The sequence below is a fragment of the Arthrobacter sp. yr096 genome (genome assembly GCF_900108925.1).
Taxonomy (GTDB): domain Bacteria; phylum Actinomycetota; class Actinomycetes; order Actinomycetales; family Micrococcaceae; genus Arthrobacter.
Genome location: NZ_FNYI01000001.1, coordinates 845,680 through 902,514 on the forward strand (window position 1 = coordinate 845,680; position 56,835 = coordinate 902,514).

General features: G+C 62.1%; 56 protein-coding genes and 1 tRNA gene (2 of these 57 cut by a window edge). 42 read left to right on the forward strand and 15 right to left on the reverse strand.

Annotated features, from left to right (window positions below):
• Positions 1-822, reverse strand: partial view of a helix-turn-helix transcriptional regulator gene (locus BMY91_RS03945; protein WP_090818525.1) — the 5' portion only. The gene continues 171 nt to the left of window position 1, outside the view; 822 of the gene's 993 nt are visible here — the first part of the coding sequence; its start codon is at positions 820-822; its stop codon lies off the left edge, out of view.
• A gap of 250 nt (positions 823-1,072) precedes the next feature.
• On the reverse strand, positions 1,073-1,243 hold the full coding sequence (locus BMY91_RS23070) for a hypothetical protein (protein ID WP_175538583.1): 171 nt from the start codon (positions 1,241-1,243) through the stop codon (positions 1,073-1,075).
• 81 nt (positions 1,244-1,324) lie between these two features.
• Here BMY91_RS23070 and BMY91_RS03950 point away from each other — a divergent pair, with 81 nt between their 5' ends.
• Positions 1,325-2,293 (forward strand): GlxA family transcriptional regulator, encoded by a 969-nt coding sequence (locus BMY91_RS03950; protein ID WP_090818528.1) that lies wholly within the window; start codon positions 1,325-1,327, stop codon positions 2,291-2,293.
• Positions 2,294-2,316: 23 nt separating this feature from the next.
• Here BMY91_RS03950 and BMY91_RS03955 read toward each other — a convergent pair whose 3' ends face one another.
• From BMY91_RS03955 to BMY91_RS03980, 6 genes are all read right to left on the reverse strand, one after another.
• Entirely contained in the window at positions 2,317-2,619 is a 303-nt protein-coding gene (locus BMY91_RS03955) for a protealysin inhibitor emfourin (protein WP_090818531.1), read from the reverse strand.
• 79 nt (positions 2,620-2,698) lie between these two features.
• A complete protein-coding gene (locus BMY91_RS03960; protein ID WP_143054038.1) occupies positions 2,699-3,739 on the reverse strand; it encodes a M4 family metallopeptidase in 1,041 nt (346 codons plus the stop codon).
• A gap of 157 nt (positions 3,740-3,896) precedes the next feature.
• Positions 3,897-3,969 (reverse strand) — tRNA-Arg (locus BMY91_RS03965).
• Between the two features lie 109 nt (positions 3,970-4,078).
• Positions 4,079-5,581: an FAD-dependent oxidoreductase gene (locus tag BMY91_RS03970; RefSeq protein WP_090818535.1), complete on the reverse strand. Its 1,503-nt coding sequence runs from the start codon at positions 5,579-5,581 to the stop codon at positions 4,079-4,081.
• The gene (locus BMY91_RS03975) at positions 5,578-6,450 is read right to left on the reverse strand and encodes an FAD:protein FMN transferase (protein WP_090818537.1); all 873 of its coding nucleotides are present in this window, start codon (positions 6,448-6,450) and stop codon (positions 5,578-5,580) included. Before BMY91_RS03975 ends, BMY91_RS03970 begins: the two co-directional genes overlap by 4 nt.
• 4 nt (positions 6,451-6,454) lie before the next feature.
• Positions 6,455-6,943, reverse strand: a complete 489-nt coding sequence (locus BMY91_RS03980) for an FMN-binding protein (protein ID WP_090818540.1) — start codon at positions 6,941-6,943, stop codon at positions 6,455-6,457.
• 217 nt (positions 6,944-7,160) lie between these two features.
• On the opposite strand from BMY91_RS03980, the gene argS reads away from it, so the two are divergent.
• From argS to BMY91_RS04110, 25 genes are all read left to right on the forward strand, one after another.
• Positions 7,161-8,810, forward strand: a complete 1,650-nt coding sequence (gene argS, locus BMY91_RS03985) for an arginine--tRNA ligase (RefSeq protein ID WP_090818542.1) — start codon at positions 7,161-7,163, stop codon at positions 8,808-8,810.
• 4 nt (positions 8,811-8,814) lie between these two features.
• Complete coding sequence (lysA, locus tag BMY91_RS03990; protein ID WP_090818545.1) at positions 8,815-10,287, forward strand: diaminopimelate decarboxylase; 1,473 nt, start codon at positions 8,815-8,817, stop codon at positions 10,285-10,287.
• Complete coding sequence (locus BMY91_RS03995) at positions 10,280-11,596, forward strand: homoserine dehydrogenase (RefSeq protein ID WP_090818548.1); 1,317 nt, start codon at positions 10,280-10,282, stop codon at positions 11,594-11,596. The genes lysA and BMY91_RS03995 overlap by 8 nt, the downstream gene beginning before the upstream one ends.
• On the forward strand, positions 11,597-12,700 hold the full coding sequence (gene thrC / locus BMY91_RS04000; protein ID WP_090818550.1) for a threonine synthase: 1,104 nt from the start codon (positions 11,597-11,599) through the stop codon (positions 12,698-12,700). It abuts the gene before it with no gap.
• A 2-nt stretch (positions 12,701-12,702) separates the two neighbouring features.
• Positions 12,703-13,677, forward strand: a complete 975-nt coding sequence (gene thrB, locus BMY91_RS04005; RefSeq protein WP_090818553.1) for a homoserine kinase — start codon at positions 12,703-12,705, stop codon at positions 13,675-13,677.
• Positions 13,678-13,982: 305 nt separating this feature from the next.
• Positions 13,983-16,085: a transcription termination factor Rho gene (gene rho, locus BMY91_RS04015; protein ID WP_090818558.1), complete on the forward strand. Its 2,103-nt coding sequence runs from the start codon at positions 13,983-13,985 to the stop codon at positions 16,083-16,085.
• 255 nt (positions 16,086-16,340) lie between these two features.
• Positions 16,341-17,414, forward strand: coding sequence for a peptide chain release factor 1 (gene prfA, locus BMY91_RS04020; protein WP_014922181.1), 1,074 nt, complete (start codon positions 16,341-16,343; stop codon positions 17,412-17,414).
• 46 nt (positions 17,415-17,460) lie between these two features.
• The gene (gene prmC, locus BMY91_RS04025) at positions 17,461-18,333 is read left to right on the forward strand and encodes a peptide chain release factor N(5)-glutamine methyltransferase (protein ID WP_090818561.1); all 873 of its coding nucleotides are present in this window, start codon (positions 17,461-17,463) and stop codon (positions 18,331-18,333) included.
• 12 nt (positions 18,334-18,345) lie between these two features.
• Positions 18,346-19,257: an L-threonylcarbamoyladenylate synthase gene (locus BMY91_RS04030; protein ID WP_090818564.1), complete on the forward strand. Its 912-nt coding sequence runs from the start codon at positions 18,346-18,348 to the stop codon at positions 19,255-19,257.
• Positions 19,254-20,039 carry a WecB/TagA/CpsF family glycosyltransferase gene (locus BMY91_RS04035; RefSeq protein WP_090818567.1) on the forward strand — a complete coding sequence of 262 codons (786 nt, stop codon included), beginning with the start codon at positions 19,254-19,256 and terminating at the stop codon, positions 20,037-20,039. The genes BMY91_RS04030 and BMY91_RS04035 overlap by 4 nt, the downstream gene beginning before the upstream one ends.
• Positions 20,040-20,996, forward strand: a complete 957-nt coding sequence (locus BMY91_RS04040) for a glycosyltransferase (protein WP_090818570.1) — start codon at positions 20,040-20,042, stop codon at positions 20,994-20,996.
• A gap of 282 nt (positions 20,997-21,278) precedes the next feature.
• Entirely contained in the window at positions 21,279-22,391 is a 1,113-nt protein-coding gene (locus tag BMY91_RS04045; protein WP_090818573.1) for an MraY family glycosyltransferase, read from the forward strand.
• A gap of 120 nt (positions 22,392-22,511) precedes the next feature.
• Positions 22,512-23,003 carry a Cg1360 family ATP-synthase-associated protein gene (locus BMY91_RS04050; RefSeq protein ID WP_090818576.1) on the forward strand — a complete coding sequence of 164 codons (492 nt, stop codon included), beginning with the start codon at positions 22,512-22,514 and terminating at the stop codon, positions 23,001-23,003.
• Positions 22,990-23,325 (forward strand): hypothetical protein, encoded by a 336-nt coding sequence (locus BMY91_RS04055; RefSeq protein ID WP_090818579.1) that lies wholly within the window; start codon positions 22,990-22,992, stop codon positions 23,323-23,325. The genes BMY91_RS04050 and BMY91_RS04055 overlap by 14 nt, the downstream gene beginning before the upstream one ends.
• A gap of 81 nt (positions 23,326-23,406) precedes the next feature.
• Positions 23,407-24,207, forward strand: a complete 801-nt coding sequence (atpB, locus tag BMY91_RS04060) for a F0F1 ATP synthase subunit A (protein WP_017199729.1) — start codon at positions 23,407-23,409, stop codon at positions 24,205-24,207.
• 77 nt (positions 24,208-24,284) lie between these two features.
• The gene (atpE, locus tag BMY91_RS04065) at positions 24,285-24,488 is read left to right on the forward strand and encodes an ATP synthase F0 subunit C (RefSeq protein ID WP_009356484.1); all 204 of its coding nucleotides are present in this window, start codon (positions 24,285-24,287) and stop codon (positions 24,486-24,488) included.
• 56 nt (positions 24,489-24,544) lie between these two features.
• Positions 24,545-25,102 (forward strand): F0F1 ATP synthase subunit B, encoded by a 558-nt coding sequence (locus BMY91_RS04070; RefSeq protein WP_090818582.1) that lies wholly within the window; start codon positions 24,545-24,547, stop codon positions 25,100-25,102.
• Positions 25,102-25,929 carry a F0F1 ATP synthase subunit delta gene (locus BMY91_RS04075; protein WP_090818585.1) on the forward strand — a complete coding sequence of 276 codons (828 nt, stop codon included), beginning with the start codon at positions 25,102-25,104 and terminating at the stop codon, positions 25,927-25,929. Before BMY91_RS04070 ends, BMY91_RS04075 begins: the two co-directional genes overlap by 1 nt.
• A gap of 85 nt (positions 25,930-26,014) precedes the next feature.
• Positions 26,015-27,652: a F0F1 ATP synthase subunit alpha gene (gene atpA / locus BMY91_RS04080; protein ID WP_011775259.1), complete on the forward strand. Its 1,638-nt coding sequence runs from the start codon at positions 26,015-26,017 to the stop codon at positions 27,650-27,652.
• 76 nt (positions 27,653-27,728) lie between these two features.
• Positions 27,729-28,619, forward strand: a complete 891-nt coding sequence (locus tag BMY91_RS04085; RefSeq protein WP_011775258.1) for a F0F1 ATP synthase subunit gamma — start codon at positions 27,729-27,731, stop codon at positions 28,617-28,619.
• Between the two features lie 84 nt (positions 28,620-28,703).
• Positions 28,704-30,155 (forward strand): F0F1 ATP synthase subunit beta, encoded by a 1,452-nt coding sequence (atpD, locus tag BMY91_RS04090; RefSeq protein WP_090818587.1) that lies wholly within the window; start codon positions 28,704-28,706, stop codon positions 30,153-30,155.
• Position 30,156: 1 nt separating this feature from the next.
• Entirely contained in the window at positions 30,157-30,441 is a 285-nt protein-coding gene (locus BMY91_RS04095; RefSeq protein ID WP_026540143.1) for a F0F1 ATP synthase subunit epsilon, read from the forward strand.
• Positions 30,442-30,451: 10 nt separating this feature from the next.
• Positions 30,452-30,883 carry a DUF2550 domain-containing protein gene (locus BMY91_RS04100; protein ID WP_090818590.1) on the forward strand — a complete coding sequence of 144 codons (432 nt, stop codon included), beginning with the start codon at positions 30,452-30,454 and terminating at the stop codon, positions 30,881-30,883.
• A 5-nt stretch (positions 30,884-30,888) separates the two neighbouring features.
• A complete protein-coding gene (locus BMY91_RS04105) occupies positions 30,889-32,187 on the forward strand; it encodes an alpha/beta hydrolase (RefSeq protein ID WP_090818593.1) in 1,299 nt (432 codons plus the stop codon).
• Positions 32,169-34,685, forward strand: a complete 2,517-nt coding sequence (locus BMY91_RS04110) for a bifunctional lysylphosphatidylglycerol flippase/synthetase MprF (protein WP_090818596.1) — start codon at positions 32,169-32,171, stop codon at positions 34,683-34,685. The genes BMY91_RS04105 and BMY91_RS04110 overlap by 19 nt, the downstream gene beginning before the upstream one ends.
• Positions 34,686-34,850: 165 nt before the next feature.
• Here BMY91_RS04110 and BMY91_RS04115 read toward each other — a convergent pair whose 3' ends face one another.
• From BMY91_RS04115 to nucS, 3 genes are all read right to left on the reverse strand, one after another.
• A complete protein-coding gene (locus BMY91_RS04115; protein ID WP_018776337.1) occupies positions 34,851-35,054 on the reverse strand; it encodes a cold-shock protein in 204 nt (67 codons plus the stop codon).
• 265 nt (positions 35,055-35,319) lie between these two features.
• Positions 35,320-36,567, reverse strand: coding sequence for an N-acetylglucosamine-6-phosphate deacetylase (gene nagA / locus BMY91_RS04120; protein WP_090818599.1), 1,248 nt, complete (start codon positions 36,565-36,567; stop codon positions 35,320-35,322).
• A gap of 45 nt (positions 36,568-36,612) precedes the next feature.
• Positions 36,613-37,308, reverse strand: a complete 696-nt coding sequence (nucS, locus tag BMY91_RS04125) for an endonuclease NucS (protein ID WP_090818602.1) — start codon at positions 37,306-37,308, stop codon at positions 36,613-36,615.
• Between the two features lie 57 nt (positions 37,309-37,365).
• Between nucS and BMY91_RS04130 the strand changes: the two genes are divergently transcribed.
• Positions 37,366-37,710 carry an ATP/GTP-binding protein gene (locus BMY91_RS04130; protein ID WP_090818605.1) on the forward strand — a complete coding sequence of 115 codons (345 nt, stop codon included), beginning with the start codon at positions 37,366-37,368 and terminating at the stop codon, positions 37,708-37,710.
• An 18-nt stretch (positions 37,711-37,728) separates the two neighbouring features.
• Positions 37,729-38,523: an alpha/beta hydrolase gene (locus BMY91_RS04135; protein ID WP_090818608.1), complete on the forward strand. Its 795-nt coding sequence runs from the start codon at positions 37,729-37,731 to the stop codon at positions 38,521-38,523.
• A gap of 133 nt (positions 38,524-38,656) precedes the next feature.
• Here BMY91_RS04135 and BMY91_RS04140 read toward each other — a convergent pair whose 3' ends face one another.
• Positions 38,657-39,949, reverse strand: a complete 1,293-nt coding sequence (locus tag BMY91_RS04140; RefSeq protein ID WP_090818611.1) for an AI-2E family transporter — start codon at positions 39,947-39,949, stop codon at positions 38,657-38,659.
• 202 nt (positions 39,950-40,151) lie between these two features.
• On the opposite strand from BMY91_RS04140, the gene BMY91_RS04145 reads away from it, so the two are divergent.
• From BMY91_RS04145 to BMY91_RS04180, 8 genes are all read left to right on the forward strand, one after another.
• Complete coding sequence (locus BMY91_RS04145) at positions 40,152-41,909, forward strand: DUF8094 domain-containing protein (RefSeq protein WP_090818615.1); 1,758 nt, start codon at positions 40,152-40,154, stop codon at positions 41,907-41,909.
• A 38-nt stretch (positions 41,910-41,947) separates the two neighbouring features.
• Positions 41,948-42,946 (forward strand): tetratricopeptide repeat protein, encoded by a 999-nt coding sequence (locus BMY91_RS04150; protein ID WP_090818618.1) that lies wholly within the window; start codon positions 41,948-41,950, stop codon positions 42,944-42,946.
• Positions 42,946-44,046: an NADH:flavin oxidoreductase/NADH oxidase gene (locus tag BMY91_RS04155; RefSeq protein WP_090818621.1), complete on the forward strand. Its 1,101-nt coding sequence runs from the start codon at positions 42,946-42,948 to the stop codon at positions 44,044-44,046. Before BMY91_RS04150 ends, BMY91_RS04155 begins: the two co-directional genes overlap by 1 nt.
• A 40-nt stretch (positions 44,047-44,086) precedes the next feature.
• On the forward strand, positions 44,087-44,986 hold the full coding sequence (locus tag BMY91_RS04160) for an ABC transporter ATP-binding protein (RefSeq protein ID WP_090818626.1): 900 nt from the start codon (positions 44,087-44,089) through the stop codon (positions 44,984-44,986).
• On the forward strand, positions 44,968-46,539 hold the full coding sequence (locus BMY91_RS04165; protein ID WP_090818629.1) for a transporter: 1,572 nt from the start codon (positions 44,968-44,970) through the stop codon (positions 46,537-46,539). The genes BMY91_RS04160 and BMY91_RS04165 overlap by 19 nt, the downstream gene beginning before the upstream one ends.
• 88 nt (positions 46,540-46,627) lie before the next feature.
• On the forward strand, positions 46,628-47,410 hold the full coding sequence (gene nagB, locus BMY91_RS04170) for a glucosamine-6-phosphate deaminase (RefSeq protein ID WP_090818632.1): 783 nt from the start codon (positions 46,628-46,630) through the stop codon (positions 47,408-47,410).
• A gap of 8 nt (positions 47,411-47,418) precedes the next feature.
• Positions 47,419-47,757 carry a DUF3039 domain-containing protein gene (locus tag BMY91_RS04175; RefSeq protein WP_089595519.1) on the forward strand — a complete coding sequence of 113 codons (339 nt, stop codon included), beginning with the start codon at positions 47,419-47,421 and terminating at the stop codon, positions 47,755-47,757.
• A gap of 112 nt (positions 47,758-47,869) precedes the next feature.
• Positions 47,870-49,645, forward strand: coding sequence for a DEAD/DEAH box helicase (locus BMY91_RS04180; protein WP_090818635.1), 1,776 nt, complete (start codon positions 47,870-47,872; stop codon positions 49,643-49,645).
• Between the two features lie 97 nt (positions 49,646-49,742).
• On the opposite strand, the gene BMY91_RS04185 is transcribed toward BMY91_RS04180, so the two are convergent.
• Positions 49,743-50,369, reverse strand: a complete 627-nt coding sequence (locus tag BMY91_RS04185) for an isochorismatase family protein (RefSeq protein WP_090818638.1) — start codon at positions 50,367-50,369, stop codon at positions 49,743-49,745.
• Positions 50,369-51,697, reverse strand: coding sequence for a nicotinate phosphoribosyltransferase (locus BMY91_RS04190; protein ID WP_090818641.1), 1,329 nt, complete (start codon positions 51,695-51,697; stop codon positions 50,369-50,371). The genes BMY91_RS04185 and BMY91_RS04190 overlap by 1 nt, the downstream gene beginning before the upstream one ends.
• A 37-nt stretch (positions 51,698-51,734) precedes the next feature.
• On the opposite strand from BMY91_RS04190, the gene clpS reads away from it, so the two are divergent.
• The 6 genes from clpS (at position 51,735) to rdgB (ending at position 56,052) form a co-directional block, all read left to right on the forward strand.
• Entirely contained in the window at positions 51,735-52,097 is a 363-nt protein-coding gene (gene clpS / locus BMY91_RS04195) for an ATP-dependent Clp protease adapter ClpS (protein ID WP_090818644.1), read from the forward strand.
• A complete protein-coding gene (locus tag BMY91_RS04200) occupies positions 52,090-52,656 on the forward strand; it encodes a DUF2017 domain-containing protein (RefSeq protein WP_090818647.1) in 567 nt (188 codons plus the stop codon). Before clpS ends, BMY91_RS04200 begins: the two co-directional genes overlap by 8 nt.
• Before the next feature lie 103 nt (positions 52,657-52,759).
• Positions 52,760-53,788: a glutamate racemase gene (gene murI / locus BMY91_RS04205; protein ID WP_371261007.1), complete on the forward strand. Its 1,029-nt coding sequence runs from the start codon at positions 52,760-52,762 to the stop codon at positions 53,786-53,788.
• Entirely contained in the window at positions 53,785-54,582 is a 798-nt protein-coding gene (locus BMY91_RS04210) for an MBL fold metallo-hydrolase (protein WP_090818652.1), read from the forward strand. Before murI ends, BMY91_RS04210 begins: the two co-directional genes overlap by 4 nt.
• 46 nt (positions 54,583-54,628) lie before the next feature.
• Positions 54,629-55,387: a ribonuclease PH gene (gene rph / locus BMY91_RS04215; protein ID WP_011775233.1), complete on the forward strand. Its 759-nt coding sequence runs from the start codon at positions 54,629-54,631 to the stop codon at positions 55,385-55,387.
• On the forward strand, positions 55,384-56,052 hold the full coding sequence (gene rdgB / locus BMY91_RS04220) for an RdgB/HAM1 family non-canonical purine NTP pyrophosphatase (protein ID WP_090818654.1): 669 nt from the start codon (positions 55,384-55,386) through the stop codon (positions 56,050-56,052). Before rph ends, rdgB begins: the two co-directional genes overlap by 4 nt.
• A 102-nt stretch (positions 56,053-56,154) precedes the next feature.
• Here the strand turns inward: rdgB and BMY91_RS04225 are convergent, their stop codons facing one another.
• Positions 56,155-56,835: the 3' portion of a DedA family protein gene (locus BMY91_RS04225; protein WP_090819164.1), read on the reverse strand. 84 nt of this gene lie beyond the right edge of the window; the window shows 681 of its 765 coding nt (coding positions 85-765); its start codon lies off the right edge, out of view — the gene reads right to left on this strand; the stop codon is at positions 56,155-56,157.

Below are 56,835 nucleotides of genomic sequence, written 5' to 3' on the forward strand. Positions count from 1 at the left end.
GGAGCGCAGTATGGTGGCCTTGTGGCCATCTGCCGTCAACGTCGCATATTGGGGATTTACGACGGCGGCCACCTCCGCCAGTGGGGCGCGCAGCCGTACCACGACGTCAAATCTGTAGGGCGAACGGGTAATGGACTGCTGCACATAGGCAGCCAGATCATCCGCGGGTAGTGGGCGTGGCACGTACTTCTTGCGTTCGGATGGCAAGGAAGCGAACCGGTCAGCCCTGAAAGTCCGCCAATCCTCGCGATCCACATCCCACGCCACCAGGTACCAGCGGCGGCCAGTGTCCACCAGCCTGTAGGGTTCCACCAGCCTCCGGGCGGAGTCGCCGTCTGACGTGACGTAGTCGAAGGAGATCTGGCGCCGGTCGGATATGGCGGCCGACACCACGGTGAGCTGTTGGGGATCCACTGTTGCCGCATTGCTGGGAAGGGTGGTGACAGCGGCCTTCAGCATGGCGAACTTGGGACGAAGCCGGGACGGCAGGACTTGTTCCAGCTTGGCCAGGGCACGGACCGAAGCCTCACCGATTCCGGCAACTGGGCCCGCGGCCACCGAGTTCAAGCCCAGGGCGACCGCCAGTGCTTCATTGTCGTCCAGGAGAAGGGGCGGCAGCTGTGCGCCGGCTCCAAGCTGGTATCCGCCGGCGATGCCGGGGGAGGCATGGATGGGATAGCCCAGGTTCCTCAGCTTGTCGATGTCGCGCCGCACGGTCCGCTCTGTCACGCCCATCCGGTCAGCGAGAGCCGGACCTGTCCATTCCCGGCGAACCTGCAAGAGTGACAACAGCTGGAGCAGCCGGGCAGAGGTTTGGATCATGCAAGTGAATCTAGTCCATCTGTTGTGCGTGGTGGTGGGTGGTGCGTGGTGTGGGTTGGGCGCTCCTACGTGGGCGGTACTGAGGGAATGCCCTTCACATATGCCCTTCACATATGCCCTTCACATATGCCCTTCACATACGCCTTCACATAGGGGCGCCCGCCGTTCGTAGGAATCCTGCAGAATTCCTTGAACAGACGGGCGCCGGTTGGTTATGGCGTGGTGGACCGTGCAGTGGCCTGGCATGCTCCTAGTAGATGCGGGGGTTCCAGTACGGGCTGCTGGGAGCGTCAAATGCGCTCCAAGGTTCTTTGGAGTTGATGGGCGGGTTGTGGCCGCGTCCATCCTTCAACAGGGCTGAGATGGTAGCTGCGACGGCGGTGATGAGGACGATGAAGAGGATGATTCCGAAGATTTCCATGCCTCAAGCCTGCTCCTGTGGCAGATCAAGAAACAGTGGCAGAAATGCCCCATTTAGACAATTTTCTGCCACACTGGAGATATGTTGAAATCAGTCGCGGTGATCGTTGTACCCAACTTCTCGATCTTCGAATTCGGCACGGCTTTCGAAGTCTTCGGCATTGACAGAACGGACCGGAACGCAGGCGTTCCAGCCTTCGATTTCCGGGTGGTCACCCCTGTTCCGGGGGACATCCGGATGAAGTCCGGCCTGTCCTTGCACGTAAACCTCGGCCTCGAGGCAGCGGCAGATGCGGACCTCGTCATCATGGCTCCCTTCGGTCGGGACCAGGAGGTACCGGAGTCGGTCATGGACGCGTTGCGGGCAGCACATGCCAGGGGCGCGTGGGTGATGTCCATCTGTTCCGGGGCGTACGCCTTGGCCCGCGCAGGATTGCTGGACGGACGTCGCTGCACCACTCACTGGCACTATTCGCAGGACCTGGCCAGCCGCTATCCGGAGATCATCGTGGACGAGAACGTTCTCTACGTCCAAGACGGCACCATCATCACCAGTGCAGGTACCGCAGCTGGGATCGATGCCTGCCTCCACCTTGTCCGCGTCGAGCTGGGAGCCAATGTCGCTGCCGCCATTGCGCGTGACATGGTGGTCCCTCCACACCGGGACGGCGGCCAGGCTCAGTTCATCGACCGGCCTATGCCCACGTGCGGCTCGGCGCCGATGGAAGCGTTGTTGCGGTGGATGGTGGAACACCTGGACGAGGAACACAGTGTGAACGAGTTGGCTGCGCGGCTCCACATGTCTCCCAGAACCTTCGCCCGCAGATTCCGGGCAGAAACCGGCACGACGCCGGCGGCCTGGCTGAACTCGCAAAGGGTGCTGCGCGCCCAGGAACTGTTGGAGACCACCGAACTGAACATCGATGAAATCGCCCGCGAGGCCGGGTTTGGGCACTCGGTGTTGCTGCGCCACCATTTCACCAAGGTGCTGGACACGAGTCCACAGAGCTACCGGCGGGCCTTCCGGGGCCAGCTGGCCGAAGCGATCTGACTCAGGCCCGCGGCTGGGGTGCGTTACCGCCGGCTGCCGAGCCGGCCACTGGACTCAGAGCCTTCGGCTTTGGCGCATTCCACCAGCTCTTGCCACGGTCCGGTGACGGCACGGTCAGGAAGGGTGGCGCGCCGTTGACCGGCACGGATGGAATACATGAAACGGTCGGGCTGGTTGATTGTTTTGGCTTGGCCTTTGGCTTCATCCCACGGGCAGGCCTCAACAATTGGCAGCCACCGTTCCTTGTCAACAGGGGAGACAGCCTCCACGCTCCAGACACGTGTCATTGCGGCGATTCCCCCACTGCGTTGGACCGTGATCTTCATGACGGGCTGCTTCTCGTTCGATCTCCTGGAGCCAGCCAACCGGGGGGACCGAACACAGCGGTTCGGTCCCGCCGACTGACTAAACCTTGACCTTCACAGTCTCCCACGCCTTCAGGACGGCGTCATGCTCTGTTGAACCGCTGCCGAACAGTTCTTCGGCGGTGGCAACGGTGGTCTTGGCGAACTTTCCGAAAGTGCAGGTCGCCGGCAAGGCCCCGCTGGTCAACGTGCCATACCAAATCTGTCCTGGCGCTTCCCACGCACTGCCGCCCAGCTCCGAGGCAACCACATAAAAAGCTTTGTTGGGGATGCCTGAGTTAATATGCACACCACCGTTGTCCGCACTGGTGCGCACATACGAGTCCATGGAATCCGGCTGCGGGTCCTTACCCAGCACATCGTCGTCGTAGGCGGTTCCGGGTGCCTTCATGGAGCGTAGGGCAGCACCTTGGACCTGATCGGTGAAAAGGCCCTCTCCGATCAGCCAACTGGCTTGGCTGACTGTCTCCTGCTTGAGATATTGCTCCACAAGTACTCCAAACACATCCGACATGGACTCGTTGAGTGCGCCGGCTTGGTTCCGATACGCCAAATTTGCTGTGTACTGGGTGACGCCATGAGCCAGTTCATGGCCGATCACGCTGACGGACTTGGTGAAGCGTTGGAAGATCTGGCCGTCGCCGTCACCGAACACCATCTGGGAGCCGTCCCAGAAGGCATTGTCGTAGAGCTTGCCGTAGTGGACCGTCGCATCCAGGGCCAGTCCCGCGCCATCAATGGAGTCGCGCCCGAAGACCTCGCCGTACAGGCGGTGCGTGCTGCCCAGGGCATCGTATGCCTCATCCGCAGCTACGTCACCGACAGGCGCGGCGCCTTCCTTCCGGACAATGCGGCCGGGCAGTGTCTCGGAGGACTCGGCATCGAAAATGGTCCGCTTGGGCGGGCCGGGTTTGGCCTGACGGGCGCTGGGCGCCGCGACGGGAGTCGGAGCCGTCCGGATAGCCTGCAGATTCTTAATATGAAGCAGGGATTCTTTGGCTGCGCGGGCTACCGCACGCAGCCGTGGTTCGTTTTGGGCGGCAATCCTGCGAAGCATGTACGGCGGAACGATCGAGCACATCACGGCAAACCCCTTTGGCAATCGGTAAGTCCAACTGGGATCAGCCTAGAAGCAGGGGCTGACAATATGGCGGCGTGTGCCCGGCAAGCCTTGAACTGATAGTTCTTCACCAGCACAGAAAAATACCCCGCCAGCAGGACTGGCGGGGTATTCGTTGTGCCCTCGATAGGATTCGAACCTACGGCCTTCTGCTCCGGAGGCAGACGCTCTATCCCCTGAGCTACGAGGGCATCCAGGGTTCCCTCCGTTGCCGGTGGGACGTCCTAGAGCTTAGCAGCCACTGCGCCGCAAATGAAAACCCGGTGCCACAGCGGCGGGCTCCACCCACGAACCTGTGAATCAGTACCCCGCGAACGAGTCAACGCGGACCTTGTGAGCCCCTGCGCCGCGGGCTGCGGCCCGCAAGGAATCCACACTCGCAGGGGAGCCGGAAACGAACACTTCCCTGCCGGCGATGTCCGGAACCAGCTCCTTGAGACGCCCTGCATCGATCCGGGCGTTGCCGGCGTCGAGCATGAACGACGGGGGAGTGGAACCATCGGCGAGCCGGGCAATCACCCTGGCCCCGGACGCTTCCAGTTGTTCCACGCACGCCAATTCGTCGCGGCCTTTGGCGAGGTACAGCACCACCGTGTCGCGGACGCTGCCATCGGCGGCCAGCTGCGACAGGAAAGGCGTGATGCCGATACCCGCAGCAATCAGCAGGACCGGCTTCCCGGCGTCGCGCGGTAACAGGAAGTCGCCGCCGACTGCCGTAGCAGACACGCTGTCCCCGGGCTGAAGGGCGAGCAGTGCCTTCTTCGCCGTGGAGAGGGGCTCGGCCGTGCCCACCCCAAAGGTCAGCTCGGGCGCGTCAGGGGCGCTGGTGATGCTGAAGACGCGGCGGCGGCCCTTACCGTCCGAACCCGGGTGCGGCAGGTTGAGTTCCATGAATTGCCCGGCGGCAAATCGGACCGGCCGGTGCGGTGCGAACCGGAATTCAGTGGTTCCCGGCGTCAGGGGCCGGGAACCCTGGAACGTCAGTTGGACGCCCCCGCGCTGGCCCAGGAAGAATGCGATCGCGTTGCCCACCAGCAGCGCCAGTTCCGGCGAATTGGCCACGAACCCCAGGTTGTAAGGGACGGCGAAAACAACACCCACGACGGCGGCAAGCGCCAGTTGCTGCCAGCGCCGCGGCGGGAGGGTGAGCGGCTCGGAGAGCATGAAGCCCACGAAAAAGAGAAGGGGGCGTTGCGCGAGAGGCTGCCACAGCGCCTGTCCCAACGTCATGCCGCGGCTCAGCAGCTCCATGCCAACGATTCCTGTGGCCACCACCATGAAGGTTGTTGCCATGAGCAGCTTGCGTGTGCGGTAAAGAACAATGAAGACCCCGGGCACCAGCAGCCACAACATGGCCGGAGTTGCTGCCCACCATGTAGCAATGTTCAGTCCTGTCAAACCTGTGATGAAGGCACCGGCGGCCGCCGGGTTGAAGATATGCCGGCCACGGAAAGCCAGGGCATATTTGGACGCACTCGCCAGGAAGCAGGCGAGGGCCACCCCGGCCATGTCCAAGGGAGCGAAGGTGGGCCAGAACAGGAAGTACAGGAGCAGGCCGGTGATCAGGGAAGACTCCGAATGCGGTGTGGTCCGGAAAACCAGCGCCAGCAACCGGTTGCTGGCGTAGGTCACGGCCAAAGACAGGGCCAAGTGAACCAGCATTTGGGGGAGTCCGAACGTCAGCCATCCCAGGATGTTCAGGACCATGCTGTAGACCACCAGAATGATCAGCACCCACAAGATCAGCCGATACATGGTGAAACGGCCCAGCCAGGTGTCCAATCGTGACTTCACGGCGTTCATGAGAACAGTCTCCCCTCAAACCCGGACGAAAACGTGGCAGCGCCCGCCGAAGACACGCGCAGCCAGGCAAAGTCGAACTCCTCTTCCAATCTGGCAGGGTCCACCATGAACAGCGCCGTGGCCAATGCATCAGCCACCAAGGCATTCCCGGCCATGGTCCAGGTGGCCACTGTGGTTTGGATGGGCTGGCCCGTTGTCCCGTCAAGCACATGGTGCAGGCCGTCGCCCCAATTACGCCTGTTGGCAGCCGAAGCGCAGAGAGCGGAGTTCTGTAGCTCAATGGTGCCAATGGCCTGCCGCGGATTGTAGGGATGTTCCAGTGCCACCGTGATGGGATGACCGCCGGCGTGCAGCATGTCCCCGCTGCCATCCACCAGAAAGTCGCTGTGCCCGGCTGAACGCAGGACCGCGCCCAGCAGATCCACCAGTTGGCCTTTTCCGGCAGCACCGATGTCCAGAACCAAGGGCTCCTTGGCGACGAGGCTGGAACCGCTCCAGTCCAGGGCGTCTTCCCACCGCGGAGGTGCCATGGCGGTACCTGAGGGCTGGAGGCTGTAACCGGCGTCGTAGCCCAGCCGTTCAAGGCTGCTGCCGATCAAGGGTGTCATGGCGCCCTGGCTTAGCCGGTACAGCGCGGCATACACACTGTGGAGCGACGCTGCGTGTTCAGGGAGTGCCACGCGGCCAGGCTCCCGGGACAGGCCGGACACCAAGGAGTCTGCCCTGAACCGTGAGTACGTCCGATCGTATTCCTCGACCGTTTCAAGCAGCCGGTTCTGATCGCCCGCAGGAAGGGCATCCGGCGTCGAAATTTCCCATTGCGTGCCGATCCCCTCGAAACTGAAACTGCTCCAGCCCGAATGCGGCATGATGCTACTTCGCCTGGGACTTGATCTGCTCCACGGCCTCATTGAAGCCGCCGCTGGTCAGGGACGAGCCAGCCACTTTGGAGACATTGAGTTCGTCGATGTCCTTGCCAACGATCTGTGCCGAAATGCCGCTGGCAAACTCACCTTGGAACTTCTTGGTATTCGGGTTGGACGGGTGCGTGGTGATGTTCACGGCGGACACTTTGTCTCCGGCGAGAGTGATCTCCACACCGACGGTTTCCTGGCCGTTTGGTGAAGTGTACGTTCCGTCCGCGCTATAGGTTCCGTCCTTATAGGTGGACGTGGTGGCCGATGTGGAGCCGCCGGCAGCGGATGACGAAGGGCTGCTGGTGCTGGCTTGGCCGCCGTTCTCGGCTGCGGGAGTCGACTGGGTGGACGGGGACTGCGCGGTGGGCGCACATCCGGCCACAGCGCCGATGAGGGAAAGGCCGGCGACGCCGACGTAGAGGCTCTTGCGGAGTGGCGTAGTCATGAGTCTGCTCGTTTCAACTGGACAAGATGTGGTCAAGGAGTTGCTTCGGTTGGATGACCCTTGAAGGCCACCTCTTACGTCTTCACAACGTTGAAATCAGCGTAATGGTTCAGTCTGTGGCGCCAGGCAGTCATTCCTGTGAGCCGCCTATGTCCGCATTTTCCACATAAGCGTCCCTTAATTCCGCGACTTTGCGGGCCCCCGGTAGGCTAGATGCGTGACTCCCGAAGAACTCTCTGCTGCCATATCCGCCTGCCTTAAGGACGCCGTCTCTACCGGCGAAATCGCCTTGACGGAATCTGCCGTGCCTGACGCCGTGCGAGTGGAGCGACCCAAGAACAGGGAGCATGGGGACTGGGCTACCAACATCGCCCTGCAATTGTCCAAGCAGGCCGGCATGAATCCCCGCGAATTCGCAGGCATTCTCAGCAATCGCCTGCAGGGCATCCCCGGTGTCACCGGGGTGGAAATCGCCGGACCAGGCTTCCTGAACATCACAGTGGACGCGGCCACGGCAGGTGCCCTCGCGAAGGCCATCGTTGAGGCGGGAACAACTTACGGCACCAACACGGCGCTCGCAGGCCGTGTGGTCAACATGGAATTCGTTTCTGCCAATCCGACGGGTCCGTTGCACATCGGGCACACGCGCTGGGCAGCCTTGGGCGATGCGATCGCCCGTGTCCTGCGCGCCTCCGGTGCTGACGTCACCGCTGAGTACTACATCAACGACGCCGGATCGCAGATGAACGTCTTCGCCAACTCCGTGCTCTCCCGCCTTCACGGCCGCGGTGTCCCGGAGGGCGGCTACCCGGGTGAATACATCCGCGAGTTGGGCGACGAGGTCTTGAAGGCCCACCCGGACATCCGCGAGTTGACGGACGAGGCAGCGTTGCCCGTCATCCGCGCCGCAGCCTACGAGGCACAGATGGCCGACATCAAGGCGACGTTGGCCGGATTCGGCGTGGAGTTCGATGTCTTCTTCTCGGAGAAGGAACTGCACGACGCCGGTGCCATTGAGTCTGCCGTGGCGCGCCTTCGCGAGCAGGGTCACGTGTTCGACGACGGCGGCGCAGTATGGCTGCGGACCACCGACTTTGGCGACGACAAAGACCGCGTCATGATCCGCGCCAACGGTGAACCGACGTACTTCGCCGCGGACGCCGCTTACTATCTTTCCAAGAAGGACCGGGGGTTCACGGAGAAGATCTACCTCCTCGGTGCCGACCACCACGGATACATCAACCGCCTGAAGGCCATTGCGGCCTGCGCCGGAGATGACCCGGAAGTCAACATCGAGGTCCTCATCGGCCAGCTGGTATCGGTGAATGGCGCCAAGCTGTCAAAGCGCGCAGGCAACATCATCGAACTCAAGGACCTCATTTCCTGGCTTGGCAAGGACGCGGTTCGCTATTCGTTGGCCCGGTTCCCTGCCGATTCCCCGTTGACGCTGGACCCGGAACTCCTGAAGAAGCACAGCAATGAGAACCCGGTGTTCTACGTGCAGTACGCCCACGCCCGGTCACGTGGCACGGCACGGAACGCTGCCGAGGCGGGCGTGGATCGCTCCGTCTTCGACGCCTCACTGCTGGACCACGCCACGGAAAACGAGCTTCTTTCCTACCTAGGCAGCTACCCGTCGATCGTTGCCAAGGCTGCGGAGCTGCGCGAGCCGCACCGCGTGGCCCGCCACCTTGAAGTCATCGCAGGTGCCTATCACCGCTGGTACGACGCTTGCCGGGTTTCCCCGCAGGGCGAAGAACCAGTGCAGGACGTCAACCGCACGCGTTTGTGGCTGAACGACGCCACCAGTCAGGTGCTGGCCAACGGACTCGAACTGCTGGGCGTTTCGGCGCCGGAACGGATGTAGGGCAATGAACACTGACGCAGTACATGCATCTCCGCTGGCCCCGGAATGGCTGGCTGTCCCGGACAACCTCAATGTGCTTCAGGCGCCCATGTGGGCGGCTGGGGTGGAGAAGAGCGACGCCGGTGAGGTCACCATCGACGGTATTCCCGTGAGCGAGCTCAAGGAGAAATTCGGCACACCTCTCTTCGTCATGAGCGAATCGGATTTCCGCTCCCGCGCCCGGGCGTTCAAAAACGCCTTTGACGAAGCTTTCGCGGACATTTGCGGGGGAGTGGATGTCTACTACGCCGGCAAGTCATTCCTGTGCACGGCCGTCGCCAGTTGGGTGGCCGAAGAGGGCCTTCGCCTGGACACTTGCTCCGGCGGTGAGCTCGCAGTCGCCGCCCGTGCCGGAATCGAAGGCCCCAACCTTGGGCTGCATGGGAACAACAAGTCCGACGCCGAGATCAACCGTGCCTTGGACATGAAGCTTGGCAGGATCGTGGTGGACAGCCTCGATGAACTTGAGCGCGTCGCCAAGATTGCCTCCAGCCGTGGGGAAACAGCCAAGGTCATGCTGCGGCTTACCCCTGGTGTGCATGCCCACACGCATGAGTTCATTGCCACAGCGCACGAGGACCAAAAGTTCGGCCTCTCCATGGCGGAAGACTCCACGGAGGAAGCAGGCCTCTCCGCAGCCGAGGAAGCAGTGGCAGCAGCCACCTCCTACTCCAGCATCGAGCTACTGGGCCTGCACTGCCATATCGGCTCGCAGATCTTTGAACCGGATGGCTTTGCCGTGGCAGCGCAGAAGCTGCTGGGGTTCCTCGCCGCCATGCAGGTCAAGTACTCCATAGTCTTGCCGGAGCTGGACCTTGGAGGTGGCTACGGTATCGCCTACACCCCGGTGGACACGCCGCGTCCGGCAGCCGAAATCGCTCAGGCCATGGCCGTCGTCGTACGTTCCACCTGCGCAGAGTTGGGCATTACCGCCCCGCGCATCTCCATTGAGCCCGGACGCGCCATCGTGGGCAGCACCACTTTCACCTTGTACGAGGTCGGCACGCTCAAAACCGTGCGTGTTGACGCTCCTGAGGCTGAATCGCAGCAAGGGAACGTTACGTATCCGCGCCGCTATGTGTCGGTGGATGGCGGTATGAGCGATAACGCCCGTCCGGTGCTGTACGACGCGGATTATTCGGCAATTTTGGCTTCCCGGGAGTCTTCGGCGGATCCGCAGCTGTCCCGCGTAGTGGGCAAACATTGCGAGAGCGGCGACATAGTTGTTAGAGATGTATATCTGCCCGCGGATGTGGCAGCCGGTGATTTGCTCGCAGTACCGGGTACCGGCGCCTACTGCTGGGCCCTCTCCAGCAACTACAACTACCTGGCCCGGCCTGGCGTTGTCGCTGTACGCGACGGAGCCGCCCGGCTGATTGTCCGCGGGGAAACCGAAGAAGATCTCTTGAACCGCGACATGGGAGTGGCGAATGTCTGAAGTGCGAACCTTGAAGGTGGCCCTGCTGGGCTGTGGCAACGTGGGGGCCCAGGTCGCGCGGATTCTTATTGACGACGCCGAGGCCCTCGCTGCTCGCAGCGGTGCCCGCTTGGAACTCTCCGGCATCGCCGTGCGCAACATCGACACCCCGCGGGACGTTGAACTGCCCCGTGAACTGTTCACCACGGATGCGGATACCCTCGTCAAGGAGGCAGACCTGGTCATCGAACTCATGGGCGGCATCGAGCCGGCCCGTTCGCTGATCCTGACCGCCATCCAGAACGGCGCCTGTGTGGTCACCGGCAACAAGGCCCTGCTGGCGCAGGATGGACCCACCCTTTACGAAGAGGCTGACAAAGCCGGCGTCCAGTTGTCCTATGAGGCCGCTGTGGCCGGTGCGATCCCCATCCTCCGACCCATCCGCGACAGCCTGTCCGGAGACCGCATCACCCGCGTGCTGGGCATCGTCAATGGCACCACAAACTTCATCCTTGACCAGATGGACACCACCGGCGCGCAATTTGCCGACGCCCTTGCCGAGGCCCAGCGCCTTGGCTATGCAGAGGCCGATCCCACCGCGGACGTCGAAGGCCACGATGCCGCAGCCAAGGCTGCCATCCTCGCCTCGCTTTCCTTCCACACCCGCTTCTCCCTGGACGACGTCTACTGCGAAGGCATCACCAAGGTCAGCGCTGCTGACATTGCCTCAGCCAAAGAAGCCGGCTTCGTCATCAAGCTCCTCGCGATTGCCGAGAAGATCGATTCCTCGGACAACGGCAGCGGCATTTCAGTGCGGGTCCACCCCACACTCCTGCCGCGCGAACACCCGCTTGCCGCCGTCCGCGGCGCATTCAACGCGGTCTTCATCGAGGCAGAGAATGCCGGCGAACTGATGTTCTATGGCCAAGGCGCCGGCGGAACCCCGACGGCGTCTGCCGTACTGGGCGACCTCGTATCCGCTGCCCGGCGTCTGGTGTTGGGCGGCCCTGGCCGCACGGAAACCACCACGGGCCACGTCCCGGCGCTGGCCATCGACGCCTCAAACACCAGCTACTACATCGGCCTGGACGTCGCTGACCAGGCAGGCGTGCTGGCCAGGATCGCGCACATCTTTGCGGAGAACGGCGTTTCCATCGAAATCATGCGCCAGACGATTCACCGCGACTCTGCCTCGAACGTTGAGTCGGCCGAACTGAAAATCGTCACGCACCGTGCATCCGAAGCTGCACTCGCAGCAACCGTCGAGGCCGTCAAGAGCCTGGACGTCATCAATTCTGTGACATCCGTTCTGCGGGTAGAAGGGGTCTAAGTGGCTCACCAATGGCGCGGAGTAATCCGCGAATACGCTGATCGTTTGCCCGTAACGGAAGCCACCAAGGTCATCACCCTCGGCGAGGGCGGCACACCGCTGGTCCACGCACAGAAGCTCTCCGAGCTGACCGGCTCAGAGGTCTACCTGAAGGTTGAAGGCATGAACCCCACGGGGTCCTTCAAGGACCGTGGCATGACCATGGCCATGACTGCGGCAGTTGAAGCCGGCGCTAAAGCCGTTGTGTGTGCTTCCACGGGAAACACGTCCGCTTCTGCAGCTGCCTACGCTACGGCCGCTGGCCTTAAGTGTGCTGTCCTGGTGCCTGAAGGCAAGATCTCCATGGGCAAGCTGAGCCAGGCAATCGCGCACGGCGCCACCCTGCTCCAGGTCGATGGCAACTTCGACAACTGCCTGGATATCGCCCGGAAGCTCGGTGAGGCCTACCCCGTATTCCTGGTGAACTCCGTCAACCCGGCACGCATCCAGGGCCAGAAGACCGGTGCTTTCGAAGTTGTGGATTCACTGGGTGACGCCCCGGACATCCATGTGCTGCCTGTCGGCAATGCCGGCAACATCAGTGCGTACTGGAAGGGCTACAAGGAGTACTCCGCGCCGTTCGAGACCGCTAACGGCACGCTTCCGGCCGTTTCCACCAAGACGCCCATCATGTGGGGCTTCCAGGCTGCAGGCGCTGCACCGTTCGTCGCCGGACACCCGATCACCGAGCCTGACACCATTGCCACTGCCATCCGCATCGGCAACCCGGCGTCCTGGGACACCGCTGTTGCAGCCCGCGACGAATCCGGTGGACTCATCGAGGCTGTCTCCGACGACGAGATCCTTGCCGCCCACCGCTGGCTGTCTGCGAAGGAAGGCGTCTTTGTGGAACCCGGCTCAGCTGCCGGCGTCGCTGGGTTGATCAAGAAGCACGCCGCAGGCGAGGTGCCCGCCGGCAAGACCATCGTCATCACCGTTACCGGGCACGGCCTTAAGGACCCGCAGTGGGCTCTCCGCACCGAAGACGGCAGCGATGTCCAGCCCGTGAAGGTGCCCAATGACGTCGTCACCGTTGCCGCAGAACTGGGACTGGAAGAAAACTAAGAGTGGAATCAACGCAGCCCACCGCGACCGATCGTGCACTCGTCGCGGCAGGCCAGCGGCTGACCGTCAAGGTCCCCGGTACGAGTGCCAACCTGGGCCCTGGCTACGACAGCCTCGGCTTGGCCCTGTCCATTTACGACACCTTGACGGTGGAAACCCTCAGCACCGGAGAGCTCGAGTTCGAGCTCTCCGGTGAGGGCGCCGACACCCTCCCACGCGATGCCAGCCACTTGGTGGTGCGTGCCATTGACCAGGCGTTGGATCGCCTGGGCTTCCAGCGCTCTGGTCTCAAAATCACCGCAGACAACGTGAACCCGCACGGTCGCGGTCTGGGGTCATCGGCATCCGCCGTAGTCGCCGCGGTGACAGCTGCCAACGCATTGGTTCCGAAGGAATCGCAAAAGGACCGCGATTGGATCCTGCAGCTGACCAGCGAGATGGAAGGCCACCCGGACAACGTCGCACCTGCGATTTTCGGCGGACTGGCGCTGTCATGGCAGGACAGCGAGCAGTACAGCAGTACGCGTGCCGAGGTTGCCCCCTCCGTTATTCCAGTGGTGGCGGTTCCGGACTTTGAATTGTCCACGGAAACCGCCCGTGGACTGCTTCCGGCATCGGTGGGCCATCATGCGGCAGCCATGAACTCCGGGCGGGCAGCTCTCCTGATCCATGCACTGACTGCACAGCCCGGGTTCCTGCTCGCCGGCACGGAGGATTACCTTCACCAGAGCTACCGTGCCCAAGCCATGCGTCCCAGTGCCGACCTCATTGCCGCCCTTCGCTCTGCAGGCCATGCGGCCGTTGTTTCCGGTGCGGGACCAACGGTCATGGTGTTGGCCAATGGCGAAGAGGAAGCTGCCATGGTTGCTGATTTCATCACCGCTTTTACGGCAGCCAACACACCCGATGTCGGCTGGCGTGTGATGACGCTGGCTGTGGACGTTCAAGGTGCTAGAGTGGAAGTGCACCGCCGGTAAAGCCGCGGGCAGTTCCCTGATTTTGGATTTCGGTGGTTTCGCCGTACCTTTCGTCAACTGTGCCAACGTTGGTGGTGTCGTCCCTTTCCGGCCTGTCTCAGGTGCCGAGAACCTTCTCTGTTCCCTGAACATTCAGCCGGCTGTCCGGGCAACCGGATCCAGTGATGACGATCAGTAACCGGCCCTGTTGGCCACAATCCATCAGGCACGGCCGAAATCACCGGCTGCAGATCTGAACTGCAGCCCAGAACAAATCATCGCGTCCAGCTCTCGCTCTGGACGCCGTCGAGGGGGAAGGATCCTTCGTGACAGAAACCACTGAGCTGGCTTCAGCTGTGGACACAACATCTTCTGCTGCTGAGTCGTCAACTGCAGCAACCACCAAGAGCAGCGGCCTCGCAGGCCTTAAGCTCGCCCAGCTTCAGGCTCTCGCGAGCCAGCTGGGAATTTCCGGGGGATCCCGTATGCGCAAGGGAGATTTGGTCACGGCCATTTCCGCCCACCGTGCAGGCACTTCCACCACCAAGGCACCGGCCAAGGCCACGGCCTCGGCAAAGGGAGCCGCCGCCTCGGCAAAGGAAGCCCCGGCAGCGGAGGTCAAAGCCGCTGACAACGGCACCACTGCAGAGACTTCCACCGAGGCCCCTGCCCAGGAAGCCCCCCGTGGACGTGGACGCGGCCGCAGCCGTCGCGCCACCAGCGATGGTGTCGTAGCAGCTGCGGAAGCTACTGCCGCGCCGGTTGAAACCGCAGCTGCGCCCGTTGCCGAAGCGCCGGCAGCTCCGGAAGCCGGTGAGGCCGGCACTGAGCGTCGCCAGCCGCGTACCCGCAACCGTCGTCGAGGCGAAGCCGCTGCAGCGCCTGCCGAAGCGGCCGAGGCACCGGCAGCTGAGCAGCGCACGGAGCAGCGTGCTGACCGCACGGAACAGCGTGAGCAGCGTGCTGACCGCACGGAACAGCGTGAGCAGCGTGCTGACCGCAGCGATCAGGCCGATTCAGGCGAACAGCGCGAACGTCGGGACAACACCCGTGGTCGCCGTGAAGACAACAACGACGGCGAGGACACGGGCAACCGCCGTAACCGCCGTAACCGTCGCGACCGCAACGACCAGAACGACCGCCGCGGCGGTCAGGACAGCCGTGACGGCGGCAACACCCGCAGCGACCGCTTCCGCGACCGCAACGAGCGCCGCCGTGGCCGTGCACAGGGACCGGACGTTGACGACGTCGAGGTCACTGAAGACGATGTCCTGCTGCCCGTAGCGGGCATCCTGGACGTCCTTGAGAACTACGCCTTCATCCGTACGTCCGGTTACCTTCCCGGTGCCAACGACGTCTACGTTTCCCTGGCACAGGTCAAGAAGTACAACCTTCGCAAGGGCGACGCCGTGGTGGGTGCCATCCGCGCCCCGCGTGATGGTGAAGACCGCAGCCAGCAGTCTGCCCGCCAGAAGTTCAACGCACTTGTCCGCGTCACTTCCGTCAACGGCAAGACGCCGGAGGAACTCAAGGACCGCGTCGAGTTCGCCAAGCTGGTACCGCTGTACCCGTCCGAGCGCCTGCGCCTCGAGACGGACCCCAAGAAGATCGGTCCGCGTGTCATCGACCTCGTGGCACCTATCGGCAAGGGCCAGCGTGGCCTGATCGTCTCCCCGCCGAAGGCCGGTAAGACGCTCATCCTGCAGTCCATCGCGAACGCAATCACCACCAACAATCCTGAGGTCCACCTCATGATGGTGCTGGTTGACGAACGTCCCGAAGAAGTCACGGACATGCAGCGCACCGTCAAGGGCGAGGTCATTGCCTCCACCTTCGACCGTCCCGCCGACGACCACACCACGGTTGCCGAGCTCTCCATCGAACGCGCCAAGCGCCTGGTGGAAATGGGCATGGACGTGGTGGTCCTCCTGGACTCCATGACCCGCCTGGGCCGTGCATACAACCTGGCAGCACCGGCTTCCGGCCGCATCCTGTCCGGTGGCGTTGACTCTGCTGCTCTGTACCCGCCCAAGCGCTTCTTCGGTGCAGCCCGCAACATCGAAAACGGTGGCTCACTCACCATCCTTGCTACCGCTCTGGTGGAGACCGGCTCCAAGATGGACGAAGTCATCTTCGAAGAGTTCAAGGGCACCGGTAACATGGAGCTCCGCTTGTCCCGCCAGCTGGCAGACAAGCGCATCTTCCCGGCCGTGGACGTCAACGCGTCCGGCACGCGCCGCGAAGAGAACCTGCTCTCGCCTGAAGAAGTCAAGATCATGTGGAAACTGCGTCGCGTCCTTTCCGGACTTGAGCAGCAGCAGAGCCTTGAGCTGCTGACCAACAAGATCCGGGAGACGCAAAGCAACGTCGAGTTCCTCATGCAGGTCCAGAAGACGACGCTCGGAGCGAAGTCGGACAACGACAAATAGCTGTGCTCTAACCGCTCAAAATATGCCGGCCCCGCCCCTGTGCCGGGTAGCTTCCGATCTGCGATCGGAAGCTACCCGGCACTGGTAGGCCCGAAGCCACTCCCTGGCCGGCATATTTTGAGCGGTCTTTGTTTAAACGAAACCCTTGACCTGACACCACGCGAGGTCATATGGCCCATGCGGGCCCGCCAGATGGGCTGTACGTGACTCCACGATGCAGTTATTAGACTTGTAGAAGTCGAAAGAGGTTTGAAAATGTTTGAGTCCGTACAGGGATTGCTTGATGAGCATGCTGCCATTCAGGCGCAGCTCAGTGATCCTGCTGTTTATGCCGATCAGTCTGCTGCCAGGAAGTTGGGGCGTCGGTCTGCGCAGCTTCAGGGCATTGTGGAGGCGTACAACAAATGGCGCGGGCTCAATGACGATCTGGAAGCTGCCAAGGAAATGGCTGACGAGGATCCCGAATTTGCCGCTGAGGTTGTGCAGTTGGAGGAGCAGATTCCCGCCGCTCAGGAGCGGCTGCGTCGTCTGCTGATCCCGCGTGATCCAGATGATGCCCGCAACGTCATCCTTGAAGTTAAGGGTGGCGAAGGTGGCGACGAAGCCGCTCTGTTCGCTGGCGATCTATTGCGTATGTACATGCGCTATGCGGAGTCCCGCGGTTGGAAGACTGAAATGATTTCCGCCACTGAGTCAGATCTTGGCGGCTACAAGGATGTTGCTGTTGCCATCAAGGGCAACTCCAACGATCCCGCGCAAGGTGTATTTGCGCGCTTGAAGTTTGAAGGCGGCGTGCACCGGGTGCAGCGTGTTCCCGTGACTGAATCGCAGGGACGCATCCACACGTCCGCTGCAGGTGTGCTGGTCCTCCCCGAAGTGGACGAGCCCGAAGAGCTTGAGATCAACCAGAACGACCTCAAGATCGACGTTTACCGTTCATCCGGTCCGGGTGGACAGTCCGTGAACACCACTGACTCCGCGGTCCGCATCACCCACTTGCCCACGGGCATCGTTGTGGCCATGCAAAACGAGAAGTCCCAACTGCAAAACCGCGAAGCCGGCATGCGTGTTCTCCGCGCCCGCCTCCTTGCCCACCAGCAGGAACAGATTGACGCCGCGAACTCGGAACAGCGCAAATCGCAGATCCGCACCATGGACCGTTCTGAGCGCATTCGCACGTACAACTTCCCCGAAAACCGTATTGCCGATCACCGCACTGGTTACAAGGCATACAACTTGGACGCCGTCATGAACGGTGATCTGGAGCCCGTGATTCAGTCCGCCATTGAAGCGGACGAGCAGGCACGCCTGGACGCAATCGGCGAGTAGCAGCCGATCACCAGCCTGCCGATTCCCAGCAAACCAGAGTAGATCCATGACGTTTTACCAGGGCCAGAGCCTCGCGGACGCCGTCCGGGAGGCCACTGCCGTCCTCACCGACGCCGGGGTTCCGACGCCGAGGGTGGACGCCGAATTGCTGGCCGACCATTTGCTCGGTGTCGGTCTCGGCAGACTCCGTGCAATGCTTCTGGGGGACACGCCTGCCCCGGAGGGCTATCGTGAACTGGTGGAGGAGCGCGCCGGGCGTGTCCCCTTGCAGCACATCACCGGCGTCGCGTATTTCCGTTACCTGGAGCTGCGCGTGGGCCCGGGTGTCTTCATTCCCCGGCCCGAAACGGAATCAGTGGTCCAGCTGGTCATCGACCACTTGGCCGGAGTACGCAAACCCAAAGTGGTGGATCTCGGTACAGGGTCCGGTGCCATCGCCGGTTCCATAGCCCACGAGATTCCGGATGCCGACGTCCACGCCGTTGAATTTAGTACATTTGCGCACGCCTGGGCCGCCAAAAATCTCGAACCACTGGGCGTCACCCTCATTCAGGGCGATCTGCGGGATGCGCTGCCAGAACACAACGGAACCTTCGACGTCGTCGTCTCCAACCCGCCCTACATCCCCGCTGAGGCGATACCCACAGAACCGGAAGTCGCGCTCCATGATCCCCCGGAGGCCCTGTACGGTGGGGGAGCGGACGGCATGGAACTCCCGACGGCGGCAGCTGCCTCCGCGGCCCGGCTTCTGAAACCCGGCGGCTACTTCGTGATGGAGCACGCGGAGGTCCAGGCGGAGTGGATCGCCGGGATGCTGCGACGCGCAGGCCACTGGAATGACGTCACCACACACTTCGACCTGAACGGCAAGGAACGTGCCACCAGCGCTGTGCTGGCAAGCACCGCTCCTGATGAGTGAAAGAATAGCGCTGTGACCACAACCTATAACTGCACTTCAGATGACCAGCGTGCCGAAGGACTTCAGCACGCCCAGCGTGCCATCAGCGAAAAGAAGTGCATCGTGCTGCCGACGGACACTGTGTACGGCATTGCCGCCGATGCTTTTTCCCCTTTGGCCGTGACGATGTTGCTGGCGTCCAAGGGCCGCAGCCGTCAGATGCCTCCACCAGTGCTGATCCCGAGGATCAACGCCTTGGACGGGCTGGCCACCGAGGTTCCTGCTGACGCCAGGGCGCTGGCGCAGGCCTTCTGGCCGGGTGGGCTCACACTGATCCTGCACGCGCAGCCCTCCTTGGACTGGGACCTTGGCGACACCAAGGGCACCGTGGCCCTTCGGATGCCTGATGACCAGATTGCCTTGGAACTCCTTGGGCTCACGGGCCCGTTGGCGGTATCCTCAGCCAACCGCACGGGCCAGGAGGCAGCCCAGACAGCGTCGGAAGCACGCCTCCAACTGGCAGAGTCGGTTGAGGTCTATCTGGAAGGTGGTTTCCGGCCGGTAGAGGGCACCGCCGCGCTGCCTTCCACCATTGTGGACGCAACAGCCAGCCCGTTCCGTGTGGTGCGCCAGGGTGCAATCTCACTTGAGCGTCTTCGCGAGATCGTTCCTTCGGTACTCGGCTTCGGCGAGACTGTTGCTGCCGCAGCGGAAGTCCCTCAGGAGACTGTCGCCGAAGAGACGGCTACCGACGAGGCTGAGGCTGACAACAATGCGGTTGCGGAGACCGATGTGGCCGAGCCTGCGGAATCCGCACCTTCAGTTGAAGCGACAAGTGTGGTTGATGTTGTGCCGGTTGAAGCAGCAGAAGCCACCGCCGTCGAAGTGCCGGCGCCGGGCGAAGCAGTGGATCGGAACGCCCAACGAGAAGCCAAGCCCGAATGATTCCGGAGCGCCAGCGCGTCCCCGTCCTTGACGTCGACGCCACTCCGCTGCGCGTCAATGAGCTCATTGAGGCCATCGGCGGACTCATCACTGCCGGCACCATGAGCACCGTGCTGGGACATAACCTCCACAGCATCACCCTGTTTCATTCCTGTCGGAATTTCAGTTCGCTGTACCAGAACAGCTCGATCGTCCTCCTCGACGGCGCCCCCGTCGCGATGCTGTGGGGGTTCGCCCACAGGCGGGAATTGCGGCTCCTGGGCGAAAAGCCCATGGCCTACCGGCTCGGATCGATGGATTGGATCCCGGAACTCGGCCGTGTTCCTGGCCTTGAACGCGTGGCTGTGATCGGTGCCGGTCGAGACGCCAACACCACGGCTATAGCACGGTTGCGGTCCATCATTCCCGGTGCGACAGTGGACGGCATGCCCGGCGAAGCATGGGACGAGGCCCTGGAAGGAGCTGTGGTGGAATGGCTTAAGGAATTCCGTCCCCAGCTTGTTTTGCTGGGATTGGGAATGCCCCTCCAGGAAACCGTCCTGCATCGGAGGCTTGGACAACTGCCTCCGGCTGTTTACTGCACCGTGGGCGGTGCCATTGAGCAGGTGGCAGGTATCCAGAAACTGGCGCCGAGGTGGCTCGGGCGACTCGGCCTTGAATGGGCTTGGCGTCTTGTTCTGCACCCGGGCCGGGTTGCCTACAGAGTTTTCGTTGAACCATGGAAGCTGGCCGGACTGCTCGTGCGGCGGAGATTTCAAACACCCAAGACCAAAGGCAAGTAAATGACGTCCCAAGCTGTCGTGGTCGCTGTTGTGGTGACCTACAACCGACGCGAACTCCTCCAAACCACCCTGGCGGGCATCGCAGCCGGCACCCAGGTGCCGGACGCCGTCGTTGTCGTTGACAACGCTTCCACGGACGGAACGGCAGAGTTTCTCCGCAACTACGAAGGGCCGGTGACCACGGACGTCGTCACGCTGAACACGAATGTGGGCGGCGCCGGAGGATTCGTGGTTGGTATGGAACGTGCCCTTCTGGACCACGGTGCAGACCACGTGTGGATTATGGACGACGACACGGAACCGCAGCCCTCCGCGCTGAGCGAGGCCCTGGACGTTTCGCAGGCCTACCAACAGGAAACGGGGGACACCCCGGCATTTATTGCCAGCCGCGTGGTGTGGACCGATGGCAGGGACCACCCCATGAACCGCATGCGTCCCAGGATGGGCGCCGCTGAAGTAGCCCGCAGCGCAGCCGCCCGTGTCGGCGCCACCCAGATCCGCAGTGCCTCCTTTGTGTCTGTACTGATCCGGGCGGAAGAGATCAGGAAGCATGGTCTGCCAATTGCCGATTACTTCATCTGGAATGATGACCTTGAGTACACCGCCAGGGTCTCCCGCCGTGCCACCGCTCTGACCACCAATGCATCCGTGGCAAATCACCACACCAAGGTTTTTGGTGACGCCGGTGCCGATCCGGGAGCACGTTTCTACTACGAAGTCCGCAACAAGGTGTGGGTCTACACCCGCTCCAGTGCGCTGGCACCGTGGGAGAAGCTTCTCTTTACCGGCGCTTCCTTGCGCAACTGGACCCGGACCATTGCCGCTTCCCCGAACCGTAAAGTGCTGCTGGCGGGCCTTTTCAAGGGCTTGCGCCACAGCCTCAAATCCCCGCGCTCCAACGCGCAGGTGCTCGAGGGAATCTACGCTCTGCGCAACGTCCAGGGACCGGTCAGCTAACAGAAATGCAGCCAAACCCCGGCCAAACAAGCTGGGGCCTTGCGGCTGCGTCACAGGGTGGTCACGGCCGTTGGCATTAGTATCGTGACTAGAGTCCACAGAAATCCCGCAACATTCGGCACAGCCGGTGCAGGCATGGCGACGGAGTAGTTCCATTTATCCACAGACAGAATTCCACACCTTGAGCTGCCCGGAAACCACCGGCTTTCAAGCGACGCACCGGCTGCGTTCGCCCGTCACGGTTTCCGGTTCGCTAGGCGGGCTGCTCCCGGGAGCCGCGTCATGATCATGTATCTGCTCATGGCGCTCACGGCCGCCGTGGTGTCTTATGCGGGGACCTGGGGTGCCCGCGTGGCCGGTAACAAACTCCGGCTGTACCGTCCCATCCGCAGCCGGGATATGCACTCTGCCCTGATTTCCAAGCTCGGTGGACTGGGAATCTTCACTGGCTTCTTTGTGGCGCTGGTGGTCGCGAGCAACTCTTTCTTCGTCAAGGACATCTTCAGGCACAACGACGCGCCGTGGGGGATACTGGCCGGTGCTGTCGTGATTGTCGCGGTAGGAGTCGCCGACGACATCCTCGACATCCGGTGGTGGATCAAACTGTTGGGACAGGGAGCCGCTGCCTTCATCGTGGCAATTTGGGGCGTGCGGATGTCGGTGGTGCCTTTCATTCCCGAACCGATATTCCTTGATTCTGAAATCCTGCAGATCGTGCTCACCGCTGGCCTGATTGTTACCACCATGAATGCCGTCAACTTCATTGACGGACTTGACGGTTTGGCAGCAGGAGTGGCCATCATCGGTGGCGGAGCCTTCTTCCTCACGGCGTACTGGGTTCATCGGAACAACCCGTCCACCGACAACTCGGACCTCGCGACACTGCTGATGGCCATTCTGGTGGGAAGCTGCATCGGGTTCCTGCCGCACAACTGGTTCCCCGCCAAAATCTTTATGGGGGACTCCGGAGCCATGCTTATTGGCCTGCTCATGGCCTCCGCTGGCGTAGTGGCCACGGGGCAGATTGGGTCAGGGCTCTACGATCGCGCAAACGGTATCCCCACGATCGTTCCCATCTTGCTGCCTTTCGCGGTCTTGTCCCTTCCCCTTCTTGACTTGGGGATGGCCGTCGTCCGGAGGACAGCCAGGGGGCAGTCCCCATGGTCGGCCGACCGTGGGCACCTGCACCACAAGCTCGTGGATCTCGGGTACTCACACCGCACAGCCGTCGTCATGCTCTATGTGTGGACGTGCATCCTCGCCTTCGGAGGCGTTGCGTTTGCCGTGTTCCCGTGGCAAATTGTGCTCATCGTCGTCATAGCAGCGGCGCTTGTCATGGCTGCCGTGACGGCGTGGCCTTACTTCACCCGGAACTCGACGCGGCCGGGGGAGTAGTTGTGACGGCCGGTTTAGGGTCACAGTTCTATCTCATGTAGAATTCTTTCTGCGGACAGTCACTCGCCCGTAACCCCACTTTGAGAATATGGCACCTGTGCCACGAGGATTGGTATCCCCATGACATCCAACGCCGATTCCGGACGCCCGTCCGGTAGACGTGGCATTGGAGTTTCCGGCGCGACACCGAACCTCTGGCTCCGATTGCTCTTCTTGAGTTCCAGCGCCTCTTTGGCCGGTGTAGTGGTCACTAGCATCGTGGCAGCCATCGTAGATGGCCACCAAGGCGCCCTCTCGGCAGCCTTCGGCGGCGGACTCGTGATGGCCTTCTTCGCCATCAGCCTCCTGATCGGCCACTTCGTCGGTCGCAACAATCCTTCCGGTGCGGTTGGCCTGTTTGTGGCGACCTACTTTGTGAAGGTCGTTGGATTCGCCGTTGTGCTCTTCGCGATCGGCACCCCCGAATGGCTGGCCAGCCGGTGGTTCCTCATCGGCGCGGTCGTTTCCGTGGTCCTTTGGCAGGCCGCAGAAATCTATGGTTTCAGCAAGGCCCGTCTCCTGATCTATAACGATCCTGAAGAACGGAAGGGTGGCCCGGATGTCTCCGCGTAAGCGTTATTCGCGCCCAGCCGCGCAAGCCCAGCAACCTCGAAATGTCCATGGAACTGTGGACGCCGGAAACGACGGCGGATACAACGCCGGCATCGCCGTCTTCAGCTACATTGTTGGCGGGATCATTGTCTGGAGTTTGATAGGCTGGGGTCTGGATAATCTGTGGGGGACCCGCTGGATTGTGCTCCTTGGCGCTCTGCTGGGAGCCGCAGGAGGGTTCTATCTTTCCCATATGCATGGCCTCACCAGGCAAAGCTCCTCTTCTGGCGAGAGCAACGCAGACAGCGGTCCGTCCACGGACGGGGACAGTAATGCCAAATAATTTCACATGGATTACGGATGCGTCCACCGCGTCCATATTCCAACCAATGCCCAATGATGGACACAGCAGAGAGGAAACGCGTTGATCGCGCTTGCGCTCCCCGCCCAGGATTCGGGGTCATTCACCCCACCCGGAATCGACGAAATGCACCTGCCGGCAATCCTGCCTTGGGGTGCGCACGACGGATTCTCCAAGCAGATGCTGCTGGTGATCCTTTCGGTCGTCATTATCGCTACATTCTTCATCCTCGCTGCACGTAAGCAGCAGCTGGTTCCCGGCAAGCTGCAGTTCGCAGGCGAGATGGCCTACGGCTTCGTCCGCAACAGCATCGCCAAGGACATCATCGGCGGCAAGGACTTCATCAAATACGTCCCGCTGCTGTTCAGCTTGTTCTTCTTTATTCTGGTGAACAACATCTACGGCGCCATCCCGGTGATCCAGCTCCCGAGCTTCTCGCACGTAGGCGGCGCCTATGTGCTGGCCGGCATCGTGTACTTCACGTGGATCATCATCGGCATCAAGAAGAACGGTCTGAAGTACTTCAAGCTCGCAACCGTTCCCTCTGGTGTTCCGTGGTACATCCTCCCGATCGTCGTACCGATCGAGATCATCTCCAACTTCCTGGTTCGCCCTGTCACGCACAGCCTCCGTCTGTTCGCGACCATGCTGGCAGGCCACTTGATCGTCATGCTCGCCGGTTCCGGCATCGAGTACCTGGTAATGCAGGAAAACGTCCTTTTGAAAGGCACCTCGGTTCTGGTGCTGGTAGGGGCTATCGCCATGTACATGCTTGAGGCATTGATCATGGCCCTGCAGGCTTACGTGTTCACCCTGTTGACCGCGATCTACATCGAAGGCGCCCTGCACGCCGACAGCCACTAGGCACAAAAACTTCCCCTGATGGGGATTGAAGTAAACCAAACAACCTGCCACATGGGTGGCATCTTGAAAGGAAAAAAATGGAAGGCAATCTCAACCTCGTAGGTTACGGTCTGTCCGCAATCGGCGGTGGTATCGGTGTGGGTCTCGTATTCGCGGCTTACATCAACGGTGTTGCTCGTCAGCCGGAAGCTCAGCGTGTGCTGCAGCCGATCGCGTTCCTTGGTCTGGCACTGACTGAAGCTCTCGCCATCCTCGGCCTCGTCTTCGCTTTCGTTCTCTAGTCTTCGGATCCAGAGCAAAGCGAATTCCGCAACCGAGTAGATAGGACGGGTGAAATATGAATCAGCTGATCATCTCAGCCGCCACTGAAGGCGAAGAGGCCGCCAACCCTCTCGTTCCCAATGTCTGGGAAATGGGCGTCGTCCTCGTCGGCTTTGCGGTCCTCCTGTACATCGTGGTCAAGTTCATTGTCCCGATGTTCGAGAAGACCTTTGCAGAGCGCGCCGAAGCAATTGAAGGTGGCATTGCAAAGGCCGAAGCGGCCCAGGCAGAAGCTTCTGCAGCTCTTGAAGAGTACAAGCAGCAGCTCACCGACGCCCGCGCTGAAGCCAACCGCATCCGCGAAGAAGCACGCGCCGAAGGCGCCCAGATCCTCGCGGACCTCAAGGCCAAGGCCGCTGCTGAGTCTGCACGTATCACTGAGCAGGCACACGCAGCCATCGAGTCGGAGCGCCAGGCAGCAGTTGTCTCGCTCCGCTCTGAGGTCGGCACCCTGGCCACCACACTTGCAGGCCGCATCGTTGGTGAAGCACTCACCGACGACCAGCGCTCCGCACGCGTTGTGGACCGCTTCCTTGCAGATCTGGAGACCCAGAGCGCAGGTGCAGCTAAGTAATGGCAGGAATATCGAGCGAATCGCTGACCACAGCGCTGGCGCAGCTGGAAGCCAAGCTTCCCTTCGCCTCGTTGCAGTTGGCTAAGGACCTCTTCGGAATCCTGGGAACGGTGGACAGCTCGGCTGGCTTGCGCCGCGCCCTGACTGACCCGTCCCGCACTGGAGACGAAAAGTCGGCGCTGGTCAAGCAGCTGGTTGGCGGAAAAGTCTCCGCTGATGCTGCTGAAATTGCTGCCGGGTTGGCCAGCTCACGCTGGGCATCGGCACGCGATATCGGCGATGCACTCGAGACGCTTGCTGCCACGGTGGTTATTGCCGTAGCTGAAAACAAGTCGGCCGTTTCTGCCTCCGGTATCACGGGGCTGGAAGAGCTGGAAAACGATCTGTTTGCTTTCAACCAGACCGTTGCTTCCAGCCACGAAGTACAACGTGCTTTGTCTGAGCCGCAGGCATCACCTGCGGCGAAGATTGCACTGGCCGAGAAACTTCTTCCTGGCAGCAGCGAGGAAGCCAAGGTTCTCATCAGCCAGGCAGTTACGCAGCCGCGCGGTGTCAAGCCGAGCAAGCTCGTCGAGTCTTTCGCCAAGCTTGCAGCCAAGCGTCAGCAGCGCTGGATTGCTACTGTCAGCGTTACCCGTCCGTTGACGGAAACGCAGGCCAGTCGTCTGCAGGCCGGGCTGGATGCCCTGTATGGCCGCGAACTGAAGGTCAACGTCAATGTTGACCCCGCACTGATCGGTGGGATCCGTGTTCAGGTAGGTGACGAAGTACTCGATGCTTCGGTTATCGCCCGCCTGACCGAGCTCCGCCGCCAGCTCGCTGGCTAGCGAAGACAAAGCACAACTTAACTGATATAAAACCCGGTCATCGTGAGCAACGATGATCACGAAAACAGGAGAGCAGGGACTGCAGATGGCCGAATTGACCATCAACGCCGACGACGTCCGTAATGCGTTGAACGAGTTCGCGGCGTCCTACGAACCCGGTAACGCAGAGCGCGTAGAGGTTGGTCGTGTGACCACCGCAAGTGACGGCATCGCCCGTGTTGAGGGTCTTCCCTCGGTCATGGCGAACGAGCTGCTTCGCTTCGAAGATGGCACGCTGGGCCTGGCCCAGAACCTTGACGTCCGCGAGATCGGTGTCATTATCCTCGGTGACTTCACCGGCATCGAAGAGGGCCAGGAAGTTCACCGCACCGGTGAAATCCTGTCCGTTCCGGTTGGCGATGCCTTCCTGGGTCGCGTTGTTGACCCGCTGGGCCAGCCGATCGATGACCTCGGCGAAATCAAGGCCGAAGCCACCCGCGCGCTGGAGCTTCAGGCTCCGGGCGTTACCGAACGCAAGTCGGTCCACGAACCCATGCAGACCGGTCTCAAGGCTATTGACGCCATGATCCCGATCGGCCGTGGCCAGCGTCAGCTGATCATTGGTGACCGCCAGACCGGCAAGACCGCAATTGCCGTGGACACCATCATCAACCAGAAGGCCAACTGGGCTTCGGGAGATGTCACCAAGCAGGTACGTTGCGTATACGTCGGTGTTGGCCAGAAGGCTTCCACTATCGCAGCTGTCCGTCAGACCCTTGAGGACCACGGCGCACTGGAGTACACCACCATCGTGGCTTCTCCGGCATCTGACCCCGCTGGCTTCAAGTACCTGGCACCGTACGCAGGCTCGGCCATTGGCCAGCACTGGATGTACGGCGGCAAGCACGTTCTGGTGATTTTCGATGACCTGTCCAAGCAGGCCGAGGCTTACCGCGCCGTTTCCCTTCTGCTGCGTCGTCCGCCGGGACGCGAAGCTTACCCGGGTGACGTTTTCTACTTGCACTCCCGTCTGCTGGAGCGTTGTGCCAAGCTCTCCGACGAGCTCGGTGCGGGTTCGATGACCGGCCTGCCGATCGTCGAAACCAAGGCAAACGACGTTTCTGCCTACATCCCCACCAACGTGATCTCCATTACCGATGGTCAGATCTTCCTCCAGTCGGACCTCTTCAACGCCAACCAGCGCCCCGCTGTTGACGTTGGCGTGTCCGTCTCCCGTGTTGGTGGTGCTGCACAGGTCAAGTCCATGAAGAAGGTCTCCGGTACCTTGAAGCTGGACCTGGCACAGTACCGCGACATGCAGGCATTCGCGATGTTCGCCTCTGACCTGGATGCTGCTTCCCGTCAGCAGCTGACCCGTGGCGCACGCCTGATGGAACTGCTGAAGCAGGGCCAGTACTCACCGTTCCCGGTTGAGAACCAGGTTGTTTCCATCTGGGCCGGCACCAACGGCTACTTGGACGACGTTCCGGTTGAGGACATCAGCCGTTTCGAGTCCGAGTTCCTGGAGCACCTCACGCACAAGTCCTCCATCCTGACCACGCTGGCTCAGACCAACGTCCTGGATGACGACACCGCTGCAGCTTTGAAGGAAGCCATCGTTTCCTTCAAGAAGGGCTTCTTCGGCGAAGGCGACAACCACTTGGTTGGCGCTGGCCACGAAGAGCACGCAGCGATCTCCGGCGGCGACGTCGACCAGGAAAAGATCGTCAAGCAGAAGCGCTAGTTCCGATAACCTGCTCTGCCGGGGTCCGAAAGGGCCCCGGCAGGGCAGCACATCGGAAACTTAGGAAAGGATAAGTATGGGAGCCCAGATTCGGGTCTACCGTCAGAAGATCAGCTCGACGACGTCGATGCGCAAGATCTTCAAGGCGATGGAACTGATCGCTACCTCGCGCATCGGTAAGGCCCGCGCCCGCGTAGCAGCTTCACTGCCTTACGCGAACGCGATTACCCGCGCCGTTTCTGCTGTCGCAACTCAGAGCGAAATCGACCACCCGCTGACCACCGAACCGGAGCAGATCCGCCGCGCCGCAGTCCTGATTATTACATCGGACCGTGGCCTTGCTGGATCCTACTCCGCGAGCGTGCTCAAGCAGGCTGAAGGTCTCACCGAGCTTCTTCACGCAGAAGGCAAGGAAGTCAAGGCGTACCTGGTTGGCCGCAAGGCGCAGGCGTACTTCGATTTCCGCAACCGGTCCTACGCCCGCGTATGGACCGGTGGCACGGACGCACCGGAATTCGAAACCGCGCAGGAAGTCGGAGCTGCACTTCTTGAAGACTTCTCCACTGACTTCGAAGAGGGCGGCGTGGATGAAATCCACGTTGTATACACCCGCTTCAAGTCCATGGTGACGCAGGAGCCCACGGTTATCCGTTTGCTCCCGCTGGAGGTCGTCGAAGAGGAAGCAGCCTCGGAATCCGAGCTGTTGCCGTTGTACGAGTTTGAACCGGAGACAGAGCAGGTGCTCGACGCACTGCTTCCGCGTTACATCGAGTCCCGCATCTTCGCAGCCATGCTGCAGGCCGCAGCTTCTGAGCTCGCAGCCCGCCAGCGCGCTATGAAGTCGGCCGGTGACAACGCCACCGATTTGATCAAGAAGTACACGCGCCTTCGCAACACGGCCCGCCAGGCCGAGATTACGCAGGAGCTTTCCGAAATCGTGGCTGGCGCAGACGCCCTCGCGTCCTAGCCTGCAACGCATTCGGCTCGAAGCCGTACCTGCACCAAACAGATAAACTTAAATCCACGCCATCTACTGAGTGAAGTGAGAGAGATGACTGCCACTGCTACCGAACACGTAGCTACGGCCGGTGCCACCGGCCGCATTGCCCGTGTTATTGGTCCGGTTGTCGACGTCGAATTCCCGGCTGACGCAATCCCCTCGATTTACAACGCTCTGACCACTGAGATCACTCTCAACGGCCAGACCAAGACCATCACGTTCGAGACGTCACAGCACCTGGGTGACAACCTCGTTCGCGCCATCTCCCTGCAGGCAACCGACGGACTCGTCCGCGGGACCACCGTGCAGGACTCCGGCGCTCCGATCTCCGTGCCCGTCGGCGACGGTGTCAAGGGCCACATCTTCAACGTTCTCGGCAAGCCGCTGGACGTTGACGAGTCGGAGATCAAGGCTGACGCCTACTGGCCGATCCACCGCAAGGCTCCGTCCTTCGCCTCCCTCGAGGGCTCCACGGAGATGCTCGAGACCGGCATCAAGGTCATCGACCTTCTCACCCCGTACATCAAGGGTGGCAAGATTGGCCTGTTCGGCGGCGCCGGCGTTGGCAAGACCGTTCTGATCCAGGAAATGATCACCCGTGTTGCCCGCAACTTCGGTGGTACTTCCGTCTTCGCCGGTGTTGGTGAGCGTACCCGTGAAGGTAACGACCTCTGGGTTGAAATGGAAGAGGCAGGCGTTCTCAAGGACACTGCCCTTGTGTTCGGCCAGATGGATGAGCCGCCGGGAACGCGTCTGCGCGTAGCCCTCTCCGCTCTGACCATGGCGGAGTACTTCCGCGATGTCCAGAACCAGGACGTGCTGCTCTTCATCGACAACATCTTCCGCTTCACGCAGGCAGGCTCGGAAGTCTCCACGCTGCTCGGCCGTATGCCGTCTGCTGTGGGCTACCAGCCGAACCTTGCTGACGAGATGGGCCTCCTCCAGGAGCGCATCACCTCCACCAAGGGTCACTCCATCACGTCTATGCAGGCCATCTACGTGCCGGCTGATGACTACACCGACCCGGCTCCGGCAACGACCTTCGCACACCTCGACGCGACCACGGAACTTTCCCGTGAAATCGCATCCCGTGGTCTGTACCCGGCCGTTGACCCGCTGACGTCGACCTCCCGTATTCTGGATCCCCAGTACATCGGCAAGGACCACTACAACACGGCTGTCCGTGTTAAGCAGATCCTGCAGAAGAACAAGGAACTCCAGGACATCATCGCCATCCTCGGTGTTGACGAACTGTCTGAAGAGGACAAGATCGTCGTGTCGCGTGCACGTCGTATCCAGCAGTTCCTCTCCCAGAACACCTACACCGCCAAGCAGTTCACCGGCGTCGAGGGCTCCACCGTGTCCATCAAGGACACCGTGGAAGGCTTCACGGCTATCTGCGACGGCGAGCTGGACCACATCGCAGAGCAGGCGTTCTTCAACGTCGGCGGCCTGGATGACGTCGAGCGCAACTGGGCCAAGATCCAGGAACAGACCAAGTAGTATGGCTGAGCTCGAGGTTGAGATTGTCGCAGCGGACCACTTCGTGTGGTCCGGCGCGGCCAAGATGGTGAAGGCCCGCACCAGCGATGGTGAAATCGGAATCCTGCCGGGCCACTCGCCCCTACTGGCCATCCTGGCCGAGGGCGAGCTGGCAATCCAGCCGGTTTCCGGTGACCGTATTGCGGTAGTAGTCGATGGCGGATTCTTCTCCGTCGACAACGATCGCGTGGTCATTGTTGCTGACAACGCCAAATTGGGCGAAGCGGCTACAGCGGGGATCCGATAGCACGACCTTGATGGACGATTCCCTTATTCCGTTCATCGCTCTGGCAACAGCGTTTACGTTGCTGATCATTTCACTGTGCCTTTTCGGGGTGCGCCGCTTCAACCTGCGGCGTGCCCTGGGCACGGTCGACGCCTCCATTTGCACGGCTGGAAACAGCTGGCAGATGGGGGTTTGTCGTTATCAGGACAATGAGCTCGAGTGGTTCCGCTTGATGTCCCTCAGCGTGATCCCCAAGCACAGGTTCAAACGCAGTTCCTTGGAACTGCTGGGTCGCCGGCAGCCGACTGAAGATGAACTGGTCAGGGTGCAGCCCGGTGTGGTCGTTGTTGAACTGCAGTACGAAGGCAAGAAGTTCATGCTGGCCATGAACTTCGACGCGTACGCAGGGTTGTCTTCCTGGCTGGAGGCCGGGCCGGTCATCGGCGTCGGAACCTGGCGTTAGGCGCCATGGACTTTTTGTCGGACGTCAGCCTGGTGGACGGGCCGTTCCTCTGGTTCAGCATTGTTTGCGGTGCGGGCGGTGGAGTGTATCTCCTGTGGCGGCGTCGGCGCCGGTGGCCGCTCGTCGTCGCCGCCTCCCTGGCTGTTTCCGTGGGGGTGGTGGCACTCGTTCATTGGATCCTGATCGATCTGATGGCCACGTTTTCCGAAAACCTTCCCTTTGAAACTCTGGCCTGGTCGGTCCCAGCGGTCATGGCACTGGTTCTCTGCGCTTTCCGGTTTCCGCGAAACACTGCCAAGGGCCGTTCGCTGAGTGTCGTGGCCATGCTGGGGGTCGTCCTCCTCAGCGTCGTGCAAGTAAATCTGTACTTCGGCCTGAACAATTCGGTGGCCGATTTGATGGGTACCGCCGTGGCGCGGATCCAGCCGCTGGAAAGCGGCCTCAAACGTCTTCCCGGCGGCAACCCCGGCCCTGCGTTATCCACGTGGAAACCGCCGGAGTCCATGCCTAAAACGGGCACCCTGCGGAAGGCCGACATTCCCGGGACGATTTCCGGATTCACAGCGCGGGACGCCTACATCTATCTTCCCCCCGCGTACCAGACGACGCCCCGTCCCGTCCTCCCGGTGTTGGTTCTCTTCTCAGGTCAACCTGGCGGTCCTGCTGACTGGTTGACTGGCGGCCAGCTCCGGTCACAACTGGATCGCTATGCCGAAGCCCATCATGGCATTGCTCCGGTGACGGTGGTGGTGGATCCCAATGGTTCGGGCAGCGCCAACACCATGTGCATGGACAGCCTGATTGCGCCGGCCGGCACCTACCTGTCCCAAGATGTACCCGCATGGATTAAGTCCACGTTGGACGTCTCCACCGATCCTCAGCAGTGGGCGGTGGGTGGATTTTCCTTCGGTGGCACTTGTGCCATGCAAATGGGAACGGTACATCCGGAGATCTTCCCAACCGTGCTCGCATTCTCTGCAGAACGGGAACCTGCGCTTGCGAAGGACCGCAACAAGACCATTGGAGACGCATTCGACGGCGACGCGGCGGCCTTTGAGGCCAAGACGCCCTTGGTCTTGATGCAGCAGCGCAACTACGCAGGCAGCGGCGTCTACTTGACGGCCGGCGAAACAGACCATGAATTTACTGCCTATATGCACGAGCTGGCGGACGCGGCAAAGAATGCGGGATTCGAAACAGAAGAGCACTCGATCCAACACGCCGGGCACTCCTGGGACGCAGTGGTCCGGGGCATGCCGGGAGCGCTGGATTTCCTGGCCACCCGGTGGAGGCTGCCGCGGTGAGCCTCGCCCTCAACAGTGTGGTCAAGCCCGCGATTCTAAAGGCCGGCAGGCATCTGCGGGCAACACCTTTCACCTTGCTGGTGCTCGTGTTGTTCGTGGGATTGTCACTGGCGGCCGGTAGTTTCCTGTCCGGCCCGCCGGAACCATGGCTTTCTGTGGCAGGGGTGTCGCTCGATGGGCTCAGGGCGGGGGAGTGGTGGTCCATCTGGACTTCGCTCTTCTTCACCACCAATCCTTTGGCATACGCCACGGCGATCATGATGTTCCTGCTCCTTCTGGGTCTTGCAGAGCGACGCTTCGGTTCTGTCAGAACGGCCGGAGTGTTCTTTGGCAGCCAGTTTGCCTGCGTGTCGGCCTTCCTCCTGGTCACCCAGGTTGCGCGGTATGCCGATGACGGGTGGCTTTCCCGGATGGCAGGAACCCGGCTGATCGGGCCGTATGGTGCCGTTCTTGCAACAGCCCTCGCTGCCAGCGCCCTCCTTCCGACGCTCTGGCAGCGACGCCTGCGGACCGTGGTGCTATCAATCTCACTGCTCTTGGTGCTGTACGTGGGGCACGCAGAGACGGTGGTGGGATTCCTGGGCGCTCTGATTGGCTTGGCCGCGGGATGGTGGATGCAAAGCAGCAAAGGTCATCTCCACCTTCACCGGTCCACGGGCAGGGAGGTGCGAAACCTTCTGTCGTTGACCATGGCAATCTTTGCGGTGGGACCCATCGTGACCGCAGCGGCCAAGAGCCCGTCCGGCCCCTTGGCCTTGCTGCGCGACGTCATCCTGAACCCGCTGCCCACCCTCACGCAATTGGAGAGCAACTGCGGAGGCACCATTGACGTGACGTGCTTGGAGGTCGGCCGGCAGGGTTACACAGGCCCCTTCGGATTGGCCTTGGCCGTGGTGCCGGTCGTCCTGCTTCTGATCTGCGCTGACGGCATGAGAAGGGGACGAAGGCTCGCCCTGGGGATCGCGATCGGTGTGCAGCTGGTGGTGGTGGGTCTTTCGACGATCTACCTGGGCCTTTTTGCCGGTATGCCCAGGCCGCAGGGGCGGCCGCACGTGGGGATGCTGAACTCTGCGGTTGTCCATTTGATCCCCTTGGTGGTGGTCCCGCTGGTCCTGGCCGTTCTCTTGTTTGTCTATCGCGGCCATTTCAGGGTGGTCTCTTCGGATCGGCTCCGACGCAGGGTTTTCTGGTTGGTGGGCCTGACGGGACTGACGCTCGGTCTCATTTATACGGCTGTGTGGCTGGCTTCCGGCGGCATGGACCGCGACGGCGGCTTGTTGGGTCTGGCCGCGGAGCTCGCCAGACAGTATCTCCCGGTTCCACTGCCTGGCGTTTACCGGAAGGTTTTCGCGGACCGGGATGTGCTGGAAGTGTTCCTCTTCTCCTACTCCGGCACGGTCTTTTGGCTGGTGGCCCTGGTGGGTGTGTGGATTTTGCTCATCCGGGGGCACCATTCCGGGGGACTGGACCATCAATCGCGGGAAAGAGCCCGCACGTTGGTCAAGTCCGGTGGTGACTCCTTGTCCTGGATGGCTCTCTGGGAGCCGAACAAATACTGGTTCAATACCGAAGGTACCGGGGGCGTGGCCTACCAACAGCATGGCCACGTGGCCTTGACGCTGGCTGGTCCCTTTGGAGCAGCGGAACACCGTGGGCATACGGCCAGCGGTTTCCTTGACTACTGCACCCGGCATGCGCTCACACCTTGTCTCTATTCCTGCACGGATGAGCTATGGCCCATGCTGCAGCCCCGAGGCTTCCGCAGGGTCGCAGTGGCCCAGGAAACACGGCTGCGGATCACGGATCTGGAGTTTCGCGGCAAGGAGTGGCAGAACGTCAGGACTTCCCTGAACCGTGCTCGGAAGCTGGGGATTTCGGCCAGCTGGGGCCGATACTCGGAGTTTCCGCTGAGTGTGCGCGCTCAAGTCAGTGAGGTGTCGGAGGAATGGGCGGCCCAGAAGAAGATCCCTGAAATGGGCTTCACCTTGGGTGGCTTGGACGAGCTCGACGACGCGGACGTCCAGTGCTGTGTCGCCGTGGACGAAGCCGGCTTTGTCTATGGAGTGACCAGCTGGCTACCGGTCTATGAGAACAGCGTGGTTGTCAGTTGGACACTGGACTTCATGCGTCGGCGGGGTGACACGTTCCCGGGTGTCATGGAATTCCTGATTGCTTCGGCAATCCAGCACTTGCGCGGGTCCGTGGACGTGATCTCGCTGTCCGGCTCGCCCCTGGCACGGGAGAAGGGCGAGATTGAACAACAGGCGGAAGGCCTGGCCGGCATTCTTGATGTGGTGGGACAGGCACTCGAACCGGTTTATGGATTCAGGTCGCTGGCGTCTTTTAAGTCGAGATTCCAGCCCGAGTACAGAACTCTGTACATGTATTACCAAGACCCTCTGCATCTGCCCGCAATGGGACGTGCGCTGAGCCGGGCATACCTTCCGGGATTGTCTGTGCGGCATTCTGCACGACTCCTCCGAACCTTGGTTGGTTGATTAGTCAACGCCATTTTGGGGTGGGGATTTCTTCTTTCTTCACGGTTTGTAACAGTCGTTGTCGAAATATCAGACATTACCGGTCTTAAACGTGTTGACCCCGGCTCGAAAGCCGGGGTCAACACGTTTGTTGTAGCTGCAACAAGCAGAATTCAACAGTTAAGGCTAGACGACGGTAACGCCGGTTGCCTGGGGGCCCTTGGCGCCCTGACCGATCTCGAACTGAACGCGCTGGTTCTCATCGAGGGTCTTGAAGCCGCCGGTCTGGATCTCGGAGTAGTGGACGAAAACGTCGCCATCCGAGTCATCCGGGGTGATGAAGCCGAAGCCCTTTTCAGCGTTGAACCACTTGACGGTTCCCAGTGCCATGTATTTCTCCTCATTGTGGAACATCAGTCCGATACACTTCGTACCGGCTTTGTTACTCCGCGAGAAGACCTTTGAATCCGGCCAGGCCAAGCCCGGTTGGTTTCGAAGGAGCTTCACGCTCGCAACTCGTCTTGCGAGCATGAAAACCACCTACACAAAGACTGCTACAACACTTTCATGAGCCCTGCCGGAGGTCAACGGTCTTTTGGGCAATTCGGGAAAATTTTCGGTAAAAAGAAGGTAACGCAGACCCGTGCAATTCACGCTAGGACAACCACTGGCCGTTCCGCATGACGCCGGTCAGTTCCAGATCCTCGTTTGTCACAACAACGTCGGCACGCAGGCCTCTGCGCAATCCACCAATTTCGTCGGAAAGCCCCAGGACAGCGGCGGGCACTGCTGTGGCGGAACAAATAGCGTCCGGTAGTGCGACGCCGGCCGCTACGGTCTTGCGGACGACCTCCAGGAGGGTGGCAGTCCCGCCCGCGATGGACCCTGTTGCATCCAGCGTGGCGACGCCATCACTGACCGTCACGGGGGAGGGGCCCAGCATGTAGCTTCCATCCGACAGACCGGCAGCGGCCATCGAGTCTGTCACCAGCACGATGTTATTGGCTCCGACGAGTTGGAAGACCGTAGCCACGGTGCTGGGGTCAAGGTGAGTGCCGTCGGCGATAAGCTCCACCACGGCCTTACCCTCCTGCGCCATCCGGAGGCAGGCGGCGACCGGACCGGGCGCTCTGTGGTGCATCGGCGGCATCCCGTTGAAAAGGTGCGTGACAGTGGGAAGCGAGCTGACGCCGTCGAACCCTGCCGATTCCAATCCCTCCCTGGCGGCGGCCAGAGACGCTGCGGCGGTGGCGTCGTCGCAGTCAGTGTGCCCCAGCGAAGGCGTCACGCCATGGGACGTCATCAGGTCCACCAGCGCAGCGGCTCCCGGCAGCTCCGGCGCATAGGTCATGGTGGCGAGCTTGCCGGCTGCGGCGCCCACCAGCTCGTCCATGAGATCCAGGTCCGGTTCCAGCAAATAATCCGGGTTCTGCGCACCGCAGCGGGCATGGGAAAGGAATGGTCCCTCAAGGTGAATACCGGCCACAAGGCCTTCGTCCACCAGTTTTACGTAGAGCTGGATGCCGCGAAGAAGGTCCTCCCGGGGAGCGGTTACCATGCTCGCGAGGAAGGTGGTTGTTCCCGAGCGGTGCAGGAAATCCACTGCTTTGCGCGCCGAAGTCTCTTCACCGCCGGGAAAATCGCCACCGTTACCACCATGGCAGTGTACGTCCACCAGGCCAGGGACCAGGTAACTGCCGTTGGGTACCCCAAGGCGGACTGCGCTCGGGAAGCCTTCAAATGCCGCGGGATCGAATCCGTTGGCAGGCCCGGCATAGGCAATTCGGTCGCCGTCGATGGCTATGAGTCCGTCCTCCACCACCTCGCCGTCGCTGACAAGCGTTCCTTTGATGATCTGGTGGCTTGGCGCGGAGGAAGTGGGAAAGGGGGATGCGGCAGTCATGTTTTGATTCTAGTGGCCTGCGGCACACCGTCCTGAAGGAAGTGCTTAGAAGAGCCGGGACTCGCTGTCATCCACGCCGCGCATGGCGTCATAATCCAGAGTGACGCAATCGATGCCGCGATCATTGGCGAGCACCTTGGCCTGCGGCTTGATCTGTTGCGCTGCGAAGATCCCACGTACCGGTGCCAGCAGGGGATCCCTGTTGAGCAATTCCAGATAGCGCGTGAGCTGTTCTACGCCATCGATGTCGCCACGGCGTTTCAGTTCGACAGCGACTGTGGCGCCGCTGGCGTCCCGGGCCAGGATGTCCACCGGGCCGATGGCCGTGAAGTACTCGCGACGGATAAGGGAGTATCCGGTTCCCAGCGTTTCGATCTGCTCAGCCAGGAGCCGCTGGAGGTCTGCTTCCACGCCGTCTTTGATCAGGCCGGGATCGGTACCCAGATCGTGTGAGGTGTCGTGCAATTGCTCGTAGATGTTGATGATGAGCCGGTCATCTGTCTTGGCAGATTGAACCGTCCACTGCTCCACGACGCCTTCCTCCACCTCCGTTTCCTCCGGGGTGGTCACCCGCAGCGTGGCAGGTGGGCTCATCCAGTTCAGCGGCTTGTAGGAACCGCCGTCCGAATGTACCAGCACGGAGCCGTCCGCCTTGACCAGCAGCAGCCGGGTGGCGAGGGGGAGATGGGCCTTGAGGCGGCCTACGTAATCAACAGAACAACGGGCTATGACGAGTCGCACCCGCCCCACATTACCGTCTCACCATCTGCAACTGCGTGGCTGGGGCAGAATGGAAGCATGCCCCGCTCCAACCGCCCCCGTCGCAACGCGTCCAGCACACGCTCCGGCAACGGTGGCGGCAAATGGGCGGAACCGGTGCCTGAGCTGGATCTTGAGCGTGCGCGTGCCGGGATTGCCCGGCGCGAAAGCGCACCGGACGGCGATTGGATGGTCCGGACCATGACGGCAAAGAAAGCGGAAAAACAGTACATCTGCCCTGGCTGCGCCACTGCGATCGTTCCGGGCATCGCCCACTTGGTGGTGTGGTCGGACAGCCACTTGTTCGGGCAGGCGGCCGGGCTGGCCGAACGCCGGCACTGGCACACCAATTGCTGGACGGGCCGGACGTACCGATACCGCTGATTCGCTAGGCTTGGCACCATGACTTTCGACCCCGCCTCGTTCGTGTTTACTCCGCAGGATTCACCCTCGGAGATCCGTGCTTCCACAGTTCTGCCTGCCCAGCGCGAGAATGTGGAGTTCACCACCGAAGACGGCAAAGTACTGCGGGGTGAGCTCGCATTGCCTGCATCCGGCGGGATCACCGCCACGTTGATCACTCTCCACCCGCTGCCCACGCACGGTGGCTTTATGGATTCGCACGTCTACCGCAAGGCTTCGTACAGACTGCCTGCGCTGGCCGGGGTCGCCGTCCTGCGGTTCAACACCCGCGGCACGCAGTCGCCACGGGGAACCAGCGATGGCCAGTTTGAAGAAGGTATCGGTGAACGGTACGACGTCGAGGCTGCGGTGCGGTTCGCGGTGGAACGCGGCTTGCCCAACCGCTGGCTGGTGGGCTGGTCCTTCGGCACTGAACTTGCGCTGATGTACGGAGCAGTGGAGCCAGTGGCCTCAGCGATCGAGGGAGCGGTGTTGTTGTCCCCGCCGCTGCACCGGGCGACGGATGTCCACCTCAAGGAGTGGGCTGCGTCCGGCAAACCGCTCACGGTCCTGGTGCCTGAACACGACGATTACCTGCAGCCAGCTGAGGCGGCCGAACGGTTCAGCCTGGTACCGCAGGCCCGGCTTGTTGGCGTCGACGGCGCCAAACACCTTTGGGTGGGCGAGAAGTACGCGGCGCGCGTCTTGAATGAAATCGTCGACGACGTCACCCCGGCAGGTGCGGGAGTGGACGGCCTGCCTCGCGAGTGGGCGGGGCCGGTTGCGACGGCATAGCCCGGTTGCGACGGCTTAGCCCGGGTGCGGGTGCTTAGCCCGGTTGCCAGTGCCTGAGCGCGTCGCCTCCGGAGACGACTCATGCCCCCGAACCGGGTGTTCGGGGGCATGAGTCGTTAAGCACGTAGGTCGGTCAGTGCCTGTCTTGGCGCATGATGAAGACTTCCTTGATCAGCAGCATGATGGCTGCCGCCGTCGGGATGGCAATAAGTGCACCCAGCACGCCAAGGAGGCTGCCTCCGGCGATCACCGAGATCACGGCCACAGCACCCGGGACCGCCACGGCACGCTGCATGATGCGCGGCGAGATGAAGTACGCCTCGAACTGCAGGTAGGCGAAGTAGGCGATGGCGTAAACCAGAGCTGTCTGCCAGCCTGCGGTGAGTGCCACCAGAATGACCACCACCGCGGCGATCAAGCCACCAACCAGCGGAATAAATGCCAGCAGGGCGACGACGAACGCCAGCAGAACGCTGAACGGGATGCCCAGGATGGTCATCAGGATGAAAGCGAAGATCGCGTTCAGGAGGGCGACGCAGACCTGGCCAATGACGTAATTGCCCACGGAATCGGTGATTGCCTCGGACAGCGCTTCAACGCGGGGACGGCGGGATCGGGGTGCCAGGCGGTAAGCCCACTTTTTCATGGACGGCAACGCAGCCAGGAAGTAAAGGCTCAGGACCAGGACGATCAGCGAACCGAACAGGCCATTGGCAACGGTGGAACCGAAGCCCACAACGCCGCCGAAAATGCCGCCCATGGCTTCGGGGTCCTTGACGAACTTATCCAGTTCAGTGGTGATCCGGTCACGCACCCCGAACTGGCTGTCAGCGTTGCGGAAGAAGTCAGAGTCCAGGAAGCCGCGGATCCAGTCCGGGGCCTGGCGCACGATTTCAGAGACCTGTTCAACGATGGTGGGAATCAGCGTTGCGAAGAAGCCGGCCACTGCAAGCACCAGTGCCGACACCGAGATGAGGATGCCGGCAGGCCGGGGCACTTTCCGCGACTCGAGCCAGCGGACCACCGGGTCCAGGCCGAGTGCGATGAAGAGCGCGGCCACGATCCACAGGATGAGTTGGGTGGTGTTGCTTGCGATGTAGAACACCGCCAAGGCAATGCCGACTCCGGCGGTCCCCATGAAGCCGACATAGAGAGGGTGCTGGGATGACATCCGCGGGCCGGGCGCGCCAAAACCGTGGTCGTCCTCGGGACGCGGTTTGTCGCGTTCCTCTTCGGCCTCGTCTTCCGGAGGCATCTCAAATCGGACGCGGTTGCGGGCTCCCGGAATGGGCTGCCTTAGTCTGCGGCCAAGGGCAGCCAGGCGTCCGGTACGGACAGGAACCGTAGCAGCGGTGCCGTCCGTGGAGGCATCCACCGCACTTGACCCGGGCTCATCGGCGGGACGGGGCTCCAAGTGGTCTTTCACGCGGTTTAGCTGCCTTTTCATTGGTGGTAAAGGGGCGATCCAGGCACCGGAAGGCCCGGATATCATGATCATCGCCACACTATCAGGACCACTGAATGACGCTACGAAGCCGCGATCGCGGGCATTTCAGGATGTCGTGGGGATCACCACGATCTGACTCTCTCATAACAAAACGGTTACCCTTTAAGTTCAACGACCGCTGATGATAGGTGATCCTGTGCGTTTGAAGACTGCAGCCTTGCTGGTGCTGCTGGGCCTGCTGACGATGCTGGCCGGCATTGGCCAGCTGACTTTCTGGGCTCCCTCCGAGACCGTGACGGCCTCGGTTCCCAGTGATACCAAAGCTGCCCCGCTGACCGTGATCGACCAAAAGTTGATCGCCCTCCATGACGGGCCGGTGAAGATCAAGATCCAGGGTGAAGGAAACTTCATCGTTGCTACCGGGCGCCCGGATGACGTCGAAGCCTGGGTGGGTGACACTGCCCACACCACGTTGACGGGCGTGTCGGCGGACCAGAAGTCACTCGAGGTGAGCTCTGTTGATGGCGAAGCCACTGCCCCCTCACCGGCTGGATCCGATCTGTGGGTCAGCACCGAGGACGCCAGCGGCGAGCTCGACTACACCTGGAATCCGCCGGCAGATGGTGAGTGGTCCCTGCTGGTAGCCGGCGACGGAACCAAGCCTGCGCCGTCGTCGATTTCCATGACCTTCCCGAACAACGCCACCACCCCCTGGGCTGTGCCGCTGATTGTTCTGGGCATCATCATCATCCTGGTGGGGGCGGCCTTGCCTTTCGTAGCGAAGGCCCTCAGCAACCGACGCAAAGACGATGACGATGACGGATCGCACGGTGAGGGCGAAACCACCACCTTGCCTGTGCAGTCGCCAGCCGGCGACGCCGCCCGTCGTCGTGGTGCCGAGACTGAGGGACCCGCCCTGAGGGTCACCGCTGTCGCTGCCGCACTGGCCGCTGTCATGGTTGGCGGGACGGCTGTGGCCGCCCAGGCAACGACGACGCCCGAGGCTACCTCCACGTCCTCCGCTGCGGCCCCCGCAGAAGGCGACGGCGGCACACCTGTCCTCCTGGAGTCCCAGCTGCAGAGGATCCTGGAACAGGTGGCGAGCACGGTTGATGCAGCCGACGCCGCCAAGGATGCTGCCAAACTGGCTCCCCGCGTGGACAAGATGGAATTGCAGATCCGGACGCAGAACTACAAGATCCGTTCGGCTGTTTCGGCCTACGAAGCCCGTATGCCCGTTCGTGCCACCAAGCTTCAGAGCAGCGTTATCAGCACCAAGCGTGAGTGGCCCCGTACCGTCTTTGCCCTGACGCAGGGCGATGGAAACGTCGTGCCGCAGGTACTGACCCTGGTCCAGCTTTCGCCTCGCGAAAACTACAAGCTGTGGGGCAGTGCACCCCTGCAGCCGGGCACCAACTTCCCGTCGTTCCCCATTCCCCGTGAAGGAACCCAGCCCGTGCCGGCCGGGGACAACACTGGTTTGGCTTACAGCGGCAACGAGGCTTTGGGAATCCTGGCCGAAATGCTGACTACGCCTGACTCGCCGAACCGAAGCAAACTGGCGGACGGGCAGTCGTCCCCGTACATCGCGGGCGCCCTTGCTTACCAGGCTGACACTGTGAAGAACGGAACCAGCGCCAACTTCAAGTTCACCCACACCCCTGTAACCAACCAGACAGTGGTGTTGCGAACTGCCGACGGCGGCGCTTTGGTGGTGGGACGCCTGGACTTCGCGTTCGAAGGTACGCCCAAGGCGGCCGGCGACAAGCTTCTGCTGGAGGACGATTCCGCAGTCTTCGCCGGGGGCAAAGAAACCACAACGGGCATGGTCCTGAACTTTGCCGAGTCCGTCGCGGTGTACATTCCGCCGGCAGGCTCTGCTGATCCCATGAAACTCGTGGCCGCGACGCGTGGCCTGGTGGGAGCCAGCTTCAAGTAGGACATGGCCCTGGCAGGGCAGCGGCTAGAGTGGAACGTATGAGTTCGCCCGGATACCGACCCACTCCAGCCGCTGCCAGCCAGCTCAACCTTCGCGGCGCCGTCGACCTCTCGTCGCTGCGCCGCCCGGCCTCGCCGCCGGTGCCTCCCGCTTCGGCTTCGCCGGATGGCGGCGCCCCAGGGGGCGGTGAGCCCGTCGGTGGCGATGCCGGCAAAGCGCCTCTTCGCGTGGATGCCACCGAAAGTAATTTCCAGGATCTAGTGCAGTTGTCTGCGCAGATCCCCGTACTCTTCCTGCTCTGGTCGCGTTACGCGGCCGAATCGCCGGCTGTCCTTGAGGCCGCCGAACGCGTGGTTGAAAGCTACGGCGGCCGTTTGGTACTCGCCGCCGCGGACGTTGACGCTTTCCCGCAGCTCGCGCAAGCATTTCAGGTGCAGGCTGTACCTACAGCCGTGGCCGTGATCAAGGGCCAGCCCGTGCCCCTCTTTCAAGGACCCGCAGATGACGCGCAGATCCGGGACCTCGTGGAAGAACTCCTTAAGGTTGCGGCAGCCAATGGCGTCACGGGGAGCATCGGTGATGGCGCCCCGGGTGAAGACGCCGAACCCGCACCGCTGCCACCGCTCCATCAAACGGCCATCGATGCCATCGAAGCCGGTGATTACGCAGCAGCTGCTGCGGCCTACAAGCAGGCCCTCCTGGAACAACCCGCAGATGCCGATGCCAAGGCAGGCCTTGCCCAAGTTGATCTGATGGCCAGGTTGGAAAACCTCTCCGCCCCGCAAGCAGACAGCCTCCGCGACCTCGCCGCGCGGGAACCGGACAACATGGACGCCCAGCTTGGCGTCGCCGATCTGGACGTCTCCGGTGGGCACATTGAAGACGCCTTCCAGCGGATCATCACGTTTATCGGCAGGAATTTCGGGCCTGAGCGTGAGACTGCGCGTGTCCGGCTTCTTGAGCTCTTCGAGGTAGTGGGAACCCAGGACGAGAGGGTGGCCAAGGCCCGCCAGGGGCTCGCGAGGGTTCTCTTCTAGTGCCGTCCGCGCTGTTTTCTCCACTGCAGCTGCGCTCTCTCACCGTGCCTCACCGCGGCTGGGTTTCGCCCATGTGCCAGTACAGTTGCCACCCGGAAACCGGAGAGGGTGTCCCCAACGATTGGCACCTGATGCATCTGGGCTCCTTTGCCGCCGGCGGTGCCGGGCTGATCATGAGCGAGGCAGCCGCGGTCAATCCGGCAGGCAGGATCAGTCCGCTGGACGCCGGCCTGTACAGCGATGCGCAGGCCGAAGGCTGGGAACGCATCATCCGTTTTGTCCATCAGCATGGCGCCGTGGATTGCAAGATAGGGGCCCAGCTTGCCCACGCCGGACGCAAGGCATCGACGTACTGGCCGTTTTCCGGCCGCTCGGGTTCCGTTCCAGGGTCCGACGGCGGATGGGTCACCGCCGGGCCGACGAACCAGCCGTTCGATGGCTACTCCGAACCGGCGGCGATGAGTGAGGCCGAGATCCAGGGCGTCGTGGCCGACTTCGCGGCGGCCGCTTCCCGCGCAGTTGCAGCGGGCTTCGACACCGTTGAAATCCACGGTGCGCACGGTTACCTCCTGCATCAGTTCCAGAGCCCGCTCATCAACACCAGGACGGACAGCTGGGGTGGGAGCGAGGAGAAGCGGAACAAGCTCATGCTCGCTGTGGTGGATGCGGTGAGGGCTGTCATCCCTGATTCCATGCCGCTCCTGCTGCGGATCTCCGCGTCCGACTGGGCTGAAGGCGGAGTGGACGTCGGGATATCGGTGAGGCTGGCGCGTGCTGCCGCTGAGCGGGGCGTCGACCTGGTGGATGTTTCCAGTGGCGGTGCTGTGGCGCACCAGCGCATCCATGCTGTTCCCGGCTACCAGGCCGGGTTCGCCGAGCAGGTCAAGCGCGAGGCGGGCGTCCCCACGGGTGCGGTGGGACTGCTGACGAGTGCCACGCAGGCCGAGGACCTTGTTGCCAACGGCCGGGCTGATGCTGTCTTCATGGCCCGTGCAGCGCTGCGCGATCCGCATTGGTGGCTCAGGGCTGCCTACGAACTGGGCCACGACATCACGTGGGTTCCGCAGTACGAACGTGCCGTTCCCCGCCACGGCTTCTAGAACGGTAACGGGCTCACGATTGCGAGGTTAGGCTGGTCACATGACGGAACCACGCCATGAAACCACGCCCATGTCCGCGCCGCCTCAATTTCCCGTGCCGCCACAGGGTGATGTGCCGGCACAAGGTGGGACGCCACCCCGCGCCGCCGCGCCGCTCGGCCACCAGGGTGCCCCCGGCGATGCTCCGCTGGCCGCACTGTCCATTCGTGGCCTGGCCAAGCGGTTCGGGGACAAGATTGCCGTGGATGGCGTGAGTCTGGAGGTGCCTGCGGGCTCGTTTTACGGGATGGTTGGTCCCAACGGCGCCGGCAAAACCACGACACTTTCGATGGCCACCGGCCTTCTCCGTCCCGATTTTGGGACTGCGTTGATCCACGGCGTTGACGTTTGGGCGCGGCCGCTGGAAGCCAAAAAGCTCATGGGCGTGCTGCCTGACGGTGTGCGCCTCTTTGACAGGTTGACGGGCGAACAGTTGGTCACGTATTCCGGACTGCTCCGCGGCATGGACCGCGATGTGGTTGCTTCACGGGTTTCGGAACTTTTGGCGGCCCTTGACCTTGAGGCCGACGCCGGTTCCCTGGTGGTTGATTATTCTGCTGGCATGACCAAGAAGATCGCCTTGGCCTCAGCACTGATTCACGCGCCGCGTCTCCTTGTCCTGGACGAGCCGTTCGAATCAGTGGATCCCGTATCCGCTGCGAACATCCGCGGGATCCTGGAGGGATACGTCTCTTCCGGAGGCTCCGTCATTGTTTCCAGCCATGTGATGGATCTGGTGCAGCGCATGTGCAGCCACGTGGCGGTGGTGGCCGGTGGCCGCGTTCTGGCGGCGGGGTCCGTGGACGAGGTCCGTAACGGTTCCACCTTGGAAGAGCGCTTCGTTCAGTTGGTGGGCGGCGGACACCGGACGGAGGGGCTGGAATGGTTGCGCACCTTCTAGGCCTCAAGTGGCGCCTTCTCCTCAACGACTTCAAGCGAAGCCCCTGGCAGTTGGTGGGCATGGCCCTGGGTCTGTTGTATGCGCTGGGAGTCTTGTCCCTCCTGATTGGCGGGTTGGTGGCCCTGCGTTGGGCCGACGCCGAACTTGCCCATACCGTGGTGGTGCTGGGCGGCGCGGCCACAGTTTTGGGTTGGGCCATCATCCCGCTAGTTGCATCTGCTGCGGACATGACCTTGGATCCTGCCCGGTTCACCACCTTCGCGATTCCGCCGCGGCAACTCCTGACTGGCCTGGCCCTCGCTGGCTTCATTGGCATTCCTGGCCTGGCCACCCTGCTGGCGGCCCTGGGCACCGTGGGAACATGGTGGCGCAGTGTTCCTGCTGCCTCCGGGGCGTTGCTTGGCGCAATCCTGGGTGCCCTCACCTGCGTGGTGTTGTCCAAAGTAGTAACGACGGCAACTGCCGGTCTGGCATCCTCGCGGCGTTTCAAGGACGTCAGCAGCATCATCGTGTTCATACCACTGGTGCTTCTGGGGCCCATCATGGTGGGAATCGTCGACGGCGTCCGTGGCAGTGCCGACTACCTGCCGGTGCTCGCCCGCACGCTGTCCTGGACACCTCTTGGTGCGCCGTGGTCCCTTGGTGGCGATCTTGAATCCGGCAATGCTGGAGCGGCAGGCCTGAAAGTCCTGATTTCCGCAGCGACCATTGCCGGCTTGCTCCTGTGCTGGCATGTTCTGTTGCAGCGGGCGTTGGTGACGCCCCCGTACTCCGGAGGGTCATCAAAGAAGGGCGGAAAACTTGGGCTGTTCGGCCTTCTCCCGGGAACTCCGGCAGGTGCAGTTGCTACCCGTGCTTTGATCTACTGGATGAAGGATCCACGGTACGCGGCATCCTTGGTCATTGTTCCGCTGTTCCCTGTCCTGTTTTTCTTCAGCGGATCACAGAGCGGCAGCTACGGCCTGCTCATGATCCTGGGGCCTCTGACTGCTTTCGTCATGGCGTGGTCCATCTGCGCTGATGTCTCGTACGACAACACGGCCTTCGCCCTCCATCTTGCCGCTGGGGTCCGCGGAATTGACGACAGGCTGGGCCGTGCCCTCGCCTGCCTGGCAATCTCCCTTCCGGTTGTTTTGGTCTTCACTGTTGGGCCGTTGTTCGTCACGGGGGATTGGCAGTGGCTGCCGAACCTCTTGGGCCTGTCGATCGGAACACTCCTCACTGGCCTGGGACTCTCCTCGGTCATCTCGGCCCGCTACAACATCGCCGTGCCTTTGCCGGGCGACAGCCCGTTCAAGAAGCCGCCGGGAAACGTCGCCCAGACCCTGGCAGTCCAGGCGGTAGGGATGGGCGTCCTGGCCCTCCTGCTGATCCCGGAGCTGGCGCTGGTGGCTGTTCAGGCCTTCAGCGGAGGCCCGGGGGCCGGATGGATCAACCTCGTAGTTGGTCCCTTGCTCGGCGTCATATTGTTCGTCGTCGGCGTCCGCCTCGGGGGAAAATGGCTGGACGCGCGGGGCCCGGAAATGTTTGCCCAGCTCAGCGTGAACCGCTAGCCGCGTAACAACCATGCCCAAAGGTGGGACATGGGATAACGTCTGTTTCAGATAGCTTGAAGACCCCTTACCTAGAAAGGCCGTGACGATGGAAGTTGTCATTCTCCCTGGCACCAAGCAGATAGGTGTGCTTGCCGCCGATGCCATTGAGGCGCTGGTCCGCCGCAAGCCGAACGCAGTGCTGGGCCTGGCAACTGGATCATCTCCGCTGCCTGTCTATGACGAACTGGCGAGTCGCTACGAAGCCGGTGGATTGGACTTCAGCCAGGCCCATGGATTCGCCCTGGATGAGTACGTTGGACTCGAGGCCGGACACCCGGAGTCTTACCGCGAGGTTATCCGTCGCGAATTTACCAACCGCGTGAACATCAAGCCGGAAAATGTCCATGGTCCGGACGGCGCAGCCGAGGATCTGGAAGCAGCGTGCAAGGCCTACGAGGACGCAATCAAGGCCGTGGGTGGAGTGGACCTCCAGATCCTGGGCGTGGGAACGGACGGTCACATCGGGTTCAACGAGCCTGGCTCATCGCTGGCCTCCCGGACGCGGATCAAGACGCTGATTGAGCAGACACGGAAGGACAACGCCCGCTTCTTTGACAGCATTGACGACGTCCCACACCACGTAGTGACCCAGGGATTGGGGACCATCATGGATGCCCGCCATGTTGTCCTGGTGGCCACGGGCGCCCAAAAAGCCCAGGCCGTACGTGACTTTGTGGAAGGCCCTGTGGCTGCTATTTGCGCGGCATCCATTCTGCAGATGCACCCGCACGCCACCATTTTGGTGGACGAAGCTGCCGCGTCATCGCTGAAACTGGCTGATTACTATCGGCACACCTACGACAACAAGCCGGAGTGGCAGGGCCTGTAGACGGTAAGATGTTTGGCATGACTACGCTTCCTCCGGATCCATTCGAAAACGACCCCATGCGCGAGCTTTCCGGAGCCGGAACGTCCACAGCCACCATTGAGCGCGAGGAAACGCGCCAGGAAGTGGAACCCGGCGACCGTGAGCGGTTTTCCCACTACGTCCGCAAGGAAAAGATCATGGAGTCGGCGTTGACCGGCGAGCCCGTCATTGCCCTCTGCGGCAAAGTATGGACGCCGGGGCGCGATCCCCAGAAGTTTCCGGTCTGCCCGGAGTGCAAGGAGATTTACGAAGGCCTCCGCCCCGGTAACGACGGTGGAAAAAACGGCGGCCCGGGCAACTCCAAGTAGTGGGTGGGAAGAGAACACAGGCCCCTTCTGATCGCTGCCGCTTCGCGGTTCGCTGCGGCGTGCCCGGAAAGCCGGGGATAGTTTTCGCTGCCATCAGGCCGGGGGAGTCAGCATGACAGAAACACTTTTTGGCGGTCCATCACTGCCTCCGGCGTACCCGGAACGCGCAGCTTGGGGCACGGCACCCAAGCTGCGCGCCTGGCAGCAGGAGGCTCTTGACCTCTACATGACCCGCAATCCGAAGGACTTCCTCGCCGTGGCCACGCCTGGTGCAGGTAAGACAACCTTCGCGCTGCGCATCGCCACCACACTGCTGGACAGTGGCGTGGTCAACCGCATCACGATCGTGGCTCCTACGGACCACTTGAAGCGTCAGTGGGCGGACGCGGCTGCCAAAGTTGGCATTGCGATTGATCCAAACTTCAAGAACTCCGATGGCCAGCACGGCCGTGGTTTCGTGGGCGTTGCAGTCACCTACGCGCAGGTAGCCAGCAAGCCAATGCTGCATCGTGCGAAGACCGAAGCAGCCCGCACCTTGGTGATCCTGGACGAAATCCACCACGGCGGCGAAGCGTTGTCGTGGGGAGACGGCCTGCGTGAGGCCTTTGATCCTGCGGCGCGGCGCCTGTCCCTGACGGGTACCCCGTTCCGATCCGATACCTCGCCGATTCCCTTTGTTGAATACGCGGAGGACCGTGATGGTATCCGCCGTTCCAAGGCTGACTACACCTACGGTTACGGCAATGCGCTGCGGGACCACGTGGTGCGTCCTGTGCTGTTCATGGCCTACTCGGGCCAGATGCGCTGGCGGACCAGCGCCGGCGACGAAATGGCGGCGTCTTTGGGTGAAGCCGCTGTCACCAAGGACATCACGTCACAGGCGTGGCGAACTGCGTTGAACCCTACGGGTGAGTGGATTCCGGCCGTCCTTGCCGCGGCAGACAAGCGCCTCAGCGAGGTCCGGCGTACGGTTCCTGACGCTGGTGGGCTGGTCATCGCCACTGACCATGATGACGCCCGGGCCTATGCGGGCCAGCTCAAGAAGATCACGGGCCAGTCGCCCACGGTGATTCTCTCGGATGATTCCAAGGCCTCCAGCAAGATCGAAGAGTTCTCCGCGGGGGAGCAGCGTTGGATGGTGGCTGTCCGCATGGTGTCTGAAGGCGTGGACGTTCCGCGCCTCTCGGTAGGCGTCTATGCCACCTCAACTTCAACGCCCCTGTTCTTTGCCCAGGCAGTGGGACGTTTCGTGCGTGCCCGCAAGAGGGGGGAAACGGCGTCGGTGTTTCTGCCGTCCGTTCCGCCGCTCATGATCCTGGCCAACACCATGGAGGCCGAGCGCGACCACGCCCTGGACCGCCCTGAGAAGGACGATGACGGGCTGTTCAGTCCGGAAGAGAACCTCATGGCGGAAGCCAACCGGGAGGATAAGGCCTCGGACGAGCTCACCAAGGGCAAGTTCGAAGCCTTGGACTCCCAGGCGTCGTTCGACCGCGTCCTGTTCGATGGCGGTGAGTTCGGTACGGGCGCGGATATCGGTTCTGACGAGGAACTCGACTTCCTGGGAATTCCGGGACTGCTCGACGCCGAACAAGTAGGCACGCTGTTGCGGCAGCGCCAGCATGAACAGCAGTCCAGGAAGAAGCGCCAGTCACCGCTGGCGGCAGCGGCGTCACCGGCAATCCCCGATCACCGCATGCTCATGGATCTGCGCAACGAATTGGCCAAAAACGTTGCCGCGTGGTCCGCGCGAACCGGTACACCGCACGGCGTGGTTCATACCAAGTTGCGCGAGGTATGTGGCGGCCCGGCGGTTGCCCAAGCCAATGAGGAACAGTTGCAGGCACGCTTGCGTAAGCTCCAGGATTGGTTCATCGGCCGCAAGTAACCGGCTTCGCATCAAATATGCAGGGGAAAATCCAGCAGGTATGGGAAAGGGCGCCGCGGTTGCGGCGCCCTTTCCCATACCTGCTGCACTTGCCGGATCAGCCGCGTTCAACCTCGACGCCGGCCGCTTCCATGTCCTCGAAGGCCTCGGTGAGGTCGTCGGCGATTCCAGCGGTGAGCTCAGCGATGACGGTGGTGGTGTAGCCGGCCTGGACAGCATCCAGCGCTGTCGACTTGACGCAGTAATCCGTCGCCAGGCCCACCACTACTACCTCCTCGACGTCATGGCTCTGCAGCCAATCGTCAAGGCCGATAGCGTCTTCATCCAGGACCTCAGCCACCGCGGCGCCGGCCTTGAGGTCTCCTGAGGGAACGTCGTCCTCAGGAGCAAGGACGCCCTCAAACCCGGAGTAGGCCGCAGTGTACTGGCCCTTGCGGAAGTAGGCCTGGATGTATTCAGGGTCCAGGTCTTCGTGGAGCTCCGCGCCTTTGCTGCGGGCCCGGCAGTGCGGAGGCCAGGAATCAACCATGTCCGGTTCGTCCGAAAAATGCGTGCCCGGCTCAATATGCCAGTCCTGGGTAGCAACGATGTGGTCAAAGTGTTGCTGATTGGCGTCCACGTATTCAGTGATGGCGCTGGCTATTGCAGCGCTGCCTTCGACGGCCAGGGTGCCTCCCTCGCAGAAGTCGTTTTGCACATCGACGATGATCAGGGCCCGGGACATCAGTTCTCCTCGTAGATGGTGGGGATGGCAGCCTCGCCGCGCTGCAGGCGATTGACGACGGCGGGCAGCTCAGCCATGGTGGCTGCGTGCCGTTCCTTGGCCCGGACAACACCCTCGGGGCCCGTCCATCCGGGCAGCACCTCACCATTCTTGACGAAATGCTGAAGCAGGGAACGGTCGTTGCCGTCGTCCTCTGGCCGGTGGCCGATGCCCACGATTTCGTGGGTGGCACGGCCGCGCTCGTTGAGCTTCCGGAGGGCGTATTTGCGTCCGCCCACGCTTGCCTTGTTCTTGGCGGCCTTGGCTACCGAGACGAATTCCCCGGCGTCGTTGGTGCGGCTGACCAGCTTGTAGACCATGCTGGCCGTTGGGGCGCCGGAACCGGTGACCAGCGAGGTGCCCACGCCGTAGGAATCCACTGGAGCGGATTGCAGGGCTGCGATGGCAAATTCGTCGAGGTCGGACGTCACCACGATCCTGGTGTTGACGTTGCCGAGGTCATCGAGCAGCTGCCGGACCCACTGCGCCTGGGCAATGAGGTCGCCCGAATCCAGGCGGACAGCCCCAAGTTTGTCCCCGGCAAGTTCGACCGCGGTGCGTACGGCGGTCTCGACGTCGTAGGTGTCCACCAGCAGCGAGGTCCCGGGGCCGAACGTGGCAATCTGTGCCTCGAATGCTTCACGCTCAGTGTCGTGGAGCAGGGTGAAGGAGTGCGCAGCAGTGCCCACGGTCTTGATGCCGTAGCGCCGTCCGGCCTCCAGATTGGAAGTGCTGGCGAAGCCGGCGATCACAGCGGCGCGGGCGGCCGCCGTCGCCGATTCTTCCTGGGTGCGACGCGAGCCCATCTCGATGCAGGGCCGGGTGCCGGCCGCCGTCGTCATCCTGGATGCAGCAGAGGCTATCGCGCTGTCGTGATTCAGGACGGACAGGATGTACGTTTCCAGGATGCAGGCCTCAGCGAACGTGGACTCCACGATGAGGATGGGGGAGTTGGGGAAGTACGCATCGCCTTCGGCGTAGCCCCATATGTCACCGCTGAACTTGTAGTTCGCTAGGTAGTCCAGGGTCTCCTTGTTGACTACTTTGTTCTGCTCCAGGAATGCGAGCTCGGCCTCGCCGAACCGGAAATCGGCTATGCCTTCCAGCAGGCGTCCGGTACCGCCCACCACACCGTAGCGGCGGCCGTCAGGCAGCCGCCGGGCGAAGGCTTCGAACACCGACCGGCGGTGCGCCGCCCCGGAGTGCAGGGCGGCCTGCAACATGGTCAGTTCGTAATGGTCTGTGTACAAGGAAGTTGCGGGGTGGTCCCACGACGTGGCTCTACTCACGAATTCACTCTAGTGCGAGCCGCCATAGAATGGACAGATGAGCCCTAGCGTTGCGTTTGGCACGGACATCGATGAGCGGACCAAAGCTGCAGAGCAGTCGTCCACCGATGTCCTGACGGCCCCCGATGTCCCTTGGAACCTTGTGATCTGGAATGATCCCGTGAATCTCATGAGTTACGTGAGCTACGTGTTCCAGAGTTACTTCGGCTACTCCGAGTCCAAAGCACACAAGCTCATGATGGAGGTCCACAAGAAGGGCCGGTCCATCGTGGCGCACGGCAGCAAGGAACAAGTGGAGCAGCACGCGGTTGCCATGCACGGGTTTGGTCTGTGGGCCACCGTGGAAAAGGCTGCAAGCGGCAACGAGACACCCGGAAAGGGCGGCCGCCAACGTGGCTAAGGCATTCAAGTACGGACTCAAAGGCATCTCCGGGTACCTTGAGCCCGCGGAGCGCGATCTCCTGCGCGGACTGTTGGACGATGTCATTTCGATGCTGGAGCAAGACGTCCGGGAGAACGAGGACCCGTTGGCGGCGCTGATCGGCCTGGACATGGACGTGAAGCAGCCAACCGACAGGGCTCTTCTGCGGCTCCTCCCCAACGTCATGAAGGACGACGACGGCGGCTCCCTGGAGTTCCGGCAACTCACCGAACGCTCGGTGCGGGAAAACAAGATCGGGGCCCTGAAGGCTGCCGCCATGGGTCTGGACAAGGACGACCTCGTCCTGACGCCGGAGGATGCGACGCGTTGGTCCATGGCCCTGAACGATGTCCGCCTGGTGTTGGCTGAACGCCTGGACATCCGGGATGAAGCGGACGCCGAGCACATCCACAGCATGCAGGACTGGAGCCAAGCGGAGGACGTGGAGAGCTACTTGGCCTTGGTTTACAACTTCACCACATGGCTTCAGGAGTCACTGGTGCAGGCCATGCTGGACGCAAGGCAGGCGAAATCCTGATCCGGACGGCCTGTGGAGCAGCCAGCCTTGTGACACATCAGACACGAGGCGGAGACCACAGGTAATGGCCGCACACCGTGGGAAGCCTTATTCTCGAATAATTATGACTTCAGCATCGGGTTCACCAGGCGACGCCCTGGGCAGTGGCGACCCCATCAGCAGCGGCGAACTCGCAGGGCCGCGCCCGATCGGCATTTTCGATTCCGGCGTGGGCGGGCTGACGGTAGCGCGGTCCATCATTGACCAACTCCCCAACGAATCAATCCTGTACGTTGGCGATACCGCCAACGGTCCCTATGGTCCACTCCCCATCGCCGAGGTACGTGCCAACGCTTTGGGTGTCATGGATGAACTGGTGGACTCAGGTGTGAAGTTGTTGACCATCGCCTGCAACTCGGCCTCCGCTGCCGTGCTTCGCGATGCGAGGGAACGCTACACCGCCCGCTACGGCATTCCGGTCATCGAGGTCATCCAACCGGCCGTGCGCCGTGCAGTTTCGGCTACGCGCTCGGGCAGGATCGGCGTCATCGGGACGTCCGCCACCGTCGGCTCGCGTGCCTACGAGGACACGTTTGCTGCCGCTCCGGACCTCACCATCACCTCTGTAGCTTGTCCCGCCTTCGTTAATTTCGTAGAGGCCGGAGTCACCACAGGGCCTGAGCTCCTGGCCGCTGCCAATGAGTACCTGGCCCCGCTGAAGCAAGCTGGCGTGGACACTGTTGTCCTGGGGTGCACGCACTACCCGTTGTTGACCGGCGTCATCTCGTTCGTCATGGGTGAGGACGTTACCCTGGTTTCCAGCGCTGAAGAGACGGCCAAGGACGTCTACCGGGCCCTGGCGAACCACGGCATCCAACGGACAGAGCGCAGTGCCCCCAGCCACGAATTCATTGCTACTGGCGATGCCGCCCAGTTCGAGACCCTGGCCCGCCGCTTCCTGGGGCCCGAAGTGCTCTCGGTGAAGCATGTGGACCATGTGGCAGCTCAGTACCCCACGGGCAGTCTGGCGCGAATCACCCCCGAAATGCTCGAAGCCGCACGTTCAGGATCCGGACTCTCCCGGCGTTCCTACTTCGTGCAACCGGAAGGAACCTCCGCAGGCTCCGGCACAACCATCGGGCGGGGACTGTGAAACTGACCATTGTGGGATGCACCGGTTCCTTCCCCGGTCCTGGATCACCGGCGTCGTGCTATTTGGTGACGGCGCACGATGGTGAGCGCGAGTGGAAGATCGTCATGGACTTGGGTAGCGGTGCCCTGGGTGCCATCCAGCGGTACACCGATCTGGAGGACATCGACGCGATCTTCCTCACACACTTGCACCCGGACCATTGCATGGACCTTTGCGGGCTTCACGTCGCGGTGCGCTGGAAGCCCGGCGGATGGGGTCGCGACCGGTTGCCCGTGTGGGGGCCGGCAGCTACGGCGGACAGGATGGCCACGGCCTATGGGCTGGACCTGGATCCGGGTATGCACGAGGAATTCGACTTCACTCATTGGGCGGAACTCCAACCTGTCACCGTTGGGCCGTTCACCGTCACTCCGTATGCCGTGAACCACCCGGTTGAAGAGGCATATGCGTTGCGTGTCACTGCCACGGAGCCGGGCAAGGACGGTGTCCCCGTCACCAAGATCCTGACCTACTCGGGGGACACGGATTCCTGCCAGGGGCTGGAAGACGCAGCCAAGGGCTCTGATCTGTTTCTGTGTGAGGCAGCTTTCGAGGAAGGCCGGGACGACGACATCAAGGATGTCCACCTCACTGGCAAACGAGCTGGCGAGGCCGCGACAAACGCCGGGGCCAAGCGACTCCTGCTCACCCACATCCCGGTATGGACCTCCCAAACCAAGGTGCTGGCCGAGGCCAAACCTGTCTTCACCGGTGACGTTGCCGTGGCGGTTGCCGGAGTCCACTACACGATCTAGGGGATGAAGCGTCGGGCGCTGCCGTTGGCTTGGCTAAGCTTGGAGCATGACTTCTGAAGCTACAGCCACCCCCGTTATCCGTGCCGACGGCCGGACCCCCGACCAACTGCGCCCTATCAGCATTACCCGCGGCTGGTCCAAGCAGGCTGAGGGCTCCGCGCTGATCGAGTTCGGCAACACCCGGGTCCTGTGCACAGCTTCCCTGACCGAGGGCGTGCCGCGCTGGCTCAAGGGCGAAGGCCGCGGCTGGGTCACTGCGGAATACGCAATGCTTCCCCGCGCAACCAACACCCGGTCTGACCGTGAGTCAGTAAAGGGCAAAATTGGCGGACGCACCCACGAGATCTCACGACTCATTGGCCGCTCGCTGCGTTCCATCATCGACACCAAGGCGCTCGGTGAGAACACGATCGTCCTGGACTGCGATGTCCTGCAGGCCGATGGCGGTACCCGTACGGCCGCGATCACCGGTGCCTATGTGGCGCTCGCGGAAGCCATCCGCTTCGCCCGGGAGAACAAGCTCATTGCCCGTAACGCCGAGCCGTTGGTGGACACGATTGCTGCCGTCTCTGTAGGCATCATCGACGGCGTGCCGATGCTGGACCTGCCATACGTGGAAGACGTCCGCGCCGAGACGGACATGAACGTGGTGGTGACCGGCTCCGGTAAGTTCGTTGAAGTCCAGGGCACCGCTGAGGGCGCGCCGTTCGACCGCGATGAACTCAACGCCTTGCTTGACCTCGCCTTGCTGGGTACCACCCAACTCTCAGCCATCCAGCGCGAGACACTCGCGGAGGCTCCGTGAGCGGCGCACAGGAACCTGCGGCCCCACGCCTGGTCCTGGCAACGCACAACAAGGGAAAATTGAAGGAACTCCGTGAACTCCTTCGGGGCCAGGTTCAAGGACTGGACGTCGATACACAGGTGGTTGATGCCTCTGCGGCCGGTGCTCCTGACGTTGCGGAAACAGGTGTGACCTTTGCCGAGAACTCGCTCCTCAAAGCCAGGGCCGTAGCTGAAGCTACCGGCCTCATAGCAATCGCTGATGATTCCGGACTGGCCGTGGATGTCCTGGGCGGGGCTCCGGGCATCTTCTCGGCGCGGTGGTCCGGAACCCATGGGGACGACGTCGCCAACTTGAAGCTGCTTCTGGCGCAACTTTCTGACGTTCCGGATTCGTTCCGTGGTGCGGCCTTTGTCTGTGCCGCAGCGTTGGCGGTGCCCGGATCTGACGGCATTGCCCATGAGACCGTGGAATACGGTCAGCTGGAAGGGACTCTGCTGCGTGAACCCCGGGGTGAGGGCGGCTTCGGCTATGACCCTGTGCTGCAGCCTGCCGGAATGGATCGCAGCTGCGCAGAACTGAGTTCCGATGAAAAGAATGCCATCAGCCATCGCGGCCAGGCGTTCAGGGCTTTGCTGCCGGCCATCGTGTCTGCGCTTTCCGCGGCCGAGGCGCAGCAGTCATAGTGCGCACTACCCGCTGACTGGCAAACGGCAAACAAAAAGGCACCCCCTGGGGGGTGCCTTTTTTGTGCGTGCATTGACTCGGGCCGGGATCCTTGCGGAGCCTCAGTGCTCGCTGTGCTTGCCGCCGTCGTGTTCTTCGATGAATTCCTCAACGGGGTCGGTGCCCTCGGCCGCAGCCTTGCGCTTGGCGATGAAACCGCGGGCCACCTCAATGAACACCGGGATTACCGAGAGGAGGACGATGACGATGAAGATAATGTCCAGGTTGTTGCTGACCCACGGCACACGGTCGCCGAGGACGTAACCAAGCAGGGTGACGCCGCCGCCCCACAGGACGGCACCGATGACGTTGAAGAGGAAGAACTTCCGCTTGTCCATCTGCGCGACGCCAACGATCACCGGCACAAAGGTGCGGATGATGGGGACGAACCTCGCCAGGATCAACGCCTTGCCGCCGTGCTTTTCGAAGAAAGCGTGGGCGCTTTCGACGTTTTCCTTCTTGAACAGCTTGGAATCGGGACGGTTGAAGATGGCAGGGCCGGCCTTGGATCCGATGAGGTAGCCGGTTTGGTTACCGATGATCGCAGAGACAATGATGAGTCCAGCCAAGGCCCAGATGTTGAACTTGATGGTATCTGTGGCAACCAGGAGCCCCGCGGTGAACAGCATGGAGTCTCCAGGCAGGAAGAAGCCCACCAGCAGGCCTGTCTCAGCAAAGACTATGCCGCACACCAGCAGCACAACCCACGGTGCGAGGGCGGGATCGGCCAGGAAGATCTGGGG

Bases quoted from the DNA above. Each gene is read 5' to 3' on its own strand.
- BMY91_RS23070 (WP_175538583.1), bottom strand. From the start codon at position 1,243: ATGGAAATCTTCGGAATCATCCTCTTCATCGTCCTCATCACCGCCGTC.
- BMY91_RS03950 (WP_090818528.1), top strand. From the start codon at position 1,325: ATGTTGAAATCAGTCGCGGTGATCGTTGTACCCAACTTCTCGATCTTC.
- BMY91_RS03955 (WP_090818531.1), bottom strand. From the start codon at position 2,619: ATGAAGATCACGGTCCAACGCAGTGGGGGAATCGCCGCAATGACACGT.
- BMY91_RS03960 (WP_143054038.1), bottom strand. From the start codon at position 3,739: ATGTGCTCGATCGTTCCGCCGTACATGCTTCGCAGGATTGCCGCCCAA.
- BMY91_RS03970 (WP_090818535.1), bottom strand. From the start codon at position 5,581: ATGAACGCCGTGAAGTCACGATTGGACACCTGGCTGGGCCGTTTCACC.
- BMY91_RS03975 (WP_090818537.1), bottom strand. From the start codon at position 6,450: ATGCCGCATTCGGGCTGGAGCAGTTTCAGTTTCGAGGGGATCGGCACG.
- BMY91_RS03980 (WP_090818540.1), bottom strand. From the start codon at position 6,943: ATGACTACGCCACTCCGCAAGAGCCTCTACGTCGGCGTCGCCGGCCTT.
- lysA (WP_090818545.1), top strand. From the start codon at position 8,815: ATGAACACTGACGCAGTACATGCATCTCCGCTGGCCCCGGAATGGCTG.
- BMY91_RS03995 (WP_090818548.1), top strand. From the start codon at position 10,280: ATGTCTGAAGTGCGAACCTTGAAGGTGGCCCTGCTGGGCTGTGGCAAC.
- prfA (WP_014922181.1), top strand. From the start codon at position 16,341: ATGTTTGAGTCCGTACAGGGATTGCTTGATGAGCATGCTGCCATTCAG.
- prmC (WP_090818561.1), top strand. From the start codon at position 17,461: ATGACGTTTTACCAGGGCCAGAGCCTCGCGGACGCCGTCCGGGAGGCC.
- BMY91_RS04035 (WP_090818567.1), top strand. From the start codon at position 19,254: ATGATTCCGGAGCGCCAGCGCGTCCCCGTCCTTGACGTCGACGCCACT.
- BMY91_RS04040 (WP_090818570.1), top strand. From the start codon at position 20,040: ATGACGTCCCAAGCTGTCGTGGTCGCTGTTGTGGTGACCTACAACCGA.
- BMY91_RS04045 (WP_090818573.1), top strand. From the start codon at position 21,279: ATGATCATGTATCTGCTCATGGCGCTCACGGCCGCCGTGGTGTCTTAT.
- BMY91_RS04050 (WP_090818576.1), top strand. From the start codon at position 22,512: ATGACATCCAACGCCGATTCCGGACGCCCGTCCGGTAGACGTGGCATT.
- BMY91_RS04055 (WP_090818579.1), top strand. From the start codon at position 22,990: ATGTCTCCGCGTAAGCGTTATTCGCGCCCAGCCGCGCAAGCCCAGCAA.
- atpE (WP_009356484.1), top strand. From the start codon at position 24,285: ATGGAAGGCAATCTCAACCTCGTAGGTTACGGTCTGTCCGCAATCGGC.
- BMY91_RS04070 (WP_090818582.1), top strand. From the start codon at position 24,545: ATGAATCAGCTGATCATCTCAGCCGCCACTGAAGGCGAAGAGGCCGCC.
- BMY91_RS04075 (WP_090818585.1), top strand. From the start codon at position 25,102: ATGGCAGGAATATCGAGCGAATCGCTGACCACAGCGCTGGCGCAGCTG.
- atpA (WP_011775259.1), top strand. From the start codon at position 26,015: ATGGCCGAATTGACCATCAACGCCGACGACGTCCGTAATGCGTTGAAC.
- BMY91_RS04085 (WP_011775258.1), top strand. From the start codon at position 27,729: ATGGGAGCCCAGATTCGGGTCTACCGTCAGAAGATCAGCTCGACGACG.
- atpD (WP_090818587.1), top strand. From the start codon at position 28,704: ATGACTGCCACTGCTACCGAACACGTAGCTACGGCCGGTGCCACCGGC.
- BMY91_RS04095 (WP_026540143.1), top strand. From the start codon at position 30,157: ATGGCTGAGCTCGAGGTTGAGATTGTCGCAGCGGACCACTTCGTGTGG.
- BMY91_RS04100 (WP_090818590.1), top strand. From the start codon at position 30,452: ATGGACGATTCCCTTATTCCGTTCATCGCTCTGGCAACAGCGTTTACG.
- BMY91_RS04105 (WP_090818593.1), top strand. From the start codon at position 30,889: ATGGACTTTTTGTCGGACGTCAGCCTGGTGGACGGGCCGTTCCTCTGG.
- BMY91_RS04115 (WP_018776337.1), bottom strand. From the start codon at position 35,054: ATGGCACTGGGAACCGTCAAGTGGTTCAACGCTGAAAAGGGCTTCGGC.
- nagA (WP_090818599.1), bottom strand. From the start codon at position 36,567: ATGACTGCCGCATCCCCCTTTCCCACTTCCTCCGCGCCAAGCCACCAG.
- BMY91_RS04130 (WP_090818605.1), top strand. From the start codon at position 37,366: ATGCCCCGCTCCAACCGCCCCCGTCGCAACGCGTCCAGCACACGCTCC.
- BMY91_RS04135 (WP_090818608.1), top strand. From the start codon at position 37,729: ATGACTTTCGACCCCGCCTCGTTCGTGTTTACTCCGCAGGATTCACCC.
- BMY91_RS04145 (WP_090818615.1), top strand. From the start codon at position 40,152: ATGATAGGTGATCCTGTGCGTTTGAAGACTGCAGCCTTGCTGGTGCTG.
- BMY91_RS04150 (WP_090818618.1), top strand. From the start codon at position 41,948: ATGAGTTCGCCCGGATACCGACCCACTCCAGCCGCTGCCAGCCAGCTC.
- BMY91_RS04160 (WP_090818626.1), top strand. From the start codon at position 44,087: ATGACGGAACCACGCCATGAAACCACGCCCATGTCCGCGCCGCCTCAA.
- BMY91_RS04165 (WP_090818629.1), top strand. From the start codon at position 44,968: ATGGTTGCGCACCTTCTAGGCCTCAAGTGGCGCCTTCTCCTCAACGAC.
- nagB (WP_090818632.1), top strand. From the start codon at position 46,628: ATGGAAGTTGTCATTCTCCCTGGCACCAAGCAGATAGGTGTGCTTGCC.
- BMY91_RS04175 (WP_089595519.1), top strand. From the start codon at position 47,419: ATGTTTGGCATGACTACGCTTCCTCCGGATCCATTCGAAAACGACCCC.
- BMY91_RS04180 (WP_090818635.1), top strand. From the start codon at position 47,870: ATGACAGAAACACTTTTTGGCGGTCCATCACTGCCTCCGGCGTACCCG.
- BMY91_RS04185 (WP_090818638.1), bottom strand. From the start codon at position 50,369: ATGTCCCGGGCCCTGATCATCGTCGATGTGCAAAACGACTTCTGCGAG.
- clpS (WP_090818644.1), top strand. From the start codon at position 51,735: ATGAGCCCTAGCGTTGCGTTTGGCACGGACATCGATGAGCGGACCAAA.
- murI (WP_371261007.1), top strand. From the start codon at position 52,760: ATGACTTCAGCATCGGGTTCACCAGGCGACGCCCTGGGCAGTGGCGAC.
- rph (WP_011775233.1), top strand. From the start codon at position 54,629: ATGACTTCTGAAGCTACAGCCACCCCCGTTATCCGTGCCGACGGCCGG.